The organism is Vibrio sp. DNB22_10_4, from assembly GCF_052879755.1.
In genome coordinates this window covers 865,074-922,744 of record NZ_JBNNXW010000001.1, presented here as the reverse complement: position 1 = coordinate 922,744, position 57,671 = coordinate 865,074, and the positions used below count along the sequence as shown (strand labels likewise).

The 57,671-nt window shown below is 46.0% G+C and carries 50 protein-coding genes and 2 pseudogenes (2 of these 52 cut by a window edge); 26 read left to right on the top strand and 26 right to left on the bottom strand.

The features are described 5' to 3' along the window. The 3 genes from ACVA6Q_RS03960 to ACVA6Q_RS03950 form a co-directional block, all read left to right on the top strand. A protein-coding gene (locus ACVA6Q_RS03960; RefSeq protein WP_446646605.1) for a formylglycine-generating enzyme family protein crosses the window boundary here: on the top strand, nt 1-46 show its 3' portion. The gene continues 764 nt to the left of window position 1, outside the view; only the last 46 of its 810 coding nucleotides appear in the window; its start codon lies beyond the left edge, outside the window; it ends in the stop codon at nt 44-46. Between the two features lie 20 nt (nt 47-66). Beyond that, the gene (locus ACVA6Q_RS03955; protein WP_446646604.1) at nt 67-1,791 is read left to right on the top strand and encodes an alkaline phosphatase family protein; all 1,725 of its coding nucleotides are present in this window, start codon (nt 67-69) and stop codon (nt 1,789-1,791) included. 106 nt (nt 1,792-1,897) lie between these two features. After that, a complete protein-coding gene (locus tag ACVA6Q_RS03950; protein ID WP_446646603.1) occupies nt 1,898-2,845 on the top strand; it encodes a LysR family transcriptional regulator in 948 nt (315 codons plus the stop codon). A gap of 72 nt (nt 2,846-2,917) precedes the next feature. Here the strand turns inward: ACVA6Q_RS03950 and ACVA6Q_RS03945 are convergent, their stop codons facing one another. Genes ACVA6Q_RS03945 through ACVA6Q_RS03935 form a run of 3 tightly spaced genes read right to left on the bottom strand, consistent with a single transcriptional unit; the run spans nt 2,918 to nt 6,526 of the window. Continuing rightward, entirely contained in the window at nt 2,918-3,655 is a 738-nt protein-coding gene (locus ACVA6Q_RS03945; RefSeq protein ID WP_446646602.1) for a glutamine amidotransferase-related protein, read from the bottom strand. 7 nt (nt 3,656-3,662) lie between these two features. Next, nucleotides 3,663-5,159: a CoA-acylating methylmalonate-semialdehyde dehydrogenase gene (locus tag ACVA6Q_RS03940; RefSeq protein ID WP_446646601.1), complete on the bottom strand. Its 1,497-nt coding sequence runs from the start codon at nt 5,157-5,159 to the stop codon at nt 3,663-3,665. A 5-nt stretch (nt 5,160-5,164) separates the two neighbouring features. Further along, nucleotides 5,165-6,526 (bottom strand): aminotransferase class III-fold pyridoxal phosphate-dependent enzyme, encoded by a 1,362-nt coding sequence (locus tag ACVA6Q_RS03935; protein WP_446646600.1) that lies wholly within the window; start codon nt 6,524-6,526, stop codon nt 5,165-5,167. 255 nt (nt 6,527-6,781) lie between these two features. Between ACVA6Q_RS03935 and ACVA6Q_RS03930 the strand changes: the two genes are divergently transcribed. Both ACVA6Q_RS03930 and ACVA6Q_RS03925 read left to right on the top strand, forming a co-directional pair. Beyond that, on the top strand, nt 6,782-7,330 hold the full coding sequence (locus ACVA6Q_RS03930; RefSeq protein ID WP_446646599.1) for a cupin domain-containing protein: 549 nt from the start codon (nt 6,782-6,784) through the stop codon (nt 7,328-7,330). A gap of 25 nt (nt 7,331-7,355) precedes the next feature. Beyond that, the gene (locus ACVA6Q_RS03925) at nt 7,356-8,843 is read left to right on the top strand and encodes an aldehyde dehydrogenase (RefSeq protein WP_446646598.1); all 1,488 of its coding nucleotides are present in this window, start codon (nt 7,356-7,358) and stop codon (nt 8,841-8,843) included. Nucleotides 8,844-8,952: 109 nt separating this feature from the next. On the opposite strand, the gene ACVA6Q_RS03920 is transcribed toward ACVA6Q_RS03925, so the two are convergent. After that, nucleotides 8,953-10,065 (bottom strand): NADH:flavin oxidoreductase, encoded by a 1,113-nt coding sequence (locus tag ACVA6Q_RS03920; protein WP_446646597.1) that lies wholly within the window; start codon nt 10,063-10,065, stop codon nt 8,953-8,955. Between the two features lie 162 nt (nt 10,066-10,227). After that, nucleotides 10,228-11,118, bottom strand: a complete 891-nt coding sequence (locus ACVA6Q_RS03915) for a LysR family transcriptional regulator (RefSeq protein WP_446646596.1) — start codon at nt 11,116-11,118, stop codon at nt 10,228-10,230. Nucleotides 11,119-11,227: 109 nt separating this feature from the next. Between ACVA6Q_RS03915 and ACVA6Q_RS03910 the strand changes: the two genes are divergently transcribed. Together ACVA6Q_RS03910 and ACVA6Q_RS03905 are read left to right on the top strand one after the other, a co-directional pair. Continuing rightward, the gene (locus ACVA6Q_RS03910) at nt 11,228-12,631 is read left to right on the top strand and encodes an MATE family efflux transporter (RefSeq protein ID WP_446646595.1); all 1,404 of its coding nucleotides are present in this window, start codon (nt 11,228-11,230) and stop codon (nt 12,629-12,631) included. Beyond that, a complete protein-coding gene (locus ACVA6Q_RS03905) occupies nt 12,628-12,855 on the top strand; it encodes a hypothetical protein (RefSeq protein WP_446646594.1) in 228 nt (75 codons plus the stop codon). The genes ACVA6Q_RS03910 and ACVA6Q_RS03905 overlap by 4 nt, the downstream gene beginning before the upstream one ends. Before the next feature lie 39 nt (nt 12,856-12,894). Here ACVA6Q_RS03905 and ACVA6Q_RS03900 read toward each other — a convergent pair whose 3' ends face one another. The 8 genes from ACVA6Q_RS03900 to ACVA6Q_RS03865 form a co-directional block, all read right to left on the bottom strand. Beyond that, the gene (locus ACVA6Q_RS03900; RefSeq protein ID WP_446646593.1) at nt 12,895-13,284 is read right to left on the bottom strand and encodes an MAPEG family protein; all 390 of its coding nucleotides are present in this window, start codon (nt 13,282-13,284) and stop codon (nt 12,895-12,897) included. A 56-nt stretch (nt 13,285-13,340) separates the two neighbouring features. Then, nucleotides 13,341-13,883, bottom strand: a complete 543-nt coding sequence (locus ACVA6Q_RS03895) for a cupin domain-containing protein (RefSeq protein ID WP_446646592.1) — start codon at nt 13,881-13,883, stop codon at nt 13,341-13,343. A gap of 46 nt (nt 13,884-13,929) precedes the next feature. After that, a complete protein-coding gene (locus ACVA6Q_RS03890; RefSeq protein WP_446646591.1) occupies nt 13,930-14,772 on the bottom strand; it encodes an ABC transporter permease subunit in 843 nt (280 codons plus the stop codon). Next, nucleotides 14,769-15,686, bottom strand: a complete 918-nt coding sequence (potH, locus tag ACVA6Q_RS03885) for a putrescine ABC transporter permease PotH (protein ID WP_418642911.1) — start codon at nt 15,684-15,686, stop codon at nt 14,769-14,771. Before potH ends, ACVA6Q_RS03890 begins: the two co-directional genes overlap by 4 nt. Further along, nucleotides 15,683-16,825, bottom strand: coding sequence for a putrescine ABC transporter ATP-binding subunit PotG (gene potG / locus ACVA6Q_RS03880; RefSeq protein ID WP_353499471.1), 1,143 nt, complete (start codon nt 16,823-16,825; stop codon nt 15,683-15,685). Before potG ends, potH begins: the two co-directional genes overlap by 4 nt. Before the next feature lie 53 nt (nt 16,826-16,878). Further along, nucleotides 16,879-17,988, bottom strand: coding sequence for an extracellular solute-binding protein (locus ACVA6Q_RS03875; RefSeq protein ID WP_446646590.1), 1,110 nt, complete (start codon nt 17,986-17,988; stop codon nt 16,879-16,881). 76 nt (nt 17,989-18,064) lie between these two features. Next, complete coding sequence (locus ACVA6Q_RS03870) at nt 18,065-19,429, bottom strand: aspartate aminotransferase family protein (RefSeq protein ID WP_446646589.1); 1,365 nt, start codon at nt 19,427-19,429, stop codon at nt 18,065-18,067. Between the two features lie 58 nt (nt 19,430-19,487). Continuing rightward, nucleotides 19,488-20,819, bottom strand: a complete 1,332-nt coding sequence (locus ACVA6Q_RS03865; protein WP_353499474.1) for a glutamine synthetase family protein — start codon at nt 20,817-20,819, stop codon at nt 19,488-19,490. Nucleotides 20,820-21,107: 288 nt separating this feature from the next. On the opposite strand from ACVA6Q_RS03865, the gene ACVA6Q_RS03860 reads away from it, so the two are divergent. The 8 genes from ACVA6Q_RS03860 to choV all read left to right on the top strand — a co-directional run bounded on the left by ACVA6Q_RS03860 (nt 21,108) and on the right by choV (nt 31,611). Beyond that, nucleotides 21,108-22,466: a glutamine synthetase family protein gene (locus ACVA6Q_RS03860; protein ID WP_446647176.1), complete on the top strand. Its 1,359-nt coding sequence runs from the start codon at nt 21,108-21,110 to the stop codon at nt 22,464-22,466. 14 nt (nt 22,467-22,480) lie between these two features. Further along, nucleotides 22,481-23,758, top strand: coding sequence for an NAD(P)/FAD-dependent oxidoreductase (locus ACVA6Q_RS03855; protein ID WP_446646588.1), 1,278 nt, complete (start codon nt 22,481-22,483; stop codon nt 23,756-23,758). A gap of 979 nt (nt 23,759-24,737) precedes the next feature. After that, nucleotides 24,738-25,334: a transcriptional regulator BetI gene (gene betI / locus ACVA6Q_RS03850; protein ID WP_446646587.1), complete on the top strand. Its 597-nt coding sequence runs from the start codon at nt 24,738-24,740 to the stop codon at nt 25,332-25,334. A 20-nt stretch (nt 25,335-25,354) separates the two neighbouring features. Then, nucleotides 25,355-26,815, top strand: coding sequence for a betaine-aldehyde dehydrogenase (betB, locus tag ACVA6Q_RS03845; protein WP_446646586.1), 1,461 nt, complete (start codon nt 25,355-25,357; stop codon nt 26,813-26,815). 21 nt (nt 26,816-26,836) lie between these two features. Then, complete coding sequence (gene betA / locus ACVA6Q_RS03840) at nt 26,837-28,528, top strand: choline dehydrogenase (protein WP_446646585.1); 1,692 nt, start codon at nt 26,837-26,839, stop codon at nt 28,526-28,528. A 35-nt stretch (nt 28,529-28,563) separates the two neighbouring features. Next, complete coding sequence (locus tag ACVA6Q_RS03835; RefSeq protein ID WP_446646584.1) at nt 28,564-29,502, top strand: choline ABC transporter substrate-binding protein; 939 nt, start codon at nt 28,564-28,566, stop codon at nt 29,500-29,502. A gap of 76 nt (nt 29,503-29,578) precedes the next feature. Further along, complete coding sequence (gene choW / locus ACVA6Q_RS03830) at nt 29,579-30,421, top strand: choline ABC transporter permease subunit (RefSeq protein WP_112462552.1); 843 nt, start codon at nt 29,579-29,581, stop codon at nt 30,419-30,421. A 2-nt stretch (nt 30,422-30,423) separates the two neighbouring features. Continuing rightward, on the top strand, nt 30,424-31,611 hold the full coding sequence (gene choV, locus ACVA6Q_RS03825; protein ID WP_446646583.1) for a choline ABC transporter ATP-binding protein: 1,188 nt from the start codon (nt 30,424-30,426) through the stop codon (nt 31,609-31,611). Between the two features lie 313 nt (nt 31,612-31,924). Here the strand turns inward: choV and ACVA6Q_RS03820 are convergent, their stop codons facing one another. Then, a complete protein-coding gene (locus tag ACVA6Q_RS03820; protein WP_446646582.1) occupies nt 31,925-32,827 on the bottom strand; it encodes a LysR family transcriptional regulator in 903 nt (300 codons plus the stop codon). Nucleotides 32,828-33,045: 218 nt separating this feature from the next. Between ACVA6Q_RS03820 and ACVA6Q_RS03815 the strand changes: the two genes are divergently transcribed. The 8 genes from ACVA6Q_RS03815 (at nt 33,046) to ACVA6Q_RS03780 (ending at nt 39,412) form a co-directional block, all read left to right on the top strand. Continuing rightward, nucleotides 33,046-34,044 carry a porin gene (locus ACVA6Q_RS03815; RefSeq protein ID WP_446646581.1) on the top strand — a complete coding sequence of 333 codons (999 nt, stop codon included), beginning with the start codon at nt 33,046-33,048 and terminating at the stop codon, nt 34,042-34,044. 24 nt (nt 34,045-34,068) lie between these two features. Then, a complete protein-coding gene (locus ACVA6Q_RS03810) occupies nt 34,069-34,539 on the top strand; it encodes a copper chaperone PCu(A)C (protein WP_338166705.1) in 471 nt (156 codons plus the stop codon). An 8-nt stretch (nt 34,540-34,547) separates the two neighbouring features. Next, a complete protein-coding gene (locus ACVA6Q_RS03805) occupies nt 34,548-35,159 on the top strand; it encodes a cytochrome c3 family protein (RefSeq protein ID WP_124941258.1) in 612 nt (203 codons plus the stop codon). After that, a complete protein-coding gene (locus tag ACVA6Q_RS03800; protein WP_446646580.1) occupies nt 35,160-36,818 on the top strand; it encodes an Lcl domain-containing protein in 1,659 nt (552 codons plus the stop codon). Nucleotides 36,819-36,929: 111 nt separating this feature from the next. Then, entirely contained in the window at nt 36,930-38,024 is a 1,095-nt protein-coding gene (locus tag ACVA6Q_RS03795; protein ID WP_446646579.1) for a YncE family protein, read from the top strand. An 11-nt stretch (nt 38,025-38,035) separates the two neighbouring features. Further along, on the top strand, nt 38,036-38,605 hold the full coding sequence (locus ACVA6Q_RS03790; protein WP_446646578.1) for an SCO family protein: 570 nt from the start codon (nt 38,036-38,038) through the stop codon (nt 38,603-38,605). Beyond that, nucleotides 38,598-39,074: a TlpA family protein disulfide reductase gene (locus ACVA6Q_RS03785; RefSeq protein WP_446646577.1), complete on the top strand. Its 477-nt coding sequence runs from the start codon at nt 38,598-38,600 to the stop codon at nt 39,072-39,074. Before ACVA6Q_RS03790 ends, ACVA6Q_RS03785 begins: the two co-directional genes overlap by 8 nt. 2 nt (nt 39,075-39,076) lie before the next feature. Next, nucleotides 39,077-39,412 carry a c-type cytochrome gene (locus ACVA6Q_RS03780; protein ID WP_446646576.1) on the top strand — a complete coding sequence of 112 codons (336 nt, stop codon included), beginning with the start codon at nt 39,077-39,079 and terminating at the stop codon, nt 39,410-39,412. Nucleotides 39,413-39,670: 258 nt separating this feature from the next. On the opposite strand, the gene ACVA6Q_RS03775 is transcribed toward ACVA6Q_RS03780, so the two are convergent. From ACVA6Q_RS03775 to ACVA6Q_RS03725, 11 genes and pseudogenes are all read right to left on the bottom strand, one after another. After that, nucleotides 39,671-40,633 (bottom strand): Gfo/Idh/MocA family protein, encoded by a 963-nt coding sequence (locus ACVA6Q_RS03775; RefSeq protein ID WP_446646575.1) that lies wholly within the window; start codon nt 40,631-40,633, stop codon nt 39,671-39,673. 27 nt (nt 40,634-40,660) lie between these two features. Then, entirely contained in the window at nt 40,661-41,569 is a 909-nt protein-coding gene (locus tag ACVA6Q_RS03770) for a LysR family transcriptional regulator (protein ID WP_353499492.1), read from the bottom strand. A gap of 27 nt (nt 41,570-41,596) precedes the next feature. Beyond that, nucleotides 41,597-42,946, bottom strand: coding sequence for a BatD family protein (locus tag ACVA6Q_RS03765; protein ID WP_446646574.1), 1,350 nt, complete (start codon nt 42,944-42,946; stop codon nt 41,597-41,599). Then, the gene (locus tag ACVA6Q_RS03760; protein ID WP_446646573.1) at nt 42,943-44,625 is read right to left on the bottom strand and encodes a vWA domain-containing protein; all 1,683 of its coding nucleotides are present in this window, start codon (nt 44,623-44,625) and stop codon (nt 42,943-42,945) included. The genes ACVA6Q_RS03765 and ACVA6Q_RS03760 overlap by 4 nt, the downstream gene beginning before the upstream one ends. Further along, entirely contained in the window at nt 44,622-45,662 is a 1,041-nt protein-coding gene (locus tag ACVA6Q_RS03755; RefSeq protein WP_446646572.1) for a VWA domain-containing protein, read from the bottom strand. The genes ACVA6Q_RS03760 and ACVA6Q_RS03755 overlap by 4 nt, the downstream gene beginning before the upstream one ends. Continuing rightward, nucleotides 45,659-46,237: a DUF4381 domain-containing protein gene (locus ACVA6Q_RS03750; RefSeq protein WP_446646571.1), complete on the bottom strand. Its 579-nt coding sequence runs from the start codon at nt 46,235-46,237 to the stop codon at nt 45,659-45,661. The genes ACVA6Q_RS03755 and ACVA6Q_RS03750 overlap by 4 nt, the downstream gene beginning before the upstream one ends. Continuing rightward, complete coding sequence (locus ACVA6Q_RS03745) at nt 46,234-47,193, bottom strand: DUF58 domain-containing protein (RefSeq protein ID WP_446646570.1); 960 nt, start codon at nt 47,191-47,193, stop codon at nt 46,234-46,236. The genes ACVA6Q_RS03750 and ACVA6Q_RS03745 overlap by 4 nt, the downstream gene beginning before the upstream one ends. Nucleotides 47,194-47,211: 18 nt before the next feature. Beyond that, nucleotides 47,212-47,559, bottom strand: a pseudogene (locus ACVA6Q_RS03740) (AAA family ATPase); the annotation flags it as partial. A 65-nt stretch (nt 47,560-47,624) separates the two neighbouring features. Next, nucleotides 47,625-48,210, bottom strand: a pseudogene (locus ACVA6Q_RS03735) (AAA family ATPase); the annotation flags it as partial. A gap of 115 nt (nt 48,211-48,325) precedes the next feature. Then, complete coding sequence (locus ACVA6Q_RS03730; protein ID WP_446646569.1) at nt 48,326-50,602, bottom strand: multiheme c-type cytochrome; 2,277 nt, start codon at nt 50,600-50,602, stop codon at nt 48,326-48,328. Nucleotides 50,603-50,773: 171 nt separating this feature from the next. Continuing rightward, nucleotides 50,774-51,769 (bottom strand): CobW family GTP-binding protein, encoded by a 996-nt coding sequence (locus tag ACVA6Q_RS03725; RefSeq protein ID WP_446646568.1) that lies wholly within the window; start codon nt 51,767-51,769, stop codon nt 50,774-50,776. Between the two features lie 558 nt (nt 51,770-52,327). Between ACVA6Q_RS03725 and clcA the strand changes: the two genes are divergently transcribed. From clcA to cqsA, 3 genes are all read left to right on the top strand, one after another. Next, nucleotides 52,328-53,731 carry a H(+)/Cl(-) exchange transporter ClcA gene (clcA, locus tag ACVA6Q_RS03720; RefSeq protein WP_353499501.1) on the top strand — a complete coding sequence of 468 codons (1,404 nt, stop codon included), beginning with the start codon at nt 52,328-52,330 and terminating at the stop codon, nt 53,729-53,731. A gap of 115 nt (nt 53,732-53,846) precedes the next feature. After that, nucleotides 53,847-54,809 (top strand): TDT family transporter, encoded by a 963-nt coding sequence (locus tag ACVA6Q_RS03715; RefSeq protein WP_446647175.1) that lies wholly within the window; start codon nt 53,847-53,849, stop codon nt 54,807-54,809. A gap of 223 nt (nt 54,810-55,032) precedes the next feature. Continuing rightward, on the top strand, nt 55,033-56,214 hold the full coding sequence (gene cqsA, locus ACVA6Q_RS03710; protein ID WP_446646567.1) for an alpha-hydroxyketone-type quorum-sensing autoinducer synthase: 1,182 nt from the start codon (nt 55,033-55,035) through the stop codon (nt 56,212-56,214). A gap of 66 nt (nt 56,215-56,280) precedes the next feature. Here the strand turns inward: cqsA and ACVA6Q_RS03705 are convergent, their stop codons facing one another. Continuing rightward, on the bottom strand, nt 56,281-57,671 hold the 3' portion of the coding sequence (locus ACVA6Q_RS03705; protein ID WP_446646566.1) for a response regulator. It continues 658 nt past the right edge of the window; the window shows 1,391 of its 2,049 coding nt (coding positions 659-2,049); its start codon lies beyond the right edge, outside the window; it ends in the stop codon at nt 56,281-56,283.

Below are 57,671 nucleotides of genomic sequence, written 5' to 3'. Positions count from 1 at the left end.
TATAATTATGTCGGACATGGGATTACGTCTGGCAAAAGATCACTAACGTCTTGGCAAGGATACTGTATGAAACATACCCTCAATATAACTTCTCGCGTTACACGCACACTACTCGTGACAGCGTCACTAACAGGTGGGCTTTTATTGCCCACCATTGCACACGCCGATGCCAACCAACCAAAATTAGTGGTACAAGTCACCGTTGATGGGCTGCGCGCCGATCTCATTGAGCGCTACAAACACAACTTTGGCCAAGGTGGTTTTCGTTACCTAATGGACGAAGGCGTCTACTATAAAAACGCCAACTATGAACATGCCAATACCGAAACCATTGTAGGGCATGTCTCTCTAGCAACAGGCGCGCCACCAGCGGTGCATGGTATGGTGGGCAACGTCTGGTTCGATCGCTCTTTGGATCGCTTGGTTTATAATGTCGAGGATCCTAACTACGCGATGCTCGCCACGGGAGCCGGAGTCGATAAAGCAACGGAAATCGACCCCACTCAAAAAGCCGCTGCCGGTGACGGACGCTCTCCGGACCCTATTTTGTCGACCACCTTTAGTGATGAGCTGACTATCTCCAACAATGGCCAATCGCGTGTGTTCTCGGTATCAATCAAAGATCGCGGGGCGATATCTTTAGCAGGTCATAGCGGCAAAGCGTTTTGGTTCTCCAAAGCACAGTCAGAGTTTGTCACTAGTAATTACTACTACGACAGCAACCCACAATGGTTGAATCGTTGGAATGAAAAAGCGATTCCTAAACGGTACTCAGGTCAACGCTGGGAGCTCTCCTTGCCTAAAGAAAGCTACTCTTTACAAGAACGAGCGAAAGACCACAAAGTCGACATTGGTGGCTTTGCGCGAACCTTCCCACACCCATACGGACCTGCGTCATACAAGTACTACTCGACCATGCTAACTGTTAGCCCAGCGGGTGATGAGATCACTGCAGAATTTGCTAAAACGCTAATGGCGCAAGAGAAACTGGGAACAGGCTCCGCAACCGACTTTTTAGCCATCAGCTTCTCTTCCAATGACTACGTGGTGCATTTGTACGGTGCCTCAAGCTTGGAGACTGAGGATAATTTAATTAGGCTCGATAAAACCTTGGCGGATCTGTTCAGCCATATCGACAATTCCGTAGGGCTAGACAATACGCTAATCGTACTTTCTGCTGACCATGGAGTACCAGAAGCAGCACCAACGCTAAATACATTAGGGTTTAGACAGCCGTTCTACTTTAATAAAGATGCCCTACTCACCAAAGAGCTGATGGGCAAGTTAAAAAGCGAATTTGGATTGGGTGAAGAGGTCATTAAGCTTTACGCACAGCCATATATATACCTAGATCACGACTTAATCGCGAAGAAAAACCTATCACTGAGTGACGTTCAGAAGCTTATCGCAGAAGAAGTGATGAAAGTGAAAGGCGTTGCCGCAGCAGTGACCAGTGAAGACATCGCCAACAATCGCGTGGCGGACTCTCGTGTGAATCAATTGATTCGTAATAACTATCATCCACTGCGCTCAGGCGATGTGTACATGGTGTTTGGCTCACGTACTTACATCAACGATATGGACGGCCTCACCATAGCATCAACGCATGGCTCGCCTTGGCGATATGATACTCATGTTCCGGTTATCTTTGCGGGTAACAAACTGGAAGCTGAAACCATTAGCCGCCCAGTTACGCCTTATGATATCGCGCCTACGCTTTCAGGCTACTTGAACATCAGTGCGCCAAGCGGTGCAACCGGCAATATCCTCGAAGAGGTCGTCGATAACTAGCGTTCGTTGGGAGGGGCGTTTGATTTAGATAAATCAAACGCCCCTTTCATTCTTTATACCCCTTAACTATTATGTCTACGAATCATTTAGTTAAGGCAGCCAATCCATGTCCATTACCCAACAACTTAAACTGTTTGTCGATGTCGTCCAACAAGGCTCGTTTGCTAAAGCCGCATCGTTAAACAATATGGACAACTCTTCACTATCCAAGCAGATCAAAAAGCTCGAACAGCACCTAGGTGTTCAATTACTCAATCGCTCAACACGTTCGTTTTCCCTGACCTCTGCCGGAGAAGATATTTTGGCAGAAGCCTACCAGCTCATTGATACACTCGATAATATTAAGAACATCGCGGACTCCTACCAATCTGAACCCAAGGGCGTCATTCGCATCGTCTCTGCCATGTTCCTAGGCCAGCAATACATCCAACCTGTCGTAACGCGATTTATGCGAAAATACCCCAATGTTCAGGTTGTGCTGCATTTAGACGATCGACGCACCGATATTATTGCCGATCACTATGATGTGGCTATTCGGATGGGCAAACTGGACGACTCCAACCTCATTGCCAGAAAAATTGCTAATTCTAACTTTGCCGTAGTAGCGTCGAATTCGTTTATTGATACTCACGGCAAACCTACAACACCAGAAGCACTGATTAATTTGCCCGCCATTATTTACAACAATGGTACAGTTTGTCTGGATACGTTTAAGATGAGTACAGAACCTAATGGCGGCGAACTTCGTTCGTTTAAGATGCAGGGCAACTACAAGGTCAGTGACGTACGCACCTTAATTGCAGCTGTGCGCGATGGTTTGGGCTACGCGGTGATTGATCTGTTCAACCTAGAAAAACCCATTGATGAGCTGGGATTAGTGCCTCTGCTTACCGACCACTCTCTATCGACTCTCGATAAAGGTATCTACGCCCTCTATCCGCATAGAAAACAAACTCTTCTGGTCTCAGAGTTTATCAACGAGCTGAAGCTGGCGATTGGTGAGCCGGCTATCTGGGAAAGTTATATTCCTGACTATCACTTAATGTACAAATAGGCCTGATGTTTCTTCATTAGAAAGAAGAGAGACACCAGGCCTATTGAAGACGGTTTTACCCAAGGACAATTATCATACCGCTTGCTGCATTCGCTCTGCGCTTTTCCCTTGTTGTGCCATAACAAAGAAGTTATCGATCCAGTGCAAAATAAGTGCTGAATCTTGTGGTTGAGCCAAATCAACGAACGCTCGTTGATAGTGCTCCGGCGTGATGAGCTGCTGACGTTTTTCCACCAGCTTCTGAGTAAAAGGCACACTAAACTCCGGGTGCCCTTGAACCGTGAAGATATGATTATCTTTTACCAACATGAAGTTAGGACAAAACTCATTACCTGCAATCACCGTTAGCGCTCTAGGAACAATCGTTACCTGATCTTGATGGCTGACTAAGAGCCTCGCACTATCTACCGACAGACTCATCCACTTCTTTTGTGCCTGCATCTGCACTTCATAGCTTCCCAGCCCCCAACCTTTATCGGACTTTTGCACCTTACCACCCAATGCTCTCGCGATCAGTTGATGGCCGAAACAAATACCGACTAATGGCTTACGTTGCGCTTCGCAACGTACAACCCAATCCACCAGCATAAGTAGCCAAGGATGATTGTCGTACGCGTTATGCACACTGCCTGTGATGATAAAGCCGTGACATTCATCCAGCGCTGGTAACACGCCTTTGGTGGCATCGTAGTCTTGAAACGTAAAGTCACGGTTGATCTCGACCAACGAGCCCTCAATCATGTCAGCGTATTGACCATAATCGGATAACGGTGGATCTACATGACCACAAGTAATAATCCCTATCTTCATTCATCACCTACTTCATTGTTGGCATTACAAATTCACTTTCACGCTGCCCTTTTGGCCAGCGTGCTGTCACTGTCTTCATACGAGTATAGAAGCGAACACCGTCATTGCCATGCACATTCAGCGGACCAAAAATAGAACGTTTCCAGCCGCCAAAGCTATGGAACGCCATAGGCACTGGAATCGGCACATTCACACCCACCATTCCAATTTCTACTTTTTCAGCAAAATCGCGAGCTGTATCGCCATCACGGGTAAAGATCGCCGTGCCATTACCAAACTCATGCTCATTAATAAGCTCCAGCGCGTGTTGATAATCTTTCGCTCGAACCACAGAGAGTACTGGACCAAAAATTTCTTCGTTGTAAATGGTCATATCTGCGGTGACGTTATCAAATAACGTACCACCTACGAAATATCCAGGAGTCCCCGTATCGATACCTCTGCCATCGACGACGAGTGTCGCGCCTTGATCAACACCGGTTTGAATGTACTCAAGCACTTTATTCATATGTGGTTCACTGACCAATGGTCCCATCTCATTCTCTGGAGAAAAGCCAAGCCCTGGCCCTACTCGCAGTGCTTGCACTTTTTCTTTCAAAGCAGCAACTAACTTGTCCGCCGCTTCATCGCCCACTGCAACTGCAACCGAAATTGCCATACAGCGCTCACCCGCAGCACCATAGGCCGCGCCCATAATCGCATTGGTAGCACCCTCAAGGTCGGCATCTGGCATAACAACTAAATGGTTTTTCGCACCGCCAAGCGCCTGAACGCGTTTACCATTAGCACTGCCTTTTGAGTAAATCGCTTCCGCTATTGGTGTCGAGCCAACGAAGCTCACTGCGGCAACGTCTGGCGCTTCGAGTAGTGCATCAACAACTTCTTTATCACCTTGCACGACATTGAATACGCCATCTGGCAGTCCTGCTTGTTTCAGCAATTTTGCAAGCATTAGCGAAGCACTCGGATCTTTTTCTGAAGGCTTGAGAATAAAGCTATTACCGCAGGCAAGAGACACGGGAATCATCCAAAGCGGCACCATCACTGGGAAATTAAACGGCGTTATGCCTACACAAACACCCACAGGCTGCATCATGGAATAGCTATCGATTTCACGCCCAACATTTAGCGAGTGCTCGCCTTTCAGTAAGTGTGGAATACCACAAGCAAATTCGACCACTTCCAACCCGCGAGTCAGCTCACCCAGCGCATCACTATGAACCTTGCCGTGTTCAGTCGAAATCAGTGTTGCCAACTCATCGGCATTTTCTTCCAATAGGGCTTTAAAGCGAAACATGACGCGAGCACGCTGCAACGGCGGAGTGGCTTGCCAATCAACTTGTGCTTTTTTGGCAACCTCAACGGCCGCCAAGGCCTCTTCTGCGCTAGAAAGCTGAACTTGCCCCCTTAGTTCGCCATTAGCAGGGTTAAACAAATCGGCATTTCGCTGGCTGCTACTTTCAACAATCTCGCCATTAATAAAGTTTGATACCAAAACTGACATAAGTTTTATTCCTTGTATTCAATATTTTGTAGAACATCGGCAATAAGCGTAAACAGATCATCAATATGCTGTTTTTCAATAATCAAAGGGGGTGACAGTGCAATGATGTCGCCCGTAACCCGAATCAGTGCGCCTTTCTCGAAACACTTAGTAAACACCTGATAAGCGCGAGAACCTGGCTTACCTGCAATACCTTCGAGCTCGATAGCCGCGATTAATCCGTAATTACGTAGATCTTTCACATGAGGTAAGCCCTTTAGGCTATGTACTGCTTGCTGCCAGTAGTCAGCAAGATCAGCCGCTCGTGTATAGAGGTTTTCATTGCGATAGATATCCAAGGTTGCGAGCCCCGCCGCCGCCGCGACTGGGTGACCTGAATAGGTGTAACCATGGAACAGTTCAATAGCTTGACTGTCCGGAGCAACCATTGCTTGGTAAATCTCATCGCTAACGAACACCGCTCCCATCGGGATAGCCCCGTTCGTCAGCCCTTTAGCGGTGGTGATAATGTCTGGCTTAACATCAAACTCTTGAGCAGCGAATGGGCTACCAATACGGCCAAAGCCGGTAATCACTTCGTCAAAAATGAGCAAAATACCGTGTTGGGTACAGATCTCGCGTAGACGTTTTAAATAGCCTTTCGGTGGTAGAATCACCCCTGTTGAACCAGCAATTGGCTCCACAATCACAGCAGCAATATTGCTCGCATCATGCAAGGTAACGATGTTATTGAGACTCTCCGCCCAGCCCGGATCGTAATCAGGCAAACCATGACTAAAGGCGCTGTTCTCGATACTTAATGTATGCGGCAAGTGGTCAACGCCAGTAAGTAAGCTACCAAACGCTTTGCGATTGTTAACAATGCCCCCGACAGAGATGCCACCGAACCCCACACCATGGTAACCACGTTCTCGGCCAATCAAGCGAGTTCTTGTGCCTTGCCCAATCGCGCGCTGATAAGCTAACGCAATTTTTAGAGCGGTATCGACAGACTCCGAACCAGAGTTTGTGAAAAACACCCGGTTCAAGCCAGACGGGGCAATCTCTGCCAGTTGTTCTGCAAATTGAAACGGTAAGGGATGACCCATTTGAAACGTTGGTGCAAAGTCCAAGTTGTGGATTTGACTGGCTACCGCTTCACTGATCTCATGTCGGCCATGGCCGGCATTACAACACCAAAGTCCAGCAGTACCATCAAGGATCTTTCTTTTATCTTCTGAGGTGTAATACATCCCTTCAGCAGATACCAACATTCGCGGTGACGCTTTGAACTGCGAGTTTGCCGTAAAAGGCATCCAAAAAGCGTCTTTATTGGTTGATTGTTCGCTCGCTAGCGAATCCAGGCTTTTATTGTTCGTCCCATGCATAGTGCACCCCAACGGTCATAGTTGAACTGATCATAGTTGAATTATTGATTGTTTCTTTTACTAAACACCGCTAAACACCCATACCGCTTAATGTAAATGCAATGTTATTAAATATTAAACAAATTTGACTATAGAACGTTCTTTTGAGCTGTGCAATGATAAAAATATAAACATTTTCTGGTTTTTTGCGTTTAGTGAGCTAGGATTGTGTTTAGTTTACTAATCACCTCGAGTCATTTAGGGAGCATTCATTTCATGGAAATGGAGATTGGACCAAGATTCAAAGCGCTACGCGAACGAGCGGGACTCTCGCAACGAGAGCTTGCAAAGCGCGCCGGGGTCACCAATGGATTTATTTCTCAAATAGAGAGCAACGCGGTTAGCCCTTCTGTGGCTTCTCTAAGCAAGCTACTAAGTAAAATCCCCTCTTCAATGGCAGAGTTTTTCGCCGTCGATGAGCCTCAGCCAGAGCAATTCTTTACCCTACGAGCAGAGCAGCCAGAAATTGGTCGCGGAAAAATCAGCTATCGACAGATTGGCCACTATCACGAAGATCGCCACATCGGCATGCTAAGGGAAACGCTCTCTCCAGGTGCAGACACGGGTAAAGAAATGCTCAGTCACGAGGGACAGGAGTGTGGGGTTATCGTACAAGGTGAGCTCGAGCTCACTGTTGAAGAACAAGTCACCCGTTTAGTCGAAGGCGATAGCTACTATTTTGATAGTGAGCGCCCTCACCGATTCAGAAACACCACTGATGTGGATTGCGTCATTATCAGTGCAAACTCACCGGCAAGCTTCTAACAAAAGGAATTAAGGCAGGATATTTATGGACAACATGACATGGCATGACAAGGCAGAGGCATTGAGTTTTCGAACTCAGGCATTTATCAATGGCGAATTTGTCAATTCAGCTTCCGGCGAAACATTTGAGATCATTAACCCAGCAACAGGACACTTACTCGCCCATGTAGCCCGATGCACTCAACAAGACGTTGATATCGCGGTTGAAGCAGCTCGTACAGCATTTGAGAGTCGAGTATGGAGCGGTTTAGCGCCTGCACAGAGAAAAGAAATTCTACTTAACTACGCCAAGTTAATTGATGAGCACAAAGAGGACTTTGCGCTGCTTGAATCCCTCGATATGGGTAAACCAATATCCGATGCAATGGGCTACGACGCTCCAGCAACAGCACGCTGCATTCAATGGAACGCGGAAGCCATAGACAAGGTATACGATGAAGTTGCCCCAGTGACAGAAGATGCACTCGCACTGGTCACCAGAGAAGCGCTTGGTGTGGTTGCAGCGATTGTACCGTGGAACTTCCCAACGGTAATGGCAGCTTGGAAAATTGGTCCAGCACTTGCCACTGGTAACTCGGTTATCGTAAAACCGTCAGAAAAATCCCCTTTAACCGCCATCCTTTTGGCCGATCTTGCCAAACAGGCCGGGATCCCAGCAGGTGTATTCCAAGTGCTCCCAGGATTTGGGCATGAAGCGGGACAAGCGTTGGCGCTTCATAACGATGTCGATTGTATCACCTTTACTGGCTCCACCGCTGTTGGCAAAAAACTGCTCTCTTTTGCCGGGGAATCAAATCTCAAACGCGCCTTTATGGAATGTGGCGGCAAAAGTCCCCACATCGTGCATTACGACGTCAAAGACATAGAAAAAGCCGCCGCTACCGCTGCGTCCGCTATTTGCTACAACCAAGGCGAAGTGTGTACTGCGGGTTCTCGTTTGCTTGTTCACTCTTCGATTAAAGATGAGTTTGTCGCACTGCTGTTGAAATACATGGAGAAGTGGCAGCCGAATGACCCACTTCTAGAAGATACTCGTGTTGGTGCGATTGTCGACGCCGCGCAGTACGAGCGCGTGCTTAGCTACATTGACATCGGTAAAAATGAAGGCGCCACGCTCGCATTTGGTGGTCAACCCGCTATGACACAAACGGATGGCTACTTTATTCAGCCTGCTGTATTTACCGACGTCACATCAGATATGAGGATTTTCCAAGAGGAAATCTTTGGCCCTGTTCTTTGCGTTACAACATTTGATTCCATTGAGGAAGCCATCAAGCTCGCTAATGACAGCGATTACGGGTTAGCCGCCGGTGTTTGGACGTCAGACATTTCTACAGCCGTACGCTGCTCAAGAGCACTAAGAGCAGGTACTGTATTTGTAAACAACTGGGATGGCGGCGACATGACTATGCCATTTGGTGGTTACAAGCAAAGTGGTAATGGTAGAGATAAATCACTTCATGCACTGCATAAGTACACAGAAGTGAAGTCAACGTGGATTGAGTTGAATTAGTGATGGACTCCATCTAAGGAGCTAGTTCGGCATTAAGTAAAGAGGTGTTTCTAGTAAAATCACCTCTTCTTCATTCAAAGCTTTTACAATTTTTTGGGCACGATGAGCCCTACAGCTGTGCCAGTTGAGCTTTCCTTTCTTTGTTCACCACACAAAAATTTCCTCGCTTGGTGCGGCACTTCGAGCAGCGCTCGCACTCAACAGGCGTTCGATCGCCGCCCTTCCACCTCTTAATAAGCTTTGGTTCAGAAAGCAATGGGCGCGACAGTGCGAAGTATTGAATACCTGTAGTGTCAGCAAGTGATTCAATGGCACCAATGTCGGTTAAACCACCAACCGTTATTACGGGTATCGACACATCTTGGCTAATGACATGCCCATACTCGTGGAAGTAGCCCTCTTCTTGGATGGTAAAACCATCATGTCTTTCACCTATCATCGTATTGGCTTTTCCATGGATATTGCCAGACATCACAATGGCATCTACGCCAATTTCTTCGAGCTTCTTGCACACTTTACGGGTTTCTTCAAAGGTGAGTCCCCCTTCAAAAAACTCAGTGGCGGTCAGTTTAACCAAAATCGGAAATTCGCTGCCCACAAGATCGCGACATTCGCGATATATCTCGAGTAGGAAACGCATGCGATTTTCTAAACTACCACCATATTCATCATCACGACGATTGTAGTAAGGGCTCAAGAACTGGTTGATGAGGTACGTGTGCGCAGCATGAATTTCTACGCCGTCAAAGCCTGACTGTTTGGCTCTTAATGTCGCTTTCGCAAACGCAGCAACAATGTAATCAATATCTGATTTGGTCATCGCTGTACCTTGTGTTTTAGTACCGATCTCAGGTACATCACTCGGTGCAAAGATAATGCGATCGCCAACATTGTAGGTCGTTTTGGTGCCGCCATAAGCCAGCTGCATAACGATTTTAGAGTCGTTGTCGTGAACCAAATTTGTTAGCTTTTGGTATTCTGGGATAAACGAATCGTTATATATCCCCATCATGCCAGCATTGGGTTTTTCTTCTTCAACAATGTTGGCATAGCCAGTGACAATCAGGCCGACCTCACCTTGGGCTAACTCTTCATAAATAGCATACAACTTATCTGTCATATGACCATCTTCAGTAGCCATGTTTTCCCACGTCGCGCTTCTCACAAAGCGGTTCTTCAGTGTCAAGTTGCCAATGCGGCTTTCTGTGAACAAGTGGCTCAAGTCCAATCCCCTCAAAGTATCGTTAAGCTGAATGCCGGAAAAATGCAGCGAGGCGGGATAGTACAGGGAATGTAGGTGGAAGATATTAATCTAGATTAAGGAATTGAAGTTGAGACAGGATTTCGCCCATAACAGGGAGGACAAGAAACTTTGCTGGTGTATCTAACTTAGATAAGTGACAGACAATTCCGTGAACCAATCAATCAGCGCCTGTGTTATTGGCTGACTCTCTCCGCCTGTGAGGTAAAAAAGGCTATAAGGTACTTTGATGTCGCGAGCTAAAACATTCGCCTTTAGCTTTTTTACTTTGTTCAAGCGTACATAGTGATGACCAATATGGAGGGGAAGTAGCGCCCAACCACCATTTACTAATAAGTCGACCAAAAGAGCATGATTACTGACTACCCTAGCATGGTGTGAGAAGCCCTGAATAATCCCTTCTCCACGTAGGTGATTTTCTAATAGATATTGCACTTCAAAATGAGAATCTTCGAGAGAAAAACTGTCTTTGGCCACCAATCCATTCTTTGGATGAGCAAATGGAGCATAGCTAATATGACCAAGGTGCTTAAAGGTGAATGGAAACTCCGGAGTAACCTTTCCCTTAGCAGGTAAAACAGCAACATCTAACTTATGATTAGACAATGCACTCAAGCCGTCGACACGCGTTGTTTCAAGCCAATGCACGCGAATATGAGGGAAGGTTTCAAGACATCGGTACTCTAATTCTTTAATGAACTCAATAGGAAAGTCACTATCGTAACCCACCGTTAGTTCTACTTTAGGTTCCAAAAACATAGCTTGGCCAAATTCTTGTAGTATTTGATTTTGACGTAGCACTAACTTTGCTTGTGGATAGAGCTTAGTTGCCCTCTCGGTAGGGTTGGCTTTTTTACCAACAATGATAAATAGCGCAAAACCTAATTGGTCTTCATACGCTTTTACCAGTTCCCGAACGGTAGTTCTGTCTTTTCTTAATGCTCTACCCGCTGCACTGTAAGACTGGCTCTCATATACAGAAACAAACGCAATCACCTGGTCTAAAGACTGCACTGCATTTTCCCTCACCTATTGAACGTAAATCCCCCACGTATGTGGTTTTGATGATTGTACCCTCCCAACCATAATGCACTTAATTTTTGATGCTAATTTTGTGACCACGATGACTGTTCTTTCTTCCAAATGCGCAGCAACTAACACGCCGATGTTTAGCGCTGACTTGTTCAAAGCGATCTTGACGGTCGCGATTCCGGTAACCTTGCAGACGATCTTATTCTCTAGCAAGGGCTTAATTGACCTTGTCATGATAGGTCAGTTAACCGAAGAGAATATTGCAGCTATGGGGGTTGCTAGCCGAGCACTATTTGTCGCAACCATCTTTCTCGCGGGAGTCACTGCCGGTGGTGCCATGCTGACGGCACAATATTTCGGTGCCAATGACCTAAAAGGCGTCACTCGCAGCACCGCTTTGACTTGGGTGATCTCGTCCATCGCTGCATTATTGCCACTAGGTATGTTTCATTTCTATGGCGACACAATCATAGGCTTGTCGACGAATTCGGAACCGATTATCGCACTAGGTCAACAATATCTGAAAATATCTGGTTGGAGCTTATTTGCAGTTGCCTTCTCCGCTAGCATCGCAGCAGGTTTTCGTTCAATGCATCAAGCGGCGCTCGGTACATGGTTCAGTGGACTAGGCATTATGCTAAATGTCGTGTTTAACTGGATTCTTATTTTCGGCCATCTTGGTTTTCCATCCTTGGGGTTAAAAGGGGCTGCAATCGCAACCGTGCTCAGTTCACTACTCGAAGTGACGGCAATCTACCTTTTCTTACATGTCAAAAATCACCAACTTGGTTTCGGGCGCACAGAACTAAAGCAAGCACTGCAACTGAAACACATACGTCCATTTTTATCTCTGTCTATCCCAACTACGGCAAACTTTCTGGCGTGGGCTGGAGGCTTGTTTACTTATACTGCCATCATGGGACAAACCGGCGAACTAGGTCTGGTAGCCTTATCGGTAATTACGCCTATTGAAGCCTTCTCACTTAGCTTTCTCACTGGGGTAGCCAATGCTTCAGCGGTTGTCGTTGGCAACCAGTTAGGAGCCAACCGGCCTCACCTTGCCTACGCTCAGGCCAAAGGATTCTCGGTTATTGCCATTGGCGTGACCCTCTGCGTATCAATCGCTCTTTGGTTTTTGCAATCAACCATTCTCGACCAGTTCACAGCCCTCTCTGAGGATGCAAGACAAATGGCAGAGCAATTTTATCTGATCTTATGTTTCGGCATTTTATTGCGCTCATTGCCGACATTAATGGTTGTCGGGGTGCTACGAGCAGGAGGAGATGTAAAATTCTGTCTTTATCAGGATCTCGGCACTCAGTGGTTGTTCGGAATCCCCTTAGCGGCTATTGGAGCACTGGTATTTGGCTTTTCCCCACCCGTCGTCTTTGCGATGTTTTTCTTAGAGACCCTATTCAAATGGGGCGCGTGTTTATACAGATTCAGAAGCCAAAAATGGATGAATCATTTAATTAAAGAAGAGGAAACAAAATGACTTTACTCAGCGTCTATGAAGCGTATGGCGTCACCATAGCAGTCACTATTTTTGTCATGATTTACTTATTTATACACATCAAGTACATCCGCCACCATGAAATGCACAAACGCTTTCTTGCGGCATTATGGGAGCTGATGAAGAACACCATTCATGGCGAGCATATTCGCACTATGGGCTACAAGCATGAAAAAGAGTCGCCGATAAAGAGTAAGCATGACTAACGCTTTATTGCTTAACCCACCCTTCGGGGTGGCCTACGGCTAAAACGGTAAACACTGCCCCATAATGGCAAACGAACACGCAATCGCGATAAACCATGAGATTGAGCGAAGTGTACTCTTATCAATTAAGTAGAGCGCGTGATAGATGACTCGAAACACGATATGCACGATTGCGAGTAGTTGAACGTTTTCAGTCGTAGTCTCTGTTGCTATCGCAAGCAATATCGCTATCCCAAACACCAACAAAGATTCAAAAGCATTCTGGTGTGATGCTAGCGCTCGTGCACCAAAGCCTTCTAAGCGTGACTGCTGTTCTCTAGGGTGGCTGTTATCGTATCCACCCTCTTTTGCCATCGCGATCGCCAAAGGGATTTTGACTAGGTAGGGAAGAAATGAGGCAAAAATTAAACAAAGAATGAGTACCGTCACGTGAATGTCCTTTTTTGTGAGTATAGGGCTGAATAACTGGACGACATTATACGCGATTAGAACGTCGGCGGAGTCGCTGCACTTATCAACTCACACTCAACCTTGCCTCTATTGCGAAAACGGTGCGGTTTTCTGGTTTCGAAGTAATAAGAATCTCCAGCTTTGAGGACGCGGATTTGGCTGCCAACGGTAATTTCAATTTCTCCGCGAATGACGACACCGCCTTCCTCTCCTTCATGTTGCATGAAATCGGTACCGGTGTCTGAGCCTGGTGGGTAGATTTCGCGGAGGATGGCAAGCTCTCTACCTTCTCGCTTGGCACCGACGAGTAGCATTTTGATTTTGCCGTCACCTAGGTCTGCCATTTGATCAGCAGTAAAGAAAATCTCGTCTTTGGGCTCCACATCTAAGGTAAAGAATTCACCCATTGAGATGGGAATAGCATCGAGGATCTTTTTCAGTGAACCCACCGAGGGGTTCACTAAGTTTTGCTCAATTTGAGAAATCATGGAGTTGGTGACACCGCTGCGCTTTGCCAGTTCTCGTTGCGATAGTCCGCGCATTGTGCGAATGGTTTTCAACTGTTTCCCTACATCCATGAATCTCTCTCCAAATTGAGTTTATTATCAGCAAGTTAGTTCCGTTTTACTGCTGACTCATCTTCATTTCTAGCAGCCTACGCTTTTCTGCCTTTGCCATCAACCACCACGCAATAAATGTGGCACATGAAACCGCAAGAATGGTGAGCGTCGCCAGCGCATTAATCTTTGGACTCACCCCAAGCCTTACACTGGAGAACACGACCATCGGCAAGGTTGTGGCACTTGGCCCTGATACAAAGCTTGCTATCACTAAATCATCAAGGGAAAGCGTGAACGCCAATAGCCAACCCGCTAGAATGGCAGGTGCAATAGACGGTAACGTGATTTGGAAGAACACCTTCCAAGGGGGTGCACCTAAGTCCATCGCCGCTTCTTCTATTGAGCGATCCACCTCTTGTAGCCTTGAGCTCACAACAACGGTCACATAGGCAGTACAGAAGGTTACGTGTGCTATCCAAATAGTCATCATTCCGCGTTGACTGAAGATGTCGAACACCTGTCCCATCGCAATAAACAGCAGCAACAGTGACAAGCCAGTGATTACTTCTGGCATAACCAAAGGTGCAGTGATCATAAAGGCAAAGCCCGTCTCACCCTTGAACTTACCGAATCGATTGAGAACAAAGGCAGCGATGATACCAAGAACTACCGCAGCACTTGCCGATAGGAAACCGATGATAAGGCTGAGCTTTACACCCCCCATTAATAAATCATCTTCGAGAAGCTCAAAATACCATTTGAATGAAAACCCTGACCATACTGTTACTAAGCGGTTTTCGTTAAACGAGTAGATGATCAGAATCAGAATCGGTAGATAGAGGAACGTAAAACCCGCCCCTAATATCACCCATTTTAGTTTGTTGTTGTAAACGGGAATGTCGTTCATCCTTGAGCCTCCAATTCACGTTTTTGATAGCGGTGGAACCATAGAATTGGCAGCATAAGAATAAGCAGCATCACTATGGCGACGGCGGAAGCAACAGGCCAGTCTCGGTTGTTAAAGAACTCCTGCCACAGCACCTTACCAATCAGAACGGTATCAGGACCACCGAGTAGTTCTGGAATAACAAACTCACCCACAGCTGGAATAAACACCAGCATTGAGCCAGCGATGATGCCCGCTCGTGTCAGTGGAACCAGTACGGTAAACAGCGTTGTCATTGGCTTGGCGCCTAAGTCACTCGCGGCTTCAAGGAGAGAGTAGTCAACCCGCATTAGCGCTGTGTACAGCGGCAGTACCATAAACGGCAAGTAGGTATAGATAATACCGATATAGACGGCCGTGTCTGTGTGAAGGATTTGCAACGGTTCATCAATAACACCTGACATCAATAGAACGTTATTCAGCAGCCCGTTATTTTTTAGGATACCTATCCATGCGTAGACTCGGATCAGGAAGCTCGTCCACGAAGGTAGGATAATGAGCATCAAAAGCACATTACGAGTACTTGGCGTAGAGTGAACAATTGCCCACGCAATCGGAAAACCAATGATAAGACACAACGACGTCGAGACAAAGGCGATACGAATCGACTGAATATAAGAAGACGCGTAGAGATCATCTTCAATCAGGTACTGGTAGTTCCCTATATTGAGCAGTAATTGCAGCTGTTGCTCAGCATAACTCAGTAGCTCTGAATAAGGCGGGATGGCGATCTGTGCTTCTGCAAAACTGATCTTAAATACGATAAGAAACGGCAGCAGAAAGAACAGTAGGAGCCAACCGTATGGTACGGCGAGTAGCAGACACTTAGGTGTCGGTACAATGCTCCAAATATTAAGTTTGGCTGGTTTCTTCATATCTTGAGTACCACACAACTTTCCTTGTCCCAGCAAAGATTGACTCTTTGCTCCCATGTAGGCATTCCTTTCCTAACGCGACTGGTATTTTGCAATGTTGCGGTCACCAGTTTTCCGGAGTCGAGTCTGACGTGATAAATCGACTGGTTGCCCATGTAAGCAATATCTTCAACAATGCCACTGCAATGATTTGGCGACGGATTCATAGGGTCGCACAGTGTGATTTTCTCAGGCCTAACAGCAATCGACACTGAAATACCTGGCGCACCAGAGATACCGTGACTGATGGAGATAGGGTTGCCCATATCGGGAGTGCGAACGGTTGAATGGTCGGCTTCATTGGTTTCAAGCACGCCTTCAAAGATGTTGACCGAACCAATAAATTTCGCGGCAAATTTGGAGTTCGGGTGCTCGTAAATCGACTCTGGCGAACCAATCTGTACGAACTGCCCTTTGTTCATAATGGCGATGCGGGTTGCCATAGTCATGGCTTCTTCTTGGTCGTGGGTTACCATTACACAGGTTACGCCGACACTTTCTAGGATATCGACCACCTCAAGCTGCATCTTTTCTCTAAGGTTTTTATCCAGTGCACCCATTGGCTCATCGAGTAGCAATAGTTTTGGTTTTTTGGCTAGACTTCTTGCCAACGCGACACGTTGTCTTTGTCCACCTGATAGTTGATGCGGCTTACGCTTGGCAAAATCCGTCATTCGTACCAACTCGAGCATGTGCTTCACTGTCGCGTCGATCTCTTTGCTTGGCATGCCGTCTTGCTTCAGACCAAAGGCGATGTTCTTCTCCACCGTCATGTGTGGGAATAGCGCGTACGATTGGAACATCATGTTCACTGGTCGTTTGTAAGGCGGAATGTCTGCCAGATCTTCGCCATCTAGGATAATTTGGCCGGCGCTCGGCTGTTCAAACCCTGCCAACACTCGCAATAGCGTCGATTTACCGCAACCAGAAGCACCCAATAGCGCGAATAGCTCACCTTGATTGATGGTGAGATCGATGTTGTCCACGACAACGTGACCGTCGAAATCCTTGGTCAGACCTCGAATTTCCAATAGTGGTTTTGGTGGCACTGGGGCAACGTGTTGATGGTTAAGCTCTGTGTCGAGTGACATCACTGTCATGGTAGTCTCCAAGCAAACGGGGCGACCCAAGTTGGGTCGCCAAAATTGACTTATCAGTTTTTAAGGAAGTCGGTCCAAGCGCGAGTCATGGCACGAGATGTTTTGTGTGGCAACATCTTCGAGCTATATAGCTTCGCTTGCGCTTCTTCTGTTGGGTAAATTCCTGGATCGTCTAGAATTTCTGCGTCAATAAACTCACGCGATGGTGGGTTCGGGTTCGCATACCAAACATAGTTACTGATCTCAGCAATCACTTCTGGACGAAGTAGATAGTTGATAAACAAGTGAGCATTCTCTGGGTGCTTCGCCTCCTTTGGAATCGCCATTAGGTCGAACCAAGCCAAAGCGCCCTCTTTAGGAATCGAGTACGCGACTTCTACACCATTGTCCGCCTCAGCAGCGCGATCAGCCGCTTGAAGAACGTCACCAGACCAACCGATCGCTACACAGATATCACCGTTTGCTAGGTCATTGATGTATTGCGATGAATGGAAGTACGTCACGTATGGACGAACTTCTTTAAGCAACGCCAATGCGTCTTTCTTGTAGTCATTTGGATCGGTACTGTTTGGATCCTTGCCGATATAATTCAGCGCAGCCGCCATGATTTCGGTTGGCGCATTCAAGAAGCCAACACCACATTTACTGAGCTTTTCCATGTTCTCTGGCTTGAACACGAGATCCCAGCTGTCGACAGGGGCATCTTCGCCAAGTACAGCTTTCACTTTCTCAACGTTGTAACCGATGCCCGTCGTACCCCATAGGTAAGGGACTGAATAGTCGTTACCTGGATCGACAGTATCCGCAAGAATACCCATCAGTTTAGGATCAAGGTTCTGATAGTTGGTCAGCTTAGACTTATCGAGTTTTTGGAAAGCCCCCGCTTTCGCCTGACGACCTAAGAAGTCGTTACTCGGTACAACAAGGTCAAAACCTGTATTGCCCGACAAGATCTTCGCTTCTAACACTTCGTTTGAATCGAATACGTCATACACGACTTTGATGCCGGTTTCCGCTTCAAACTTCGCTATGGTGTCTTCTGCAATGTAGTCTGACCAATTGTAAATGTTGAGGACTTTTTCCTCAGCAGCAAAAGATGTCATTGAGGTAAGCCCCATTGTCATCCCTAACGCCACACCAAAGTATGCTTTTGCTTTCTCCATTTGGATCTCCGTTTCCTGTTTGCTCTTTGGTTAATACCTTTATTGTGCTTTTCTAGGTATTGGGTAGTCTCGTCGGCTACTGCGAAACGTCGGCGAGTGTTTTGTCGAGTGCGAGTTTTGCTTTTTCGATGAATTCATCGATCTCGTCTCGGGTAATAATTAACGGTGGCGAACAAATCATGGTGTCCCCTACCGCTCGAAGAACGACACCTGAGTTAAAACAGTTCTCACGACAACGCGTCCCTACATCGAGGTCTTTGTGATATCGCTCATTGGTTTGTTTATCTTTGACCAGCTCTATCGCACCAACCAGACCTTTGGTTCTTGCTTCACCGACCATTGGATGCTCTAAAAGCTCACTCCAACGTGACGCAAAGTAAGGCGCGGTATCTTCGCGAAGTTGGTTGATGATATTGCGGTTCTGCATTTCCTTGATATTGGCAATGGCAACCGCACAGGCCGCAGGGTGACCTGAGTAGGTAAACCCGTGGGCAAACTCAGTGTCTGCATCCGTCAGCACCTTAGCAACGTGATCTCGCACCATCACACCACCAAGTGGTAGATAGCCCGAAGTAATACCTTTTGCCATACACATGAGATCGGGGTTGATGTTGTAAGTTTGGCTTGCAAACCACTCACCTGTTCGTCCGAAACCACAGATCACTTCATCAGCAATCAGAAGAATTTCATACTTATCACAGATGCGTTGAATTTCTGGCCAGTAGCTGTCTGGTGGGATAATCACGCCACCAGCACCTTGAATAGGCTCAGCGATAAATGCAGCGACATTCTCTTCGCCAAGTTCTAGGATTTTCGCTTCAAGCTGACGTGCTCGCTCCAAGCCAAACTCGTTAGCATCCATCCCTTGACCTTCACCGAAGTGATACGGCTGATCAATATGGGTAATATTTGGCAATGGCAAACCACCTTGCGCATGCATAAACGCCATACCACCCAGGCTTGCGCCCGCCATCGTACTACCGTGGTAGGCATTCTTACGGCTAATGATGGTTTGTTTGTTTGGCTTACCTAAGCTTGTCCAATAGTGGCGAACCATGCGAACCACAGTGTCGTTACACTCAGAGCCTGACCCGGTAAAGAACACATGATTCATCCCTTCTGGTGCTACTTCAGCAAGCAGCGTCGAAAGCTCAACAGCAGGTGGATGAGTAGTCTGGAAAAACAGATTGTAGTAAGGCAACTCTTTTAACTGATTCGTCGCTGCTTCAATAAGAGGCTCACAGTTGTAGCCCATATTCACGCACCAAAGACCCGCCATTCCATCTAAGATTTTGTTGTCGTGTTCATCATAGATGTAGATGCCTTCTGCACGAGTAATGACTCGTGACCCTTTGTCATTTAGTGCTTTGAAGTTAGTAAATGGATGCAAGCAGTGTGCGCTGTCTTGCTCTGTCCATTTTGATCCGTTTTGTACTGACATAAATTAATTTCCATTTCCTGCTGTTTAATTAATGCTCTTTTCGATAGCTTTGCCTTAGTTACACGTTTAAAAGTAAGAATTCTCGCTCCCAAGAACTGATGACCTGGAAGAAGGTCTTGTACTCCTTGCGTTTGATTGCCACATAAGCCGATACAAATCGATCGCCTAAGATTTCTCGTAGTTCATCACTGTTCTCAAGCAGAACAAGTGCATCTTCTAGATTGTGAGGAAGCGAGTATGGTTCGGTTGTCATATCGCCTGTACTCTTTTCCGTTGGTGTGAGTTTTTCTTTCATACCAAGGTAGCCACACGCTAAGGTCAGAGCCATTGCTAGATATGGGTTAGCATCTGCGCCCGCGTAGCGGTTTTCTAAACGCCTTGAATCACGATCAGACACTGGTACACGAAGGCCAACGGTACGGTTGTCTTCACCCCAAGCCACATTGGTTGGTGCTGAATCACCGAATACCAAACGGCGGTAGGAATTCACGTTTGGAGCAAAGAACGCAATCGCCGCTGGCGTGTATTTCTGCATGCCGCCGATGTAATTCAAAAACAGTTCGCTGTTTGAACCATCTTCGTTTGCGAATAGGTTTTTGCCTTTACCATCAACCAAGCTTTGGTGGATGTGCATTGCACTACCCGGTTCGTCTTCCATTGGTTTTGCCATAAAGGTCGCGTAAACATCGTGTCTTAATGCCGCTTCACGCACTGTACGTTTAAATAGGAAAACTTGATCCGCTCTGTCTAGTGGCTCGCCGTGGTCAAAGTTAAGCTCCATCTGCGCTGCGCCAGACTCATGAACTAAAGTATCTACATCCAAACCTTGCGCTTCGCAGTAGTCGTACATGTCTTCGAAAATAGGATCGAACTCGTTAACCGCATCGATACTGAATGACTGTCTCGCTGTTTCTGGGCGACCATTGCGACCAATCGGCGGCTCAAGTGGGTAATCCCAATCAAGGTTTTTCTGAACTAAGAAAAACTCCAGCTCTGGCGCGACAACTGGGTGCCAGCCTTCTTTCTCGTAAAGACTTAACACACGACGCAATACTGCTCGCGGTGAGATATCGACTGGGTTTCCTTCTACGGTGTAGCAGTCATGAATCACCTGTGCCGTAGGCTCTTTAGTCCAAGGCACAAATCGAATCGTGTTTTGGTCGGGTTCCAGTGTCATGTCCTTCTCGGTCAGGTCGATCATACTTTCATCGTCTGGCCAATCACCGGTTACGGTCTGGAAAAAAACCACTTCGGGAAGACGCATGCCCCCTTCTCGAAGGAATTTTTTCGCTGGCATGATTTTGCCTCGAGCGTTACCCGTGATATCCGGGATCAAACACTCAACTTCAGTAATACGGTTCTCTTCTATCCATTTCCTAATCGTTTCCATAAATCCTTCTTTTCGTTACTCGCTCAACGAATTTATCAATAAGCTCCCATTTAGCATTGGCACCGACCTGTATAAATGTCAAACAATGATGTTAATTATTTTGCAACTTTTGAGATAGCGATTAACATTTTAGATACATTAGTGTTGTGTTTTACTGAACATTGTGTCTATGGTTAAAAAGCAACCAACACGGTCAAGCCCAACTTAGGGCTTGATATATAAGGAATCGTTGGGAAAAGTGGAGGAGCCACAGTGGGAACGAGTCAACTTGCGAGTAGCGCAGACAACATCGAACCAATTCAACTTGGTCACGAAAAGCTTACAATTGAACGATTTATTGAACAGCACCCAGACGTCACCAGCTTGGATTTGATCCTGTTCGATATGAATGGAGTCGTTCGTGGCAAGCGTGTCCCCATCACCCAACTCAGCAAAGTTTTAGAACAAGGTATTTGTCTGCCCGCATCGGTTTTCGCACTGGATATTTGTGGTGAGACAGTTGAAGAAACCGGGCTTGGTTTTGAAAAAGGCGACGGTGATAGGATCTGTCGAATGGTAACAAGTTCACTCACGACCACGCCGTGGCAAGAGAACAGCGCCCAAGCCATCGTAACTATGTTTGAGCCAACTTCAAATCAACCTTTCTTCGCCGACCCAAGACATGTACTGGAAGTTCAATTAGAGAAATTTACTAGCAAAGGACTCAAGCCTTGTATCGCAGTTGAGCTTGAGTTCTATCTTCAAGATCTCGAAACAGACGAAGCGGGCAGCCCACAACCACCACTCATGCCAATCAGCGGCGAGCGTATGACACAAACACAGGTGTACTCTCTAGAAGAACTGGATGAGTTCAAAGCTTTCCTGGATGAGATCATCAGTACATGTGAAGAACAAAATATCCCGGCAGAAAACATTACTGCCGAGTACGCACCTGGGCAATTCGAGGTCAACCTCAAGCATACGGACGATGTTCTGTTAGCCTGCGACCATGCCATGCTGTTAAAGCGCGTGGTTCGAGCAGTAGCGAAAAAGCATGGCTTCTATGCCAACTTTATGGCGAAGCCTTATACAGAGTATGCGGGCAACGGCTGTCACGTGCACATCAGCCTGCGAGATGAAACCGGTGCCAATGTTTTTGGTGAAGATGAAAGCATTCTTCTGAACGCCATTGCTGGCGTATTGGCACACCTTGAAGATAGCATGGCCATCTTCGCGCCTAACGCTAACTCTTATCGCCGACTTCAGCCTAATATGTTTGTTCCGCTGCACGCAACTTGGGGCTGGGATAACCGAACCGTTGCAGTGCGAGTACCCGCAAGTGGTCAGTCAGACAAGCGTATTGAACATCGACTCTCTGGCGCCGATGTTAACCCCTACCTCACCGTCGCGGTGTTGCTCGCGTCTATTCTCGACGGCATCGAAAACAAACTCACTCCACCAGAGCCAATAGAAGGTGACGCTTCTTTGCTAGAACTGCCAATGCTGCCTATCTCTTGGGATATGTCACTGCATGAGTTCGCTAACAGCCAGTTTATGAAGCGCAGCTTTGGTGAAGAATTCTGCAAGGTTTACTTAGCAAACAAAAAACATGAGCAAGCTCGCTTCTCGGCGCAAGTCTCACCATTAGAATATCAGTGGTACAAGTAAAGTAAGGATACAAAATGAAAGTGAAGCACACAGACTCCTATTACGCGGCATCGCGAAATCAGCAATTCGATTTTCCTAAACTGATGGGAGATCATGTTGCCGACGTCTGTGTTATTGGCTCCGGAATCACCGGAGCCACCGCCGCACTCGAACTTGCTAACAAAGGCTTTAAAGTTATCGTCCTAGAAGCCAATCGCGTTGGCTGGGGCGCATCCGGTAGAAGTGGTGGTCAAGCTATCTTTGGCTGGGCATCCGAACAAGACACCTTAGAAAAGATGGTCGGCAAATCCGATGCACGAAAGTTATGGGACATTTCAGTTGAAGCGTTAGCGCTGACCAAGTCTAACATCAACAAGTACAATATTGATTGTGATTGGCGTGATGGCATGGTGCATGTGGGCGTCAAACCTCGCCATGATAAAGAGCTCAAAGCTTGGTATGACGACCTCACTGAAAACTACGGATATGAATCGCTAGAAATGTGGGATCAAGAAGAGACCCGCCACCGCATAGCGAGCGACAAATACACCTCTGGAATGTTCGATAGCAACAGCGGTCACCTGCATCCACTTAATTACACCCTTGGATTGGTTAATGCAGCCAAACAAGCGGGCGCAGAGTTTTATGAAGATAGCGCCGTGACCAAAATCGAACACGGTGATCCTGCTACCCTATTCACAAAAAACGGCACCGTAAAAGCCAATCACGTCATCCTCGCTTGTAACGCCTATATGGATGGTTTGGAGACTAAGTTAGAAAACAAAGTCATGCCTGTAGGTACTTATATCTGTGCCACTGAGCCTTTAGGTGAAGAGGTCACCGGGGCGCTTATGAAAGATCACATCGCCGCTTGTGACATAAACTTCGTATTAGATTATTTCCGCTGCTCTGGCGATCACAGGATGCTATTTGGCGGACGAGTCAGCTACTCAGGCATGGCACCTTTCAACCTAGAAAAAGCCATGCGCGGACGAATGGTCGACATATTCCCTCAGCTATCCGACGCAAAGATCGATTATGCATGGGGTGGTAATGTCGCCATCACCATGAACCGCGCGCCACACTTTGGCCGTCTAAAACCTAATGTCTATTTTGCCCAAGGCTTTTCCGGTCACGGCATCGCAGCGACGGGGATGGCAGGCACACTCATGGCTGAGTGCGTAGCAACCACCGCAGAACGCTTCGCGATTTTTGATAAGATCCCGCATATGCCATTCCCAGGCGGGAGGCTGTTTAAGACACCGGCATTGGTGCTAGCGATGTCCTACTATCGAGTAAGAGACATTCTTTAGAACGTTTAAACTGGAGCCAGCATCAATATCACTGGCTCCTTCGATTTCCTAAAAACCACACCACTCTCTGCTCACATAATCCACGCCAATCACGCACCACGAGAAAGAAAGTTCTCCCCCTAGAACACTATTTACAACCGCGTTAGCTGCGAAACTCAACATAAGGGGAGCGAGAGGGGGTAACGATCGACTAACTGCTTTTTGCACCCAACGCTATCCCATCTTTGGCAACTGCTCTGTTATCAATACGAGTTACCAACAACTGATCAATTGAATAATGTGACACCCCAAAAACTTGATCTACATCTCATTAATTACATTTGTAATACATTAATATAAATAACATTCTAGAACACACAGTGGTTCTAGAATCGGCTGAGTCGCAAATGCGCCTGAATGCCCTCATTATCTCGTTCGACCCCAAGCGATAGAGGTAAACCAAACCTACTTGATAAGAATAAGAGCATTGCCTATCGAGCAATGTTCACTTACACCCTTAGTTAAAGTGAGCGTCACGTGCTTTGACTTTGGATCTCCTAATGTCGTTTAGCCCTCGCACTATTGCAGGTGGTGCGAGGGTCTTTTTTTATGTATGACAGTATCCCGTTTGGAAATCCATATTGCGCTCGCCAGCTCCCACAAATTAATAAGACCTCAAAACATTTTACATCAGTAAATTTGGCATCTAAACCAGCCTTCAATCACTATCAAGTGACATTAATGAATAGCATGCGTCCAGAGCTAGTTGTCATGACGTCACCAACGAGTAACAAAACCACTCAAGCTGCTGTTTTAACGAAACAAAACATCAAGTCTTTGCAATTTCATTCGTCTATCTACCAAGCCAACAAAAGTAGCACCAATGTTAACTATTGGTTTGTTTTTCACATGAGTGACACATAAATCATTTGAGGTCTAACTAAATTTTCGTTACGCTATATTTAACTAACCGTTCAATTAAAAATAAAAAGGATACAAAATGCCGAAAGTTGGCATGCCCGAAATCAGGAAGCCTCAACTTGTCAAAGCAACGATGGCGGTTATCGATCGCGTCGGGTTGCATGCGGCAAGTATTGCGTTAATCAGCAAAGAGGCGGGCGTTTCTACTGGAATAATCAATCATTACTTTGGTGGTAAACATGGGCTGCTTGAGGAAACGATGCGAGAAATCCTGCGTCAGCACTCAACGACCATTACATCAAAACTTGCCCAGTTACCTAGCTCGGCTCACCAGCAGAGAATCATTGCGATTGTTGATGGAAACTTTGTTGGCTTTCAGGCAGAAAACCAAGTTGCTAAGACATGGCTAGCGTTTTGGTCATACTCAATGCACAACGACAAGTTAAAACGCCTCCAGCACGTGAATGAAAAGCGCTTGCTCTCCCACCTTAAAATTGAACTCAAGGGACTTTTAGATGCTCCGCAAGCAGACATTGTTGCTCATGGTATCGCTGCTTTGATTGACGGTATTTGGCTTCGTGGCACGCTCAACCCGCAAGGCATAGATGCCGACAAAGCACGAGCGATCATTAACGATTACCTCGACAAACAACTCACTTTCTATTCCCAAAAATAACGCTAAAGTCAGATCTTCAAATGGATATGAAAACACTATTTATCGATGGAAAAGCGCAGTCAGCAACGTCTGGCGAAAGCTTTGTTACTTATAACCCCGCCAATGGCGAGCCGCTAGCGACCATCGGCCTTGCAAGCCAACAAGACCTTGAACAGTCGGTCGAGTCTGCTAAGCGAGGCTTTGCCGTATGGTCAGCGATGAGCCCTGTCGAGCGCAGCCGAATTTTGCTTAAAGCTGTATCAATTCTGCGCGAACGTAACGACGAACTGGCTGCACTTGAAGTGGCAGACACAGGCAAACCTATTCAAGAAGCGATTGAAGTTGATATTGCAACCGGAGCGGATGTTATTGAATACTTTGCGGGTCTTGTGCCTGCTATGCAAGGTGAACAGCAGCCATTGAGTGAAAGCCAGTTTTTCTACACTCGCCGCGAACCTTTGGGTATTTGTGCTGGTATTGGCGCGTGGAACTACCCGATTCAAATTGCGATGTGGAAATCTGCGCCAGCTCTAGCCGCAGGCAATGCCATGATCTTCAAGCCTTCTGAGGAAACACCCCTTACCGCACTCAAATTGGCAGAAATCTTCACTGAAGCAGGATTGCCTGATGGCGTGTTCAACGTTGTCCAAGGTGATCACCGTGTTGGTCAAATGCTAACGGCTCATCCAGATATCGCCAAAGTGTCATTCACTGGTGAATCAGGCACAGGCAAGCAAGTGATGGCCGACAGTGCGAAGACACTAAAACAAGTTACGATGGAATTGGGTGGAAAGTCACCAATGATCGTATTTGACGACGCCAAGCTCGATAATGCGGTTTCTGCTGCGATGGTCGCTAACTTCTACACGCAAGGCGAAGTATGCACTAATGGCACTCGTGTGTTTGTCCATGAGTCGATTTATCCGCAATTTATTGAACAGCTTAAAGCTCGCACCGAAAAGCTCATTGTCGGTAACCCAATGGATATGGACACTCAAATTGGCGCACTCATTTCCAAAGACCATTTGAGCAAAGTTCTACAAGCCATTGAAAGTGCAAAAGAGAGTGGTGCAACACTGCTAACGGGTGGCTATCAAGTGACTGACAATGGCCTAGAGCGCGGTAACTTTGTTGCGCCAACCGTATTTGTTGACTGTGATGACAGCATGCCACACGTCCAGCAAGAAATCTTTGGCCCTGTCATGTCAGTGCTTAAGTTCAAAGACGAGCAAGAAGTCATTGAGCGAGCGAACAACACCGACTACGGCCTAGCAGCCGGAGTGTTTACCCAAAACCTATCTCGTGCTCACCGCGTTATTCATCAAATGCAAGCGGGTATTTGCTGGGTCAACACCTGGGGAGATTCGCCTGCTGAAATGCCAGTTGGTGGATACAAGCATTCAGGCATTGGCCGAGAAAATGGTCCAGAAACTCTTAAGCACTACACCCAAACCAAGAGTGTTTTAATAGAGCTTGGCGATTACGCCAGCCCTTACGCCTAACTCAAATCACGGAGAGATTAAATGATGCAACGCTACGATTATATTATCGTCGGCGCGGGTTCGGCCGGCTGTGTGTTGGCGGATCGGCTAAGTGAAAGTGGTCAACATCAGGTTCTACTGCTTGAAGCGGGTGGCTCCGATAAGAGTATTTTCATCCAGATGCCCACAGCCCTTTCTTACCCAATGAATACCGAGAAATATGCTTGGCAGTTTGAGACTGTACAGGAGAAAGGCCTCGATGGCCGTCAGCTTCATTGTCCACGCGGTAAAGTACTTGGCGGCAGTTCATCCATCAACGGTATGGTATATGTGCGCGGTCATGCTTGTGACTTTGATGAATGGGAAGAGCACGGCGCAAAAAACTGGAACTACCAAACCTGCCTACCCTATTTTCGTAAAGCGGAAAGCTGGATTGGCGGCGAAGATAATTACCGTGGTGGTAGTGGTCCTGTTGGTACGTGCAATGGCAATGACATGAAACGTAACCCACTTTATCAAGCCTTCATAGATGCAGGTAAAGAAGCGGGCTATCCAGAAACTCAAGACTACAACGGTTATCAGCAAGAGGGCTTTGGCCCAATGCACATGACAGTTGATGGCGGTGTGCGAGCTTCAACCTCCAACGCTTACTTAAAGCGTGCACTAAAACGCCCTAATCTGACGCTAATCAAGGGGGTCGTCGCACACAAAGTCCTCCTTGAAAACAAGCAAGCGATAGGCGTTGAATTTGAAAAATCAGGCGCTGTTAAACAAGCGTTCGCCGATCAAGAAGTCATTTCAAGTGCCGGCTCAGTGGGTTCAGTCCAGCTATTGCAACTCTCGGGCATAGGCCCGAAAGCTGTATTGGAACAAGCGGGGGTTGAGCTTACCCACGAACTGCCAGGGGTGGGTGAAAACTTGCAAGATCACCTTGAAGTCTACTTCCAATATCATTGCTCTCAGCCTATCACGCTTAACAGCAAGCTTGGGCTTATTAGCAAAGGCCTCATCGGCACTGAATGGGTTTTAACGCGCAAGGGCTTGGGGGCAACCAATCACTTTGAATCGTGTGCGTTTATCCGCTCGCGCGAAGGGTTGAAATGGCCGAATATCCAGTATCACTTCTTACCTGCTGCTATGCGTTATGACGGCCAAGCTGCCTTTGATGGTCACGGCTTCCAAGTTCACGTTGGCCCAAATAAACCGCAAAGTCGCGGATCCATTGCCATTACCTCCACCAACCCTAAAGACAAGCCGAAGATCGAATTTAACTACATCTCTACAGAACAAGATAAGCAAGACTGGCGAGACTGTATCCGCCTTACTCGTGAAATCTTAATGCAGCCAGCAATGGACCATTATCGCGGTGAAGAGATTCAACCAGGCAGCAAGATTGCAAGTGATGCCGATATCGACCAGTGGGTGAAGGAGAATGTCGAAAGCGCTTATCACCCTTCGTGCAGCTGCAAAATAGGCGCCGATGATGACCCAATGGCGGTATTGGATGAACACTGCCGCGTGAGAGGAATTCAAGGTTTACGTGTTGTTGATTCATCCATCTTCCCAACGATTCCAAACGGCAATCTCAACGCGCCCACCATCATGGTGGCTGAACGTGCCGCCGACATGATTCTGGGTCAACCAATGCTTAAACCGACCAATCAACCGGTTTGGATCGCACCAGATTGGCAACAGAAACAACGAATTAACGCTCCAAATAGAGAGCTAAATTAACCTCAAAAGTCAGTAACCATTACAAGGAAAATACCATGTCTATGATGACAAAAACACTGTCAACCCTCGCTTTAAGTAGCCTCGCGATGAACGCTTATGCCAATCAATGTGAAACCGTACGTTTTGCTGACGTAGGTTGGACAGATATCACCGCCACCACAGCGGTTACGTCTGAACTACTCAAAGGCTTAGGCTACCAAACCAAAACGGATTTACTGTCTGTCCCTGTTACCTATTCTTCAATGGCGAACGGTGATATCGATATCTTCCTTGGCAACTGGATGCCAACAATGGAGGGAGATATCGCTAAATACCGTGAAGCTGGCACAGTAGAGACCGTTCGTGCCAACCTCGAAGGGGCAAAGTACACCCTCGCAGTCCCTAAATACGTTTATGACGCGGGAGTAAAAAGCTTTGCGGATCTTGCAAAGCATGCTGACAAATTCAAAGACCGCATCTACGGTATTGAACCAGGCAATGACGGCAACCGCCTCATTCAATCAATGATCGATAGTGACGCATTCGGTCTGAAGGAGTTCAGCCTAGTTGAATCAAGTGAAGCAGGTATGGTGTCTCAAGTCACGCGTGCTGTGCGCCGCAACCAATGGATCGTCTATCTTGGCTGGGCTCCACACCCAATGAACAGCAATATCGAGATGGCTTACCTAGACGGCGGCGATGACTTCTTTGGTCCAAACTATGGCGGAGCCAATGTTTACACCAACGTCCGAAAAGACTACCTAAATGAGTGCCAAAATGTCGGTAACTTGCTAAAAAACCTGGAATTCAGCTTAGAAATGGAAAACGAGCTGATGGAAGCGATCTTGAACCAAAATGTGAAACCTGCGAAAGCAGCTCAGCAGTGGTTGAAAGCGAATCCACAACAAGTTGAAGCCTGGTTAGAAGGTGTGAAAACGCTAGCTGGTGATGACGCTCAAGGCGCAATAAACAGCTACATCAACTCAAAAGCTTAACGAATGATGTGCTTGGTGGGCACCTCGCCCACCTCTTGTCACACGCTAGAATAATCATTACCACAAAGGCTGTATTGTGAATTTTATTACAGACAACAAAATCCCACTGGGTCGATGGATGGAAGCAGGGGTTGATTGGTTAACCTTTAATGCGGCGGGTCTATTTGATGCGATTGCTATTTTCCTCGAGACCATCATTCTTTTTGCTGTCGATATTTTTAAGTGGATGCCTCCAGCAATGCCCATTGCGATTACCGCAGCACTTGCTTGGTACTTGCACCGTAGTATTCCACTCGTTTTATTTGTTATTGGTGCTCTGCTCACCATTCTTAATCTTGGCTACTGGCAAGAAATGCTAGAAACCTTTGTTTTGGTTTTTGCCGCGACAACGATTTCTGTATTAATTGGCGTCCCTGTAGGGATCATGGCCGCACACCGTCCTTGGTTGTATACCATTTTGAGACCGATCCTCGATTTAATGCAGACAGTCCCGACTTTCGTTTACCTGATCCCAACCTTGGTTTTATTTGGGCTTGGTATCGTGCCGGGGCTGATCTCTACCATTATTTTTGCCATCGCGGCGCCAATTCGATTGACGTATCTCGGCATCACAAAAGTGCCAGAAGAACTCGTTGAAGCGGGCAAAGCGTTTGGTGCAACTCGCATGAAGCTACTATTCAAAGTCGAACTACCCGCAGCAATGCCAAGCATAATGGCTGGTGTCACTCAGTGCATTATGTTGTCGCTTTCTATGGTAGTGATTGCTGCCCTTGTTGGTGCTGATGGCCTAGGAAAGCCTGTGGTTCGAGCGTTGAATACAGTGAACATCTCCCAAGGCTTTGAGGCAGGACTGGCTATTGTTCTTGTGGCAATCATCCTCGATCGTCTGTGTAAATCACCAAACCAAAAGGAAGCTTAATCATGGATGCGATTACTATTCGAAACCTCGATGTCGTGTTTGGTGACAAACCACAATTGGCACTAGAACTATTAGACAACGGTAAATCTCGCCAAGAAATTATCGATGAAACTGGTCAAGTTGTCGGTGTTGATAATGTCTCTATGTCAGTCAAAGAAGGGGAAATTTGCGTTCTCATGGGACTCTCAGGCTCGGGGAAATCCAGCTTGCTTCGTGCTGTGAATGGATTAAACGAAATTTCTCGTGGCAACCTTGAAGTCAAAGATGGCGAGGCTCAAGTCGACCTCGCTAGTTGTGATGAAGACACCTTACGCCATTTACGGACTCACCGGATATCTATGGTATTTCAAAAGTTTGCTTTAATGCCTTGGCTAACTGTCCTTGATAACGTGGCATTTGGTTTAGAGTTGCAAGGTGTAGGCAAATCAGAACGCCGCATGAGAGCGCGCGAACAACTTGAAATGGTTGGTCTGTCAGAATGGGAAGATAAGTATCCTCACGAACTGTCTGGCGGAATGCAGCAGCGTGTTGGTCTCGCAAGAGCATTTGCGATGGATACCGATATCTTATTGATGGACGAGCCATTCTCAGCACTTGATCCCTTGATACGCGCCCAGCTTCAAGACGAGCTCATCCTGCTGCAAGAAAAACTCAACAAAACCATTTTGTTCGTCAGCCATGACCTCGATGAAGCGCTGAAAATTGGCAACAACATTGCAATCATGGAATCTGGGCGTTTGATTCAACATGGAAAGCCAGAAGAGATTATTCTTAATCCTGAAAACGATTATGTGCGTGATTTTGTCGCGCATACCAACCCTTTGAACGTGCTGAAGGGGCGCTCGTTGATGCAACCCACCAGCGAGCTAAAACGCGAAGACTCACGCTTACAAGTTTGTTGCAGCCAGCAGGTGTGGGTAGAACAATCTTCAGACTCACTTTCATTGGTTCAACAGCCCGGCCTGAGTTTGTTGGAATGGGATGGCGAACAGAACAAGCTGGAAGACGTTTCCCCTTCTACAGTCGTTGTTGTAAGCCCTGATATAGTCATGCGAGATGCTATTGAACTCAAACACCGTAGCGGACAGCCAATTTTGCTCTCTGAACAGGGTAAGCTGTTAGGTGTACTCAATGATAACGAGCTCTATCGTGCGCTATTAGGCAACTATAAAAGCACAAAAGCCGCATAATTGCGCTTCGTGGCATTTGAACAAAGATACGCCCAAAGCTAATAGCCTTGGGCGCCTCTGTATTTAAATAGTGTCGCCTGCTCAATGAGTTATACGACACTGGTCAATTATCTATTCCACACCCAATGTCGGAGGACAATAGACTTTGATCGGAAACGCGCCTTCTCAAGAAATCATTGGGCTATAAAAAGCCAAAGTTTGATCACTTTCTGAAACGTTTTTGGACAAAAATCAGTTTTGAAAAATCGAACATTAGAAAACTAAGAATAACTTCAGGTAGGAGAAATCACTAAACTGTCTACTTTCCTTGTTGTTAGTCTTGCAATCTCCATTGTTCATGAAATGCTTCAAACTCTTCAATAAACACCTTAAAGCGTTTCGGCGTATGTATACTCTGTTTATATAAAATATAGAGAGTGCCCTCTTCAAACCATTCGCCGTTGAACAGCTTTATGAGCTCGCCGCAATGCACTTGTTCACGCACTTGATTATCAGGAATTAAGCCGATACCAAACCCCTCTTTTGCCAAGTTAATTGCGATATCGATTGAGTTCGTTGTCATGTTTCCAGTGACTTCAATCTGCCGTTTATCACCATGTTTATTTGTTAGGTTCCAATATCGTTCTGAGCTTGGCGTGTTGGTGTGAGTAATACATTGGTGTAGCTCTAAGTCATGAACAAATTTGGGTTCACCACGTTTTTGAATGTACTTTGGCGAGGCGTAGCAACATCGTGTAAATCGTGAGGCTTCTCGGCAGACGACGGATTCATCGTTCGGTAAAAACGGGGCAATCATCAGATCTACATCTTCAAACAAGCTCAAAGTGTTTGGCGTCAATGTATGAAAGTGAATGTGGATATTTGGATACTTTTCATGGAAATCCGGTAAGAAGCTCTTGGTTAAAAACCTCGCCATCGGGTGTAAACAGCCTATACGCAGTAGGCCGCTAACACCTTTACGTTCAACGTGAAGTTTTTCTACAGTGTGGTCGATAAGATCGAGAATCTGGCCAGCCGACTCGAAGAACATTTCACCTTGTGGCGTAAGACTAATGCTGCTACCTCTCCTATGGACCAAAGTAACATTTAGGCTTTCTTCTAATGCTTTAATTTTTCTGCTTAGTGTCGGTTGGCTTACATCGAGTGCTTTTGCTGTTTCGGTGTAGTTCAGCTTTTTCGCCAAAACAGAGAACATTTTAACCGCTTCGATATCCATGTTTAGCTCCTAGTCGTCTCTCTACGATATTACTAACTAAAATGTAAATTTTCTTCCTTCATCACTGTAACTAAAAAAATATCAACGCTTTATTTGATCTCACCTCTGCTATTCACTTTCTGAATTACCGCGATTTCCTACTCGCGTATTGCTAAAAAAACAACTCGATATAATTCGAAACAACTTTTCATAACTACCACTTTAGAGTAGGTCTATTCATGCAGTTAAAACATTCTTTACTATTGTCCACAATCGCTTTGTGTACAACGCCTGTCGCGGCAACAACCTTTGAAGCACCCAACTTTTATGGCGACATTTTAGGGCAAGTACGCTGGGAAGCAGGACAAGATTATCAGTCAGAAATTCATCGTGCGAATACGGGCATAAAAGGCAAACACGACGCTGGTCTATTGCGTGTTATCTACAACCTAGAAGCTGAATATTCAGAAGATTTAACACAAAAGGTTAAGGAGGAGCAGGGCTTCGATATGCGTGTTAGCGAAGCAAACTTGGTGCTAGTAACTAAGGACTTCGGCGGCATCTACTTCGGAAACGGTACCACAGGCACCTATAAAGATCTCTACTCTCGCGTAGATATTTTTGACAGTAACAATATGCACCGTTCAAGCAATGCGGCTTTATTTCGTCAAGCAAAATCTGGCAACAATCAGCTCGCCTATATGACACCCAAATGGAACGGTCTGTACGCAAAAGTCGCGGTCATAAGCCCTGACAATAACAATGGAGAAGACATCGATATTCTTGGTCTGCGCTTACTGTATGTAACCGACAGCTTTGATTTGGTTCTCAATCGTTCCCAAGTCGATAAGAAACAATTACCAGGGAACCAAACCGATGACTACGTGCGTTACGCTCTGTCGTCTTCTTACACTTGGGAGAACTTCTACCTCGGTGGCCTTGTTGAGCTCAATCACGACGATCCCCAAGGCGACAGCGCTGTATACGGTATCTCAGGCAAATACTCTCTGGATAAGCTGACATTCAAACTCGGGGCTCAGCACAAAGCTTTCGACGATTCCCAAAAAGATAACCAAACGCTTTATCTAGCGAGCCTTAACTATGCCTTTAGTGAACAGCTCTCTACCTATTTAGAAGTCGCAGAATACGCTGACGATGCAGCAACCAATGACCCTGCGAACAACAACGGCGAGAACCGAAATGACAACATCAACATCGGCCTCCACTTCAAGTTTTAACGCCTTGTGCTAAGGACCTAACAGATGAAAAAGCTATTCACAACGTTGAGCTTACTCTGCGCAGCTCAAGCCTATGCAGGTGTCTCTATTACCGACTGCGTCATCGTTGAACCCGCGCCAGGCGTCAACAAAACCGGACTGTTCTTCAATGCGACCTTTACTGAAGACGACGAGGTCAAAGCACTGAGACTTCCTTCGCCAGAAGCCATTCTAGGCGCGGAAATACCAGAGCTTACCAATGAAGTTCAGATGCATAACACCATTATGAAAGATGGCGTGATGACAATGCAGCGCTTTCCGAAACTGTTTCTTAAGAAAAACGCGGTAACCAAACTAGAACGCGGTGGAACGCACTTTATGTTAATGGACCTTAAGAAGCGCCCACTCGCTGGTGAAAAGTACTCGGTCAACTTATGGCTGACCTACCTTTCAGACCAACAGTGTGAAGCAAGCGTTCTTAAATCTTCTGACTTTCCCCCGAAGCATAAAATGTAGGTGAGATAATGAAAATTATTGAGCAAATTAAACAAGTAAAACGCTCGGTTAAACTTGCCATTGTCGCGGTCGGCATCGGGATTGGTTTGATCTCAGCTCTCCCTGCAACAGAAGTTTTGCATGTATTCAGTACCAATGAATTTTGTGCGTCCTGCCATACGATGGAGCCGATGGCTGAAACGTTTTCTCAATCGATACATGGCGGTAATAACCAACATGGTTTTGTTGCAGATTGTATCGATTGTCACCTGCCAAAATCGAATATTGTCGAAGAGCTTTGGGTAAAAGGAACCTCCGGTACGCGCCATCTATGGGGAGAGTTCGTGCTGGGTATGGATTCGCTTGATTATGATGAACTTCACCCTAAACGTGGTGAGTATGTTTATGACTCAGGCTGTATCAATTGCCACCGTGGTTTGGAAGAGCGTGCTCAAGGTGCAGACGAAAACTCACCCGCATCGGACTTCTCTCACAACCTTGCATTTAACAACAAAGATAACGATCCATCTTGGAAGTGTTCGAGCTGCCACTACGATATCGCCCACCCTAATTTAAAGCGTGAGATGCGTTTACGTGAGGAAGAACGAATTCGTAATTTGGTGGCAACTGAGGGCTTATAAATGAAACATTCAATCGCATTATCACTTGCCATCAGCTTAGCATTGGCTGGTAGCGCTGTTGCAGCAGAAGACATCGATAATGGGTACGGTGATTACACCATTAATCGAACTTTTGAAGATTTAAAGAAATCACCCAAGGACTTAAAAGCAGCAAAACGTATCGTATTTGGTTGTTACCTCGGTTGTCACCGACCAGCAAAAGAGGAAGTGCCTGAAACGCTAAGCCCTAAGCTTGAAGGTTTTGATCCGCAATGGTTCTTAGACCAATGGTTCGCTATGGATAATGAGCGTCACGCAGGTATTTCCTCTCAAATGAAAGAGATCGTTTACGCTAACCCGCCTCGTGATATGGCATCGACTGCGATCCTGCTTGGTGCACAAAAAATGAAGTACAACCCAATGCCGGATGTACTAGAGAGTGAAGAGTTCAAGCGCGGAAAAGAGACTTACGACAGTACCTGTAAAGCCTGCCATGGCGAACAAGGCGCATCAACACAGAAAAACTTCCCGCCGTTGAAAGGCCAAATGCCGACATACATCTACGAACAGATGATTGCCTACCGCGACGGCAAACGTACTAACGGTGCATTGGCCGGCATCATGATGCCTTACGCTAAGATGTTGTCAGAGCAGGACTACCGCGATGTCGCGGCGTATGTTTCCGGTCAACGCGTCAAGCCGATTGAAAGGGAAGAGTTTATTACCGGTATTGGTATGCCTGCGCCTGAAGGTTTCAAATTGCCAGACACAGGTCAAATTCAGAACTTTACCGATACTTTTGGAGAAGACTCTGATTACCAAGGTAATGAGCCTAGCTACACTATCTCTGAATCAGGGAAAGTCGTTTTCGACAATAATACCCAATTGATGTGGGAACGAGACTCCTCCCGAATCTGGATGACGGCGGTCGAAGGTAAAGCATATTGCGCAAACTTGGAAATTGATGGTTATACAGATTGGCGTTTCCCGCTAATGAAAGAGCTATTCTCCATAGCTGACATGGGTGAGTTCCGTCCGGCTATTAATACCGATGTGTTCTTGAACATGCCTCGTCAGAACTCTGGCATTTGGACGTTCCCTGTTTCTGACCGTCACGATCACGTTTGGCACGTGGGCTTCCCTGATGCTCATATCATGGGTCAACATACCGCTTCAACCAAGCTGGTTCGCTGTGTTCGCGCAGATAACGACGCGGCATACCACAACATGCAATACGTCGATAACGGTGACGGTACTGTTACAGAAAAAGTGACCAATCGAATGTGGCAGCAAAACATTGATTATGTGAAGCGCAAGTTCGATGACTCTCTGAAGTACTGCCAAGACTTAGAATATGCTGGCTATGATGACTGGCGCGCTCCAGATATCAAAGAGATGAACTCCATTGTTAACTACAACAAAGTTTCTCCAGCTATTGATGAAGAGTTTTTCCCGAACACACCAGTGAAGTCATTCTTCTGGACCAGCACTTCTGATGTTGCTGGCCCTACGCTTCACGTAAGACCACTATCGGCTCGTAAGAAAAACCAAACGCCTGAGCAGTTGGATTTGAGATTCACGGGTGATAACGAAGGTTGGGCACATGGTTACCTAACTGGGCAAGGTTTCGGTATGTCAAAAGACTCCGAATTCTACACTCGCTGTGTTCGTAATCCTTAGTTGTTCAATGAAGCCCTCTTGAGGGCTTCTTTACTTCCACACCAACAATGTCGCCCCAAAAACTCACTTGTGGCTCGATTGCGATGATGTTTTCTATTATTCGAGGTTACTATGAACAAGATTTTGATTCCCCTACTTACCTCTTTGCTTACCTTTACCGCGCACGCCGATATCGAAGGTCGATATGACGATGGCGCTCGTTGGGCATTCATTTCTGATGATAACTCTAACAACGTCGCCGTTATTGACACTTTTGCGTTTTCCTACACAGACCAGATCGAACTCAAGGCAAAACCGATTCACCTTGAAGTGTCAGACGTACAAGATGTTCTCGTCTACATCGACGGAAAAACCCCAACCGTCTACGTCTACGACTTAGTTAAAAAGACACACTGGCAAATGGCGATGGAAGGAATTCCAACAGAAATTACCTTTCATGCTGATGAAGCCCAACTGGCAGTAGCAATGAAAGATCGTATAGACATTATTAAACCGCTAAAACGCGAATATGTCGCCACGATTACCGATATCAAATCGCCTTTTAGCATGAACTTTGATAACGGTGGCTACAACTTGTATGTTTCAGAGAGCAAGTCCGGTAACACGCTTATTTATCGTAATCACGATGGTCAAAGAAGCTATATCAATGTCGGCGAAGGCTACGTTTCTGAGCTGACTTTATCACCAGATGCGCGCCTAGCACTGGCTTCCCAATATAAAGACAATTCCGTTGTCGTTTGGGATCTCTCTATGGAAATGGAATTCAACACCTTTCATTTCGACTCACAACCTTGGCGTCCTTACGTAAGTTCCGATTCTGAATATATCGTGCTTGCCAGTGAAAATGGTCAAGCGCAAGTTATCGAATCTTGGGGAGGTGAAGTTGTCAAAGAGCTCAAGCTTACCGGGGCTCCAAAGTCTATTCGCACGGGCTGGATAGAGACAATGGGCATAATTGAATCTAAGGGTGCCCTGGATATTTTTGAGCTTTCGACCAACACACCCGTTCAATCAGTCTCGTTAAGTAATGACTTACGAGAAGTTGTTGTAGTTTCAGACTCAAAGACACTGTTTGCAACGCAAGAAGGCTCTTCAAAACTTTTCGTATACGACATCCGTACCAACAAGGTTCTGAAGGAGATCGACACTAAGTTAGCCAAGCCCCACCTGCTAGCAATGGGTATTACAAACACCGTATGTCACTAAAGGAACGCACAATGAGACAACAAACTTCCTATACTATCTACGCTTTTCTAGCGGCATGCTTACTGAGTTTTACCGCAATGGCTAAACCTTTAAAATTTGAACTGCAAGATAATACGCTAGGAACGGTGACCGAGAAAAATTGGCAAGGTAAGTTCCTTCTTATGGGCGTTGGTTACACCAGTTGTCCAGATATTTGCCCTACCACGGTTATCGATTTAGCGACCGCAGTGAATTCGTTGAACGAGGAGTCAAATAAGGTCACGCCAATCTTCATCTCTGTAGACCCTAACCGCGATACGATTGAAAACTTGGACATGTATGTGAAGTACTTTGATCCCAAAATGGTTGGATTAACCGGAACGCAAGAGCAGATCAAAGCCATAGCAAAGAGCATGAAGGCAACCTATGGCTATTCTCTTGAAGGCAAGCCCATTTACCCCCCTCTCCCAAAACATTATGAAGTGTACCACTCTGCCTACATCTACCTTTACGGACCAGACAGAGAGCTTATCGATGTATTTGGTTATGGCGAAGGTGGTGCAAAAATCGGCCAAGCTTTGAAGAGGTATATCAATGAATAAATGGACCTCATTCGCACTGGTTAGCATCACCTTATGTTTGAGTTTCTCGACAACCGCAAAACAATGCGCCACACCAGAAGGGTTTAAACCAGAAAACTCGACCTATCGGCTTTCCGAGCTAAAAGGCCCAGTCAGCTTGGTCAATCTATGGGCGGTTTGGTGCCCTCCTTGTTTAAAGGAACTATCAGCACTCGACAGCATTGCGACTAACACGAACTTTAATATTGAAACCGTACACATTGGGGATAACCTCCCTGCGATCGAAGAGCGTTTTTCTAAATTGGGTATTCATCACTTACCGAAAACCATTGAACCGGATATGAGTTCAATTCAAGCGCTCGGCTTTCAAGGGCTACCCGCCACATTGGTAGTGATTAATGGTGAAGCTAAATTTCGCTATTCTGGGTATATCAAGCACTCTCCCGAAGCGATTCAAGACTGGCTAACTTGTTTAAAAGAGGAACTGTAATCATGAAAAGTATGCTTATTTTACTTATTGCCTCCATCAGCTTCTCCACTTTTGCCAATACTGAGACTGAGAAAGGCAAAGCACTGTACATTGCTCCGGGAAAAGGAGGGTGCGCTACTTGCCATGGTGAAACCGGAAATGAGCCCGTAATGCCTATATACCCGAAAATCGGTGGACAAAACGAGCTTTACCTCTTTAACCAAATGAAAGATTACAAGATGAAAAAGCGTAAAAACGGCTTGTTCATGACCATGGAGGTCGCAATGGAGCACTACACGGATGAAGAGATTCGCCTTATGGCTAAATACTTGAGCAGCAAAAAAGAGCATCGCCCTTAGAAATTCATTCTGAAGTATTCAGCAAAAAACACGTTCAAAATAAATGATTTACCCCGTGAGACAATGAGGTACCCATGTAACGCAAAATTTGTTGATATTTGTTATCTCAAATAACTTTTACTAAGGTAACCTAGGATTAACAGGACATGAATGAGTAAAAGGTCTAACACATTTTGGAGCAAAGGCGTGTTTGCTATAGTCAGTTCACATAAATCTCTGCTAAGTGAACTGACAATCTTTATTGGAATCGATCAAACTTTATTGTCTTCCGATATCCAACGATCTTCGCATCTCGCCAATAATTTCTAGCGTATCTATCGTCGCTTGCATCGGATGCTTGTCACTCTCAACTTTGCCAAGTTGCAAACACGCATTCGCTTCAGCAATTTGGTATTCAAACCCTGCGCCTGCATGAGGTATTTCAAACACTTCACTGCCACTATCCGTCGTCAGTGTGGCTTTTTCAGCGCCAAAGAATGGCTCCGCTATTTCAATTCGCCCATGTTCACCAAAGATCGACATTGTATTTGGAGTCGTCACGTTAAAGCTGCAGGTAAAAGTGGCGCATTTGTCGTTCTCGTACTCTAATACGGCAGAGACACTCTCCTCAACTCCTGTCTCACCGACGACACCTGAAACCTGCCATTGTGTCGGCAGTTGGTCAAATACGTAGTTCGACAATGCGATGTTATAGATGCCAATATCATGCAGCGCTCCCCCACCCTGAGCGGGATCGAATAGGCGATCGCCATAGTTGCGCTCCGCTTTGAAACAGAAGTTGGATTGAACCAGTTTGACTTCGCCAATCTTTAACTTCCAGCGCTGTATTTGCTCCCAAACCGGCAAAAACTTCGACCAAAACGCTTCCATAATAAACACGCCCTGCTCTTTCGACACTCGCTGCAAATGGCGAGATTGCTCAGCGGTCATTGTCAGCGCTTTTTCGCACATCACAGCCTTTCCAGCATTCAAGCACATTAAGGCTTGCTCGTAGTGAAAGGCATGAGGTGTCGCAATGTAGATGATGTCAACTTCTGGGTCTTGTGTTAGTGCTTGATAGCCTGAATAGATGGTTTCAATCTGATACTCACTGGCAAACTGCATAGCGCGCAGCTCGTTTCTACTCGCGACTGCGTGAATGACAGCACCATCAGTAACGGCAATACCTTTGGCAAAGTTATGGGCAATCCTTCCTGGCCCCATCACACCCCATTTGATCACAAATGCGTTCCTTACTTCCTAGATAAATTATTGACTAACGGTGTTGGCCACTTTAGCAATTTGATTTCGCAGCCATTGATGTGCGGAATCAGAATTTCGGCTTGGGTGCCACACCATACTTAGCCCATGTTCAGAGGCGCCAAATGGCATTGGTAACGCTTTGACGTTCAAACCTTGTGAGAACTTAGTAAACGTCGAATGGGTGACAAGGCCAATGGCTTCCGTTCGACTGATCACGGGGAGCATGTCAACTTCACCGGGCGCACGATACACTATTTTTCGTTTACCAAACTCTGGAAAGTCTTTTTCACTAAAGAAACTTTGACGAGTCTGCCAACGAGACATAACGACGTGTTGCTCGGCCAAATATTCGTCCGTTGTTATTGTCTCGCCAGTTAGTCTGGGATGATCATTGGCAGCAACCACATAGAGCTTCTCTTTGAAGATCTCTTTGGTTTTTAGTGTAGTCACATCAGAACGCGTTCTATCAATGACTAAATCATAACGTTGCAATCGCAGATCGGACTCATGATCTTCGGTAAATAGCGGGTGAACTTCCAGCGACACCTTAGGTGCAATTTTGGCAAATCTTACTAACAGTTCAGGCAACACGGCATAGTTCGCGGCAGAAACAGAAGCAATAGAAAACGTCTTGGTTGACGTTTTAGGATTAAAGTCTCGGGAAGCCTCTAGGGTTGAATTGAAGTTTTTAAGCGACGTAGCCAATGCTGGATAGATGTCATTGGCAAACGTCGTCGGCTCTACGCCACTGGCATTGCGATGAAACAAGGAGTCTTCATATATCTCTCGTAATCGCTTGAGTGCCTTACTTACCGCAGGCTGACTAATACCTAAACGTGTCGCGGCACTGGATAGACTCTGCTCTTCATAGATGGCTACAAAGACTGGGATAAGGTTGAGCTCGGTGTTTTTCATTATTACCTTTATATCACCTGCAAAGGCTTAGCTCGGTTTTCGCCACCTATCTAAACCTTTTAGTACGAATTGACTCTCGCTTTTTCTCGAAGCGCTATGTTCTAGAAAACTAGACTTTGGAGCACCGGGCTTTGGTGAGTCGTGCTTTAAGTAACTCGGCTTCGTGTCCTTTAGTTGACGCCACATCCAACGACTTTGCGAGGCATCTAACCTATCATCTTGCACCTCTTGACTGGCTTGTTGCCAAGAAGCATCGCTGCGCATTTTTTTGAGTTCGACTTCACCACTTACTTGGCGGCCTTTTCTGTAAATCAAACGCCTAACACTCGACCAATCACGATGACGAATCTCTTGAGCCAACTCCCACCAAGGTGGTGTCGGGTGAGTTTTAAAGAATCGATAAGTCAATCTCAAAACCAGTAACAGCGCTAAGGCGATAATCGAAAGTATAACGAATTCAGTTTTATACGTATTGAAAAGTGAACGCCAAGTGTGAGCAACCCGCACTTTTTTAGCTTCCAAAGTCACAGTCTGTACAGATTGCGTTTCGACATCCCACCAGCGAACGACTTGCTCTGGAAAAACCACCTCGCCGCCTGTGGTAACAATGTAAGTGACCTCATCGACACGTTTTGATTTGTATACGCCGCGCGTTTGGCTGTCTGATAAAACACTGGGTTTCGGGTACGCTTTCACGCCAGCAATGCTGTCATCACTCAGTGGCGGCAACATAATAGAGAGTGTATCGTCAGCTTCAACTTCGAGAGTCCTTACAATACTGTCTCCTGCATGCAGTTCTTCGGACGATGCACTCCAAGATTCCTGCACTTTGACATCATTGGCAGAGAACCAGGCTTCGTCTTGAGTAAACGACGCATCCGGAAGATAAGTAAACAGTGACATCGGTTCGGTATACAGTGTCCCAGAGACATTTGAACCATCCGGAGCCGATACTTGAACTCTAACGGGCACTTTGGGTAATCGATATTCTCCACTTTGCTGAGGATATAAGGTTATTTCCCAGCGTTGGCGCGACCATGTCTGACCGTCTTTACGTTCCGTGTAGTTAGTTGCAAGTTGATTGCGCTGCTTCACAATCAAATCCGGCATACCAAAGCCAGAGATACGCGTACCGCCAGTAAACCACCTAGGTGTGGCAACCTCGATATAAAGAATAACTTGCTCGCGTATCGCGGCCGGCTCGGATGCGTTGTCACCTTTGCTAAGCCAAGAGGTTATCTCTACGCCACCTTCTCTTTGCAACTGATTGATAGTCATACTCGCCTGCGCCGAAATCGGGACTAGCAAGACCATCAAGGCCAGAAATAACAGTGAACCCGCTTGAGTAAAGAGTTTCGCTAACTTAACGATGTTCATTGCTGGCTCCCATGCTCACGAAGTTGGATTTGGAATTTGTTTCGCAAAAAGTTTTTCGGGTCTGCTTCCACTTTACGCAGCCATTTATCTGCAAGTTCCTCACTTCCCAATATCTCGTTCGCGTTCAAGGTTTCTTTTAACATCAGCTCTGAGGCGGTATTTTCTTCAGCTCCATCAGCCGTTCTTGGGTTGTCTCCAAGCTCCATCGACTCTTCTGGACCGTCAGTGGTACCCGATTGGCTTTCACTCACTCGATTGATCTCGTCCACGAGCTCACTCATGGCTTGATAGTTTTGTTTTGCCACCGCAGCGATACTCTCATCTTTGGTTTTCTCGATAAGATCTTTATAGAGATTTCGTGCTGCAAGATATTCTCGTTGTCTTGCTAAGGTGTTTCCTAGATAAAGAACCGCTCGTTCATCGCCCTGTACTTGTATAAATTGGGACTGCGCCGAGGCAAAATCGCGTCCATAGTAAAAAGCGATGCCCTTATTCATTGGCTCCTGAAAATGATTTGCCGCTTTGATGAATTCCCCTCGGTTAAAGTACCACTGGCCTTGCTGCTCTGGTGTCAGCCATAAATCCATCCAAGTTTGTGTCGCACTGTCCCAAAGTTCTTCGACGGCCGATTTCGGCTCTGTGATCTGTTCGCTGCTTGCAACAGCGGAAACTGTCTCTGCATGGGCTTGATTTAGGAAAATATTGGGGCTGATTAACGTGGCAAGAATCGCCCATTGAACCAACCAACCTTTTCTAAACCACAGCAACGCCAACAGCATCACTGGAAACACTAGGTAGTATCCCATGTCCCGCCACGGCATCGCCGACTCTCCCGAGATCTGCATATGACGCTCAACATCGGACGCAATACTGTTGATATCGCTATCGTCCGTAGTCAATGCGTAGTAACGACCATCGGTTGCACTGGCCAGTTGCTTCAAACTGTCCCAGTCGGTCGCCGAGCTACTATGAATAGCATCGTTACCCACAGCCAATACCATCACCAATTGATTGGTGTTTTGAAAAGCATCTTGATAGAGTTTGATCCCTTCTTGAGAGACACCATCAGAAACAATCAAAATCGAAGCCGAAGGAAAGTTTTTTAACTGTGATTGAAGCTCAGGTATTGCCGATTGGACACTCTTACCCTGCACTGGAATCACTTCAGGTGTGATCGCATTGAGGAATGGCAAGAAGACTTGATTGTCTTGTGTCATCGGCATCGCAGTATGAGCACTGCCACCGAAAACAATGAGCGACGTTTTGCCCCCTTTTCTCGCTTCCAATAGATCTCGAATCTTGTATTTTGCTCGCTCTAAACGTGAAGGCGGTAGGTCTGTTTGATCCATGGATGTGCTGACATCAAGCACAATGGCAAGCGCCCCTTGGTCCTCGCCAAATGGAGAAGCTTCACGCTCCCATGTGGGCCCTGCGCAAATAACAATAGCAATGCTTAAAATAGCACTAAGCAACTTGAGTGGTAGCTGACTCTTCCAGCCCTGCTCTCCTATGATGAGTGCCTTTTGCAAATGCTCGGGGATAATCGTTTTCCAAGCAGCGGTTGTTTCTCGGCGCCAGCGAAGTAGCAGCAATAATCCCAGCGGAACAAACGCTAATAGCCAGATCGGGCGCATAAAATGAAACTGAGAGAAGAACTGCTCAATAGCCAAACTGCTCATGACTCGCTCTCCTGCTGTTTAGTTTCTGCATTTTGATTCGCTGTGAACAAGGAACGACGTATCGTTGCCGCCGAAAATGCGATTAAATACAGTACAACGACGATCATCATTAGGTATTGGTGAACGGTTTGTTTCGGTCGATACTGTGTGCTTTCGTACAATTTCGGCTCCAGCTCTCCAATGGCTTGATAGGCTTGTTGCAAGGCCTCTTGATCCATCGCCTGAAATGCTTGACCACCTGATGAATTAGCAATGTTTTCTATGGTCTGCATATCAATTGCCTGCTCACCAACGGTTTCTGGATCACCCATCGCAATAACGTGAATCCGTACCTGTTTCGCTGCCGCTACCGTTGCGGCATCTTTGGGCTCAACAAAGCTTCCCGTGTCATTGCCATCGGTTAACACGATCACCACTTTTTCGCGGTCCGCTTCTCCCTGTGATTGCTCGAACACCTTAATCGCGAGGCCAATCGCATCCCCTAGGTGAGTACTTTGCCCTGCCATCGCCACTTCGGTCTGGTTCAATAGCGCAAGCCAAACATCGTGGTCTGCAGTAAATGGGGTTTGCAAATAAGCGGCATCACCAAAAAGAATCAGACCAAGACGGTCTCCATCACGCGTTGCGACAAAATCCTTTAGTACACCTTTTACTGCGTCAAGTCTGGAAATAGCTTGTCCATCCGGTGATAGAAAGTCCATTTCAGACATCGACCCGGAGAGATCGACGGCAACCATAACATCACGACCGAGCTTCTCACGGGTTTGAGGCTCACCTAACACGGTTGGTTTGGTCATTGCGAAAACTAATAATATCCACGATATAACCAAAATAGCCCGTTGCCACCACGACGGGTTTAGCTGGCTTGCGCCCTGCTCAGGCTCTTCCCCAAGAATGTCTAATAGGCTGCGGAAAAACGGTACCTTAATGGCGCTCTGCTTCGTTTTGTACGCAGGCACCAATCGATAAACTAAGATCGGCAGTGGTAGCAGCAGTAGCCATAAAGGATGAGTTAAAGAAAGACTGTCCCAACTCATGACGCCTCTCCCATTGCGCTAGAGATAAGACGCTTGGTTTTGTTCAAGGCTCGCGAAATCGTGCCGCTCAATGACCAATGTTGCTTTAGCCATATTGGTGTCGTATGTGTATCAACCCAAAGACAAACCATGTTGTAAACCTGCTCTGCTTCTTGGTCAGTTAACACTACAGATCGAGTGACCAGAGTTTTCAGCCACTTTTCGCCTAAATCTAGATCCAGTTCGCTCAATAGATTTGCACCTGATGTTTGACCCAAGGTCGATAGCCAAGCTCGGTTAAATTGCTGTGGCTGGTTTGGATACAAATAGTGAAACGTGCTTTTTAGCACGTCGTAGCAAACCAGTGGCATTTCATCGGTGTGGCGATGCATTTCCAATAACTGCTTTGCTTCCTTTCGATAACGCTGCATCTGCTTGTTACAATATGCGAGCGCGAATTTGTAAATGATGAAGGCAACAATCAACAAGGCCAAGACCTGCCAACCCAAGGTTTGAGGAAACCAAGAGATGGCATCAGGATTTGGGACTTCTGACATATTGCGAAGAATATAGGAACTCGGGGCAGCTTGGGTCATGATGTAAAGCCTCCGACAGCTCGTTTGAAGGCATCAATATGCTGGCCATCTGTTGATAGTTCTATCACGGGCAATCGCTTCATAGCCATTAATTGCCCAAGCTTTTCCAGGCGATGATGAGCGTGTGCTTTTAAACCTTGGTTCGCTTTGTCCAATTTGGTTTTTTCCGTCACACTCAGCTGATATTTTCCATCTCCAAACACCAACGAAGCAGAATCTAAAATATCGGCTGGTAAAGCAGCTTCCAATGGGTCGGAAATCACCACACTCAAAATATCATTGTGCTGCTGAAGGTACTTGAGCCTATCCAAATCAAACTCAGTCGCGCCTGACCAGTCACTGATAAACAAAATGGTGGCATTCTTGAGCGCTAGGTTTCCTAGCATTCGAATGGTTGAAGAAAAGTTTGCACGCTCACTATCCTCGCTGGCGATATCCAACGTATGGTTCGCGTCATTCAATCGTTTTAGAGCGTGTAACAAATGATTTTGAGAGCGTTGCGGTTTTAGATATTCAATCTGATTCGATCGGCTAATAATAAAACCGACCCGATCGTTATCTTTTAAAATGCGCCACGCGGACAGTGCTGCGATCTCGCTAGCAACCACAGATTTCATGGTATCGACGGAGGAAAAATACATCCCACTGCGCTGGTCAACACAGAGAATAAAGTTGCGGTCTTTTTCCTCTGTGTAAGTGCGAACATGGGGCTTGCCTGTACGCATGGTGACTTTCCAATCGAGGTTGCGAATATCATCGCCCATTTGATAGTGGCGAAGCTCCTCAAAATTAAGACCACGTCCACGAAAAGGCGAACCATGTCGTCCTGACATTTGCGATTGAGCAACTAAATGTGGCAACAACGAAAACGACTGAACCTGTGATTGCAGTTTAACCAAGCGCTCATACGAGGTGTGGATTCGATGATCATGATTATTAGCGTGTTTAGAAGCCATAGAAGTACCTCGAATGACTTAGCCAATAGCCACAACATCAAGCAAGTGACTAACAACATCTTGCTGCGTCACTTGTTCAGCCAGTGCGTTATAGGACAATGCAATTCTATGGCCAAGTACCATATTGGCAACCGCTCTTACATCATCAGGTTCGACATAATTGCGACCCTGTAACCAAGCATAAGCTCGGCTGCACTTATCTAGAGCAATAGAAGCGCGCGGCGATGAGCCAACAAGAATCCAATCTGCGAGTGACGATTCTGGGTAGCGCTCGGGCTGTCTTGTCGCCATAACAAGGTTAACAATGTAGTTTTCAACCAGTTCTGAAACTTCAATCTCTGGCATTTCACGCCTTGCAGCAAACACGGAATCGGTTGAGATTGTCACTGACTCCGATTCATCCGCTGGCTTCGAGCTGTTAACGCCACCTACTGCGCGCTCCTCATTTCGTACCAACCGAATGATGTCGCGCTCAGCTTCATCTTCTGGGTAATCCACCGTCACTTTCATGATGAAGCGATCCATCTGCGCTTCTGGCAGTGGGTAGGTACCTTCTTGCTCAATCGGGTTTTGCGTTGCCAACACCATAAACAGTTCTGGCAATTTATGGCTATCACCACCCACGGTGACTGTACCTTCCGCCATAGCCTCAAGGAGCGCGGCTTGTACTTTTGCAGGGGCACGGTTGATTTCATCGGCTAAAACGATGCTATTGAAAATCGGACCAGCTTGAAAATGAAGCTGAGGTTTGCCATCTACGTCTTGGTATATCTCAGTACCTGTAACGTCGGAAGGGAGTAGGTCTGGGGTGAACTGAATACGTCCAAAACTGGTATTTAACCGCTCGGCCAGCGACTTAATTGAGCGAGTCTTTGCGGTACCGGGCAAGCCTTCAAGCAAGATGTGGCCGTTGGTAATCAAGCCGACCACCAGCGCTGTTACCACGTGTTGTTGGCCAATCACTGATTTTCCCACTTCTGTCACTAGGCGGTTAAGTTCTGTTTGCGCTTGATTCATGGGTTCACACCTTTTGCTTGCTCGTCTTTGTTTAAATGAATAGACCTCGATAATTGACTTAATACTACTTAGTCACTCTATAACTTTTGGTTATAGAGGTAATGCTTTTTCATTGTTAATAACGTGATTTTAGCTGCTGTATAACTTCTGGTGGTGCCAACTTCGATAACTGGTTGAGACACTGTGCGGCACCTTGGTGCTTATGCTTAAGCATTAAGTCGCACTTAGAAAACAGGTGCTCTGGATTTCTACTCAACTGGTAGGCCTTATCAACCGCTTTGAGTGAGACGTTAACGTCAGCCGTTTCCATTGCTAACCCAAACACAAACCAATACTGGGGATTATTTGCTTCTAGCTGTGTCGCCTTATTAAGCAGTTGGCTAGCCGTGGCTTTGTCGCCTTGACGAAGCTTTGACAACGCTGCGCTGTAATGAATAGCTGCCGATTTTGGTTGATTTTTGATACCAAGCGCGAGTGTTTTATCCGCCGACGCTTCGTCACCCTGCCCTCGATACAGATCGGCAAGATTGATGTAACTGTTTTCAAAATAGGGTTCAATGCTAATCGCCCCTTGGTATTCATTAATAGCAAGCTCCGTCTTGCCTTGGGCGGCATACACATTGCCAAGGTTTGTGCGGCCAAAGCCTCGGTCTGCGTTGTACTGCTGAATACCAATGTATTGTTTTAGCGGTTGTTTCAACTGATCTTTTTGAAGTGGATTTAGCTCGCGCCAATATTGCGCCAACGCGCCGGCCGCTTCTGCTCGAACAGCGAGAACATCGTCATCAAGTAACGGTGAAATGATCTGCCAGCGCTGGTGAGCGGGATAAGGAGCGCTACCCTGAATCGCCCCTATTCGAATCATGGCCTCACTATTTTTAACGGCTCTACCCAGCGCGATTAAGCTATTTTGCCCTTGGTAGTTCGCCATTCTTTGTAATGCAGATGCTCTTACAATCGACGCTTGGTTAATGTCTTGCGCTATATAGGAAAGCGCATCAGCTGCCGATGGGTGACCGATGTCTGCCGCATAAAATGCAATGCCATAGTGTTGACTGTTTTGATAATTCGAATCTGGGAACCACTGTGCCAAAGTTTGAATGGCCCAATCCACCCCCTTATCCTCATGACAAGAAGAGCAAACATTAGGAGTGCCGATGTGTTTACTCATGTCAGGTCTAGGCACATGCCAACTGTGATCACGCCTTGGATCCACCTCCATATAGGTAGTTTCTGGCATATGACAGGTGGTACATTGGCTCGCTTTGCTACCTGCCTCATGGAAGGTGTGTTTTTCTGGTGTATATTCCGAAGCAACGTGGCACTGAGCACAAACTGCCTCTTCCGGAATTTTAAGTTTGGTTGAGTGGGGCTCGTGACAGTTGGTACACGTTACGCCCTTTTGTGCCATGTTAGATTGTTCAAACGAGCCAAAGACATAAACTTCATCATAAATCTGACCATCTGAATGATATAGCTCAGGCGTTAGATTCGAGACTAGGTATCTATCAAATAAATCCCCTTGAACGTGATCGTATTGCTCAGACAGTTGCACTCGGCGACTGTGGCATTGAGCGCACACTTTGACTTGTTGGGTCTCTTGGATTGACTTAGGTTGAAGGGTCGAATTTCCCTCTTGGTAAACCCACTCAGATACCGCTTTGGAGAGATCACGGTCAAACCCATAGTGATTATCTATAGTAAATTGTTTAGGGTTCTTTTGCTTAGACAAGGTGACATGTACACTTGCTGGACCATGGCAGGCCTCACACCCCACCGTGATTTCAGACCAGCTTGACGCGTAGGTATTGGATTCTTTGTCGTAGTTCTTTTCGAGGTTCGTTGAGTGGCAATCGGCACACATAAAGTTCCAGTTTTGCCCTGTATTTGTCCAATAGAACTCATCGCTGCTCGTTGTATCGGGATAAAGGTGATACCAACGTTGACCACCTTGCTCCTTATTTCTAGAGTCCCAGGTAAACGGGATCAATTGAACGCGGCCATCCTCAAATTCAACCATGTATTGTTGAAGCGGATAATGGCCAAATGTGTAGGCAATTTGGTAGTCATAAAACTGACCATCTGGACCTTGGATATTGACCCAGAACTGCTCACCTTTTCTAAAAAACCGATTCTCCTCGCCTTTAAACTCAAACGTGGCGTTGTCGAAGTCTCCTAACACGCTTTGTGAAATAGCGTGATCCATTGCTCGCTCATGATCAGAGCCTTTCCATTGCTCTACTTCTTTCTGGTGACACTCAATGCAAGCGTCACTTCCGACGTAACTCGCTTGCCCACCGCTCGCCATCGACGACTTGGTTTCATTTCCATATGAACTCACGCTTGCCAGCAGTATGATCACAGCGCTAACCACCCGAACCACTACGCCCATCCGACATTCCTTTGCTTGTTTGCAAGTTATTGTTATTTCAATAATAACAATAGTCTAGAATGGACATCCGGCAAGCTTCACCAGCGGATTTACTCACTTTCCACAAAAAAAAGAGAGGCATTTCGCCTCTCTCGTTAATTAATCTGTAATGCTCAGTGTTTCATTACGATATTATGCGTCGTTCAAACCGCAAAGCCTCAACAGGATGCCTTCCAAGTCTTCCCATGGCATCAATTGCGAATCAATAACTTCAATGCGCGATTCATAGCCCTCAAGTGACATCTGATTAACAGATACGACTCGATTCGCGACGTTGAATGCAAAGCAGCCTTTATCGGTATTGACGACTGCTTTGACACGCTCTGCGTTAAGGTCACTGAACAGTGAAAACAGCTCGTCGAAATTGAACTTGTGTTCCTCACCAACAATCCAGCCACAACTAAAATAACCTTGGCCTTGGTTTTCACGGCGGATAAATGGCTTCTCTGGCGGCAGTTCAAATACTGGCTCTAAATCACTATGGTCGTGGTCGTGATGATGAGCATGACCATTTCCCTCTACCGAAGCCTCTCGCCTTTCGAGATCTAGTAGTTCAAGAGGAAGTTGGCCGTTTTTCACCAGTTTATGAAATATCTTAGCGGGTTGCTGATCTGTCACCCAGTCATTGAATACGTCGATATCTTGTGCACTGCACTCATCAACCTTATTGCCGATGATGACTTCTGCCGATGCTAGCTGGTCGTTAAAATTATTGTTTTCAAGATGGCGCTCATCAGACAAATTACGTGGATCTACCAGCGCAATGGTCGCTCTCAAATCAATGTAATTTTGGTATTGTTCTGAGGTTAGCGTTTTAATCACTTGCTTAGGATGACCAAGGCCAGTTGGCTCGATAATCAGGCGATCAGGCTTTTGTCTGAGCAGCGCATTGATACCCACCGACATGGGTACTCCCGCTGTACAACACATACAACCGCCCGGTACCTCTTTAATCATGGCTCCGCCTTCTGCCATCATGGCGCCGTCGATGCCGACTTCACCAAATTCATTGACCAATACAGCCCAATTCTCATGTTGCGGTTTTTCTTTTAATAAATTGAGAATGGCCGTGGTTTTACCTACGCCAAGAAACCCAGTGATGATGTTAGTAGGTACTTGATTTTTCATTGTCTTACTCGATGTCTGTCAATGACCAAAGTATATACCTAACGCACTGAACTATTCTAGCCGCGGTATTGGATCGCCATAACTATAGTAGGGCAGAAACAGTAGTAGGGGCAGAAACAGTTAGGGGAATTTTCGGATTTCTATAGACGACAAAAGGCGCACTTTGCGCGCGCCTTGATCCCTCGTTACTCAATCGTGAGTTTGCGAATCTCTGAACCAAGTCTATCGGCTGAGATATAAAAACGAGGCAGTAGTATGTGTTTCTTAAGTTGCACATCCAAATTGTAGGTAGGGAATGAGATCCTCCATGTTTGTCGAATATGAACCCTACGATTTAACTATGGTACAAAAATGACTTTTTTCAAGCTGAAGACTAAAAATAAGTGGTGCTTTTGAACCTACGTCAAAATGGTCGAGCATTAGTGAAACTTTCCACCAAAGCATAAGAAGTAGTGATAAGTGGAATACTACTTTTCATTCTTGCCACTATTGCCAATTTTGCTAGGTCGTATAATTTTAACCTTGAAGATTCATTCCTCCATACAGGCACTCATCCCTATGACCAAAAGAGAGAAAATAAAACAATCGTTGCTCGCCCGCGTACCAAAAGGAACGATTAATCAGTTTCTCTCTAGCGATAAAACGCCTATCTCGGTATTACTGCTTTCCTGCGTAGTTGGTATCTTGGCCGGGCTCGTCGGTACCTTGTTTGAGATTGGTGTGCACTTTGTCACTGAAACTCGCACTGACTGGCTAAAAGATGAAATCGGTTCTGTACTGCCTCTATGGCTGCTCGCTTTTGTCATTAGCGCATTCTTGGCGTTCATCGGCTATTTTTTGGTGCACAAGTTTGCGCCCGAAGCTGCCGGATCCGGTATTCCCGAAATTGAGGGGGCAATGGACAACATGCGCCCTGTTCGTTGGTGGCGTGTGCTCCCGGTAAAATTCTTCGGCGGCTTAGGTGCCCTGGGTTCCGGAATGGTGTTAGGACGTGAAGGCCCAACGGTTCAAATGGGCGGTAACATTGGTCGTATGGTAACTGACCTTTTCCGAGTTAAAAACGACGATAGTCGACATACCCTTCTCGCCTCTGGCGCAGCCGGTGGTCTTGCAGCCGCTTTCAACGCGCCTCTCGCTGGCATTATGTTTGTTGTGGAAGAAATGCGTCCTCACTTTCGTTACTCGCTTATATCAATCAAAGCGGTACTCATTTCTGCGGTAACCGCTACCATTGTATTCCGCTCCATCAATGGCCAACATGCGGTTATTACAATGCCGCAATATGACTCGCCTGACCTCACTGTCTTATGGTTATTCCTATTGCTCGGTACATTATTTGGTGGCTTTGGGGTCGTGTTCAATCGGCTAGTTACACTGTTTCAGGATATGTTTGTACGTATCCACAAAAACGATCTCAAAAGGTTTCTGTTTACTGGTTCTATGATCGGTGGCAGTTTTGGTTTACTACTTTTATACGTACCTGAACTCACAGGCGGTGGCATTGGCCTAATCCCGGAAATTACCAACGGCAGCTTTAGTGCGGGCATCCTTATTCTTCTGTTTATTGGACGAGTCCTTACCACGCTCATATGCTTTGGTTCTGGGGCTCCTGGGGGAATATTCGCACCTATGTTAGCCCTAGGTACCTCTTTTGGTTATGCGTTTGGTTTAGTCGCACATTCGCTATTTCCTGAGTTGCCTATCGAACCTGGTGTATTTGCTATTGCAGGAATGGGAGCATTATTTGCCGCTACGGTACGTGCCCCTATAACCGGCATTTTGTTGGTGATTGAAATGACCAACAATTACCATCTTATTCTGCCTCTCATCATTACCGGCCTTGGTGCAACGATTGTCGCCCAGATGCTTGGAGGCCAACCAATCTACAGCCAGTTGCTACACAGAACACTAAAAAATGAGAAACTGCGTCAGGAAGATTTGCCGAGAAAAGAAACAAACTAACCTCACAAACTATGGTGATGGTTTCGTCCCTTCAAAAAGCATGTATAATTAGACGGCTAGACTGCTATTTCTAGCTGTCGATTGATATGGATTTTCAAGAGAGCCCGTAGTGACCATCAGCCTTGCTTCATTAAAGCGCCTTACACAGTTTCACAACGTACCGACCTCGCAAGCGTCCCTAGCGCTTGGTATGATTGGTCTTGGTCATGCTTGGGCTTTGTATGTTCCGGAGTTTGGGAAAAAGGTGCAGCCAATTTTAGCCTCCATTGGTGCGCTATTACTTCTGCCGGTACTTATTAAATACCTACTCAATAGACATACCTTTTCTGCAGATATTAAACACCCCCTAACAGGCAGCTTAATGGCGCCAATGAGCATGGCTCTGCTCATTTTATGTGACTATTTGGCCGTTATTCTTCCCTTAATAGCTTATCCACTTTGGTTTGCCGCATTAACCTTGCATGTTTGTATGGCCGTGCTGTTTTTCTATTACCAGTTAAAAAACTTTCGCATGTCGAATATAGTACCAAGCTGGTTTCTATATCCAGTGGGGCTAATTAGCAGTTCACTCGCTGGTACCCAATTTGGCCATACGGTTTACTCAGAAACCATCGCGTCTGTTTGTATCACTATTTACTTTTTTATGCTGCCACTGGTGCTTTATCGATTGGTATTTGAGGGTATGCTACCCAAACGTGCGAGGCCTACACTGGCGATCATGGCAGCGCCGATCAACCTCACATTATCTGCATACTTGGTTAACTTTTCCGAGCCCGATCCTATACTCACAGGTGCGCTTGCAGGGATAGCAATAACCATGACGCTACTCATCTATCTTTGCTACATTCGATTATTACGTCTGAAGTTTCAGCCATCTATTGCCGCTATCACGTTTCCGTCTGTGATCAGCTCTATCGCCATGCATCGCTTAACGACTTTCTTTGAAGCTGAGCATCCTCACTGGCATTGGCTTCATAATTTCGGCTTTTTGGAGCTGTCAGTTGCGTCTTTGGCGGTTGCTTGGGTAACGGTGGGGTTTGTAAAAATGTATTGGCCGGAGCTAGTAAGTAAGCATTGATTTTATTTGATACAAATGTCAGAATTTATAAATATTGACACATTTATCAATCAGTTAGACTCCCAACTGGTATAATCAGAATAAAACTATTCCCACCCAATATAGTTCATTTTGCAACCAGCAACAAATAATAAAATATTCAATAGTGACAGTTATTCTCTAGTCGGCAATAAATAAATGCATCGGCCGACATATGATTCCATTTACATAGAGAATAATTGCTATGCACTTAACAAAGATCAAAAAGACTCTCCCAAGTTTTATTACACAAAAGCATGAGCACTTTATTGCAGATAGGATAAGTTCAAATTCTGAAAACCATCCTGTTGTTTGTGGTGGTCGCCCTTCTGCGACCGATGTTGTGATGCAAACTAACGACTACCTTTGCCTGCACGATCACTCTGAAATCCAACAAGCTCATATTCAAGGGATCCGCGAAACGAACGAAAGCCTCCTGATGTCTGGTGTTTACCTACTTGGAGCAGAAAAAGAAAGCGACTTTGAATCGAAGCTCGCTCGCCATGTTGGCTTCGAAAGCTGTTTAGTGACTCAGTCCGGCTGGACGGCAAACGTGAATTTGCTACAAGCGATTTGTGAAAAAGACACTAATGTTTACGTCGACTTTTTTGCTCACGCTTCTTTGTGGGAGGGCGCCCGTATTGCCGGCGCAAACGTGCACATGTTTATGCACAACAACATCAAGCACCTTAAACGTCAGATATCTAGAAATGGCAGCGGCATCATTCTTGTCGACTCGATATACAGCACTGTGGGTACTGTTGCACCACTCGTTGACTTAGTATCGCTCGCTTACGAATACGACTGTGCTTTGGTCGTTGATGAGTCTCACTCACTTGGTACTCATGGACCAAGAGGAGCCGGACTTGTAGCAGAGCTAGGGCTTACAGAACATGTCGACTACATTACAGCTAGTCTTGCAAAAACATATGCTTATCGCGCAGGGGTGATCTTGGCAAATGAAAAAACAAACTACTGCGTCCCAATGGTTGCCTTCCCTGCCATCTTTAGCTCTACCATGCTACCGTACGAGCTAGCACGGCTCAGCAAGACGCATGATGTGATTGTCAGCTCTGAAAAAAGGAGAATGTCACTCACGGAGAACGCTGAGTATCTAAATAAGCAATTGCGTACAATTGGATTTGATATTCAAAGTAACTCTCAAATTATAGGCCTAGAAACTGGAGAGGTTGAGAATACAATCAAAGTGAGAAACTTCTTCGAAGAGAACGGAGTGTTTGGTTCAGTCTTTGCACCACCAGCCACACCTAATAATAAACATATACTTCGTCTTTCAATAAATGCTAAGCATACCAAGCAGGATCTCGATAGAGTGATCGAGGTATGCCGATTAGCTTGGAACAATGATGATTTGAACTTCGATTAATATGGAATGCGCCTACAGGTTTGTAGGCGCACCTTTAACTTTGAGGATATAGTTGACAGAGTTCGATTATAACCAAGTTGCAACTTTATCGATTAACTCATCCTTCGGTGTAGGTTTGACGATATAATCGTTCATACCACTTTGGTTTATCTGTACCACAGTTTCATCACTTTTATCACCTGTGTAGCCTACAATAGGTATCGACGAATATGGCATGTTGGATTCTCTAATTTTCCTAGTCGCAGACAAACCATCCAAGACTGGCATTTCTACATCCATCAGTATTAAATGCACATCCTCTTGATCCAACACTTGAAGGGCAACCTGGCCATTTTCTGCTTGGATGACGTGCAAGCCTTGCTTCTCCAGCACAATACTCGTAATCGAACGCAATGAGTGATTATCATCGACTATCATTACGGTTTTTTTAGTGGATATTTCATTATATGCTGGCTTAGATTCTTCAGTTTCCAATGAGTCAAATAGTAAAAAATCCAATGTCTCTATAGGTCTTCGAATAAAGTCTTCTCGAGCCTTAAGTACAATATTTACATACCTCTGAAAGTAAAGGTTTCTCGTATTCCCCTCTTCGTTGAGAAATACAATTCTAGCCTCTGTGAACCCCAACTTACCCTCTAGCCTAGACATTAATGACCAACCGCTGCGACTGAACTCACCGTCGATTAGGATCAAGCTGTACTCAAAGTGATGCTCATCTCGATTACATGCATCTTGTAGACTGACAACTTCAACATCCATTTCATTCGTATACTTCAATCGTTCCAACTCAATGGCGACATCAGATGTCTCTTCACCGATAAACAGTACCGTTTTAGCTTTAATAAGCTCTGTTTTAATGCTGCTCACAGCAGGTGAAGAATAATTTGGGAAAAACAGTTCAAATTCAGTCCATTCACCTACTTTAGAGCGACATACAATAGACCCACCAAACGAGCGCATCACTTTTTTACAAAACGATAACCCTAAACCGAACGTGCCATTTTTACCTGTAGTATAAAAGTCGTCAAAAATGTTCTTTATAAGTTCAGGTTCGATCCCAACACCAGTATCTCTAAACAAAACACTGTGTCCATCATCTGTGACTTTTGAACTGATCACTATATTGAACTTACCTACACCTCTATGTCTAAACGAGTTTTTTAGCAGGTTGTAAACCACATACTTTAAAAGTGTATCACTTCCAAAATAATTAAAGTCCTCTCTAATATCAAAGAAAACCAACCTTTTATCCGCCGCATTTTTGTAACTAAAGCTATCTACCGCATTCTCGACAATTGTCTTCGCATTTAGCTTACAAAATGTAGAGGTCGAGACTCTGTTCTGGTCTATTGAAGTCAACAACAAGTCGATGGTCTCGTTGCCCGTCCAGATTGCTTTCATCGAGTCATCAATAATATCGTTGAGTATTTGAATTTCTTGGGCGTTCAATTGAAATG

What these genes read in the sequence shown, in the direction of transcription:
- potH (WP_418642911.1), bottom strand. Translation starts at nt 15,686, where the DNA reads ATGAAGAAACCAGCCAAACTTAATATTTGGAGCATTGTACCGACACCT.
- ACVA6Q_RS03800 (WP_446646580.1), top strand. Translation starts at nt 35,160, where the DNA reads ATGAAACATTCAATCGCATTATCACTTGCCATCAGCTTAGCATTGGCT.
- ACVA6Q_RS03795 (WP_446646579.1), top strand. Translation starts at nt 36,930, where the DNA reads ATGAACAAGATTTTGATTCCCCTACTTACCTCTTTGCTTACCTTTACC.
- betI (WP_446646587.1), top strand. Translation starts at nt 24,738, where the DNA reads ATGCCGAAAGTTGGCATGCCCGAAATCAGGAAGCCTCAACTTGTCAAA.
- ACVA6Q_RS03940 (WP_446646601.1), bottom strand. Translation starts at nt 5,159, where the DNA reads ATGTCAGTTTTGGTATCAAACTTTATTAATGGCGAGATTGTTGAAAGT.
- ACVA6Q_RS03770 (WP_353499492.1), bottom strand. Translation starts at nt 41,569, where the DNA reads ATGAAAAACACCGAGCTCAACCTTATCCCAGTCTTTGTAGCCATCTAT.
- ACVA6Q_RS03865 (WP_353499474.1), bottom strand. Translation starts at nt 20,819, where the DNA reads ATGGAAACGATTAGGAAATGGATAGAAGAGAACCGTATTACTGAAGTT.
- choV (WP_446646583.1), top strand. Translation starts at nt 30,424, where the DNA reads ATGGATGCGATTACTATTCGAAACCTCGATGTCGTGTTTGGTGACAAA.
- ACVA6Q_RS03910 (WP_446646595.1), top strand. Translation starts at nt 11,228, where the DNA reads ATGACTGTTCTTTCTTCCAAATGCGCAGCAACTAACACGCCGATGTTT.
- ACVA6Q_RS03745 (WP_446646570.1), bottom strand. Translation starts at nt 47,193, where the DNA reads ATGGCTTCTAAACACGCTAATAATCATGATCATCGAATCCACACCTCG.
- ACVA6Q_RS03810 (WP_338166705.1), top strand. Translation starts at nt 34,069, where the DNA reads ATGAAAAAGCTATTCACAACGTTGAGCTTACTCTGCGCAGCTCAAGCC.
- ACVA6Q_RS03760 (WP_446646573.1), bottom strand. Translation starts at nt 44,625, where the DNA reads ATGAGCAGTTTGGCTATTGAGCAGTTCTTCTCTCAGTTTCATTTTATG.
- ACVA6Q_RS03725 (WP_446646568.1), bottom strand. Translation starts at nt 51,769, where the DNA reads ATGAAAAATCAAGTACCTACTAACATCATCACTGGGTTTCTTGGCGTA.
- ACVA6Q_RS03730 (WP_446646569.1), bottom strand. Translation starts at nt 50,602, where the DNA reads ATGGGCGTAGTGGTTCGGGTGGTTAGCGCTGTGATCATACTGCTGGCA.
- ACVA6Q_RS03855 (WP_446646588.1), top strand. Translation starts at nt 22,481, where the DNA reads ATGAAAGTGAAGCACACAGACTCCTATTACGCGGCATCGCGAAATCAG.
- cqsA (WP_446646567.1), top strand. Translation starts at nt 55,033, where the DNA reads ATGCACTTAACAAAGATCAAAAAGACTCTCCCAAGTTTTATTACACAA.
- ACVA6Q_RS03750 (WP_446646571.1), bottom strand. Translation starts at nt 46,237, where the DNA reads ATGACCCAAGCTGCCCCGAGTTCCTATATTCTTCGCAATATGTCAGAA.
- ACVA6Q_RS03785 (WP_446646577.1), top strand. Translation starts at nt 38,598, where the DNA reads ATGAATAAATGGACCTCATTCGCACTGGTTAGCATCACCTTATGTTTG.
- ACVA6Q_RS03805 (WP_124941258.1), top strand. Translation starts at nt 34,548, where the DNA reads ATGAAAATTATTGAGCAAATTAAACAAGTAAAACGCTCGGTTAAACTT.
- betA (WP_446646585.1), top strand. Translation starts at nt 26,837, where the DNA reads ATGATGCAACGCTACGATTATATTATCGTCGGCGCGGGTTCGGCCGGC.
- betB (WP_446646586.1), top strand. Translation starts at nt 25,355, where the DNA reads ATGGATATGAAAACACTATTTATCGATGGAAAAGCGCAGTCAGCAACG.
- ACVA6Q_RS03790 (WP_446646578.1), top strand. Translation starts at nt 38,036, where the DNA reads ATGAGACAACAAACTTCCTATACTATCTACGCTTTTCTAGCGGCATGC.
- ACVA6Q_RS03895 (WP_446646592.1), bottom strand. Translation starts at nt 13,883, where the DNA reads ATGGATGTAGGGAAACAGTTGAAAACCATTCGCACAATGCGCGGACTA.
- ACVA6Q_RS03815 (WP_446646581.1), top strand. Translation starts at nt 33,046, where the DNA reads ATGCAGTTAAAACATTCTTTACTATTGTCCACAATCGCTTTGTGTACA.
- ACVA6Q_RS03755 (WP_446646572.1), bottom strand. Translation starts at nt 45,662, where the DNA reads ATGAGTTGGGACAGTCTTTCTTTAACTCATCCTTTATGGCTACTGCTG.
- ACVA6Q_RS03875 (WP_446646590.1), bottom strand. Translation starts at nt 17,988, where the DNA reads ATGGAGAAAGCAAAAGCATACTTTGGTGTGGCGTTAGGGATGACAATG.
- clcA (WP_353499501.1), top strand. Translation starts at nt 52,328, where the DNA reads ATGACCAAAAGAGAGAAAATAAAACAATCGTTGCTCGCCCGCGTACCA.
- ACVA6Q_RS03950 (WP_446646603.1), top strand. Translation starts at nt 1,898, where the DNA reads ATGTCCATTACCCAACAACTTAAACTGTTTGTCGATGTCGTCCAACAA.
- ACVA6Q_RS03820 (WP_446646582.1), bottom strand. Translation starts at nt 32,827, where the DNA reads ATGGATATCGAAGCGGTTAAAATGTTCTCTGTTTTGGCGAAAAAGCTG.
- ACVA6Q_RS03930 (WP_446646599.1), top strand. Translation starts at nt 6,782, where the DNA reads ATGGAAATGGAGATTGGACCAAGATTCAAAGCGCTACGCGAACGAGCG.
- ACVA6Q_RS03835 (WP_446646584.1), top strand. Translation starts at nt 28,564, where the DNA reads ATGTCTATGATGACAAAAACACTGTCAACCCTCGCTTTAAGTAGCCTC.
- ACVA6Q_RS03935 (WP_446646600.1), bottom strand. Translation starts at nt 6,526, where the DNA reads ATGCATGGGACGAACAATAAAAGCCTGGATTCGCTAGCGAGCGAACAA.
- potG (WP_353499471.1), bottom strand. Translation starts at nt 16,825, where the DNA reads ATGACAGTGATGTCACTCGACACAGAGCTTAACCATCAACACGTTGCC.
- ACVA6Q_RS03955 (WP_446646604.1), top strand. Translation starts at nt 67, where the DNA reads ATGAAACATACCCTCAATATAACTTCTCGCGTTACACGCACACTACTC.
- ACVA6Q_RS03945 (WP_446646602.1), bottom strand. Translation starts at nt 3,655, where the DNA reads ATGAAGATAGGGATTATTACTTGTGGTCATGTAGATCCACCGTTATCC.
- ACVA6Q_RS03870 (WP_446646589.1), bottom strand. Translation starts at nt 19,429, where the DNA reads ATGTCAGTACAAAACGGATCAAAATGGACAGAGCAAGACAGCGCACAC.
- ACVA6Q_RS03780 (WP_446646576.1), top strand. Translation starts at nt 39,077, where the DNA reads ATGAAAAGTATGCTTATTTTACTTATTGCCTCCATCAGCTTCTCCACT.
- ACVA6Q_RS03765 (WP_446646574.1), bottom strand. Translation starts at nt 42,946, where the DNA reads ATGAACATCGTTAAGTTAGCGAAACTCTTTACTCAAGCGGGTTCACTG.
- ACVA6Q_RS03905 (WP_446646594.1), top strand. Translation starts at nt 12,628, where the DNA reads ATGACTTTACTCAGCGTCTATGAAGCGTATGGCGTCACCATAGCAGTC.
- ACVA6Q_RS03890 (WP_446646591.1), bottom strand. Translation starts at nt 14,772, where the DNA reads ATGAACGACATTCCCGTTTACAACAACAAACTAAAATGGGTGATATTA.
- ACVA6Q_RS03925 (WP_446646598.1), top strand. Translation starts at nt 7,356, where the DNA reads ATGGACAACATGACATGGCATGACAAGGCAGAGGCATTGAGTTTTCGA.